General features: G+C 64.4%; 57 protein-coding genes. 22 read left to right on the forward strand and 35 right to left on the reverse strand.

The features are described from left to right. A partial coding sequence (locus ACK5IR_RS14275) for an alpha/beta fold hydrolase (protein ID WP_416929837.1) occupies positions 1–260 on the reverse strand: 260 nt, incomplete at its 3' end. A gap of 79 nt (positions 261–339) precedes the next feature. Here ACK5IR_RS14275 and ubiG point away from each other — a divergent pair. Then, complete coding sequence (gene ubiG, locus ACK5IR_RS14280) at positions 340–1,086, forward strand: bifunctional 2-polyprenyl-6-hydroxyphenol methylase/3-demethylubiquinol 3-O-methyltransferase UbiG (RefSeq protein ID WP_416929838.1); 747 nt, start codon at positions 340–342, stop codon at positions 1,084–1,086. On the opposite strand, the gene thpR is transcribed toward ubiG, so the two are convergent. From thpR to ACK5IR_RS14305, 5 genes are read right to left on the reverse strand one after another with little or no spacing between them, the layout of a single operon-like run. Further along, the gene (gene thpR, locus ACK5IR_RS14285) at positions 1,056–1,643 is read right to left on the reverse strand and encodes an RNA 2',3'-cyclic phosphodiesterase (RefSeq protein ID WP_416929839.1); all 588 of its coding nucleotides are present in this window, start codon (positions 1,641–1,643) and stop codon (positions 1,056–1,058) included. The genes ubiG and thpR overlap by 31 nt on opposite strands. A 4-nt stretch (positions 1,644–1,647) precedes the next feature. After that, positions 1,648–2,088 carry a MarR family winged helix-turn-helix transcriptional regulator gene (locus ACK5IR_RS14290; protein WP_416929840.1) on the reverse strand — a complete coding sequence of 147 codons (441 nt, stop codon included), beginning with the start codon at positions 2,086–2,088 and terminating at the stop codon, positions 1,648–1,650. Then, positions 2,088–2,918 (reverse strand): carbon-nitrogen hydrolase family protein, encoded by an 831-nt coding sequence (locus ACK5IR_RS14295; RefSeq protein ID WP_416929841.1) that lies wholly within the window; start codon positions 2,916–2,918, stop codon positions 2,088–2,090. Before ACK5IR_RS14295 ends, ACK5IR_RS14290 begins: the two co-directional genes overlap by 1 nt. Before the next feature lie 4 nt (positions 2,919–2,922). Beyond that, positions 2,923–3,180, reverse strand: coding sequence for a glutaredoxin 3 (gene grxC / locus ACK5IR_RS14300; protein WP_416929842.1), 258 nt, complete (start codon positions 3,178–3,180; stop codon positions 2,923–2,925). 31 nt (positions 3,181–3,211) lie between these two features. Then, a complete protein-coding gene (locus tag ACK5IR_RS14305) occupies positions 3,212–3,958 on the reverse strand; it encodes a ComF family protein (protein ID WP_416929843.1) in 747 nt (248 codons plus the stop codon). Between ACK5IR_RS14305 and ACK5IR_RS14310 the strand changes: the two genes are divergently transcribed. Both ACK5IR_RS14310 and hemH read left to right on the forward strand, forming a co-directional pair. Further along, positions 3,957–4,793, forward strand: a complete 837-nt coding sequence (locus tag ACK5IR_RS14310; RefSeq protein ID WP_416929844.1) for an SAM-dependent methyltransferase — start codon at positions 3,957–3,959, stop codon at positions 4,791–4,793. The two genes, ACK5IR_RS14305 and ACK5IR_RS14310, sit on opposite strands and share 2 nt — an antisense overlap. 54 nt (positions 4,794–4,847) lie before the next feature. Continuing rightward, a complete protein-coding gene (hemH, locus tag ACK5IR_RS14315) occupies positions 4,848–5,885 on the forward strand; it encodes a ferrochelatase (RefSeq protein WP_416929845.1) in 1,038 nt (345 codons plus the stop codon). Between the two features lie 61 nt (positions 5,886–5,946). On the opposite strand, the gene ACK5IR_RS14320 is transcribed toward hemH, so the two are convergent. Both ACK5IR_RS14320 and ACK5IR_RS14325 read right to left on the reverse strand, forming a co-directional pair. After that, on the reverse strand, positions 5,947–6,135 hold the full coding sequence (locus ACK5IR_RS14320; RefSeq protein WP_416929846.1) for a hypothetical protein: 189 nt from the start codon (positions 6,133–6,135) through the stop codon (positions 5,947–5,949). 142 nt (positions 6,136–6,277) lie between these two features. After that, positions 6,278–6,871, reverse strand: a complete 594-nt coding sequence (locus ACK5IR_RS14325; RefSeq protein WP_416929847.1) for a L,D-transpeptidase — start codon at positions 6,869–6,871, stop codon at positions 6,278–6,280. 174 nt (positions 6,872–7,045) lie between these two features. On the opposite strand from ACK5IR_RS14325, the gene ACK5IR_RS14330 reads away from it, so the two are divergent. After that, the gene (locus ACK5IR_RS14330; RefSeq protein WP_416929848.1) at positions 7,046–7,543 is read left to right on the forward strand and encodes a CAP domain-containing protein; all 498 of its coding nucleotides are present in this window, start codon (positions 7,046–7,048) and stop codon (positions 7,541–7,543) included. 63 nt (positions 7,544–7,606) lie between these two features. Here the strand turns inward: ACK5IR_RS14330 and ACK5IR_RS14335 are convergent, their stop codons facing one another. From ACK5IR_RS14335 to ACK5IR_RS14365, 7 genes are all read right to left on the reverse strand, one after another. Continuing rightward, positions 7,607–8,116, reverse strand: coding sequence for a L,D-transpeptidase family protein (locus ACK5IR_RS14335; RefSeq protein WP_416929849.1), 510 nt, complete (start codon positions 8,114–8,116; stop codon positions 7,607–7,609). A 184-nt stretch (positions 8,117–8,300) separates the two neighbouring features. Further along, positions 8,301–9,533: a class I SAM-dependent RNA methyltransferase gene (locus ACK5IR_RS14340; protein WP_416929850.1), complete on the reverse strand. Its 1,233-nt coding sequence runs from the start codon at positions 9,531–9,533 to the stop codon at positions 8,301–8,303. Beyond that, positions 9,530–11,362: an ABC transporter ATP-binding protein gene (locus ACK5IR_RS14345; protein WP_416929851.1), complete on the reverse strand. Its 1,833-nt coding sequence runs from the start codon at positions 11,360–11,362 to the stop codon at positions 9,530–9,532. Before ACK5IR_RS14345 ends, ACK5IR_RS14340 begins: the two co-directional genes overlap by 4 nt. After that, the gene (locus tag ACK5IR_RS14350) at positions 11,359–13,200 is read right to left on the reverse strand and encodes an ABC transporter ATP-binding protein (RefSeq protein WP_416929852.1); all 1,842 of its coding nucleotides are present in this window, start codon (positions 13,198–13,200) and stop codon (positions 11,359–11,361) included. Before ACK5IR_RS14350 ends, ACK5IR_RS14345 begins: the two co-directional genes overlap by 4 nt. 99 nt (positions 13,201–13,299) lie before the next feature. Beyond that, the gene (locus tag ACK5IR_RS14355; protein ID WP_416929853.1) at positions 13,300–14,451 is read right to left on the reverse strand and encodes a CCA tRNA nucleotidyltransferase; all 1,152 of its coding nucleotides are present in this window, start codon (positions 14,449–14,451) and stop codon (positions 13,300–13,302) included. Beyond that, positions 14,448–15,056 carry a CoA pyrophosphatase gene (locus tag ACK5IR_RS14360; protein ID WP_416929854.1) on the reverse strand — a complete coding sequence of 203 codons (609 nt, stop codon included), beginning with the start codon at positions 15,054–15,056 and terminating at the stop codon, positions 14,448–14,450. The genes ACK5IR_RS14355 and ACK5IR_RS14360 overlap by 4 nt, the downstream gene beginning before the upstream one ends. Then, entirely contained in the window at positions 15,043–16,038 is a 996-nt protein-coding gene (locus tag ACK5IR_RS14365) for an Hsp33 family molecular chaperone HslO (protein ID WP_416929855.1), read from the reverse strand. Before ACK5IR_RS14365 ends, ACK5IR_RS14360 begins: the two co-directional genes overlap by 14 nt. 77 nt (positions 16,039–16,115) lie before the next feature. Here ACK5IR_RS14365 and ACK5IR_RS14370 point away from each other — a divergent pair, with 77 nt between their 5' ends. After that, entirely contained in the window at positions 16,116–16,586 is a 471-nt protein-coding gene (locus tag ACK5IR_RS14370) for an NUDIX hydrolase (protein WP_416929856.1), read from the forward strand. Positions 16,587–16,607: 21 nt separating this feature from the next. Here the strand turns inward: ACK5IR_RS14370 and ACK5IR_RS14375 are convergent, their stop codons facing one another. Next, the gene (locus tag ACK5IR_RS14375; protein ID WP_416929857.1) at positions 16,608–17,861 is read right to left on the reverse strand and encodes a PP2C family protein-serine/threonine phosphatase; all 1,254 of its coding nucleotides are present in this window, start codon (positions 17,859–17,861) and stop codon (positions 16,608–16,610) included. Positions 17,862–18,054: 193 nt separating this feature from the next. On the opposite strand from ACK5IR_RS14375, the gene ACK5IR_RS14380 reads away from it, so the two are divergent. Further along, complete coding sequence (locus ACK5IR_RS14380) at positions 18,055–18,387, forward strand: Hpt domain-containing protein (RefSeq protein WP_416929858.1); 333 nt, start codon at positions 18,055–18,057, stop codon at positions 18,385–18,387. Positions 18,388–18,406: 19 nt separating this feature from the next. Here ACK5IR_RS14380 and ilvA read toward each other — a convergent pair whose 3' ends face one another. Continuing rightward, complete coding sequence (ilvA, locus tag ACK5IR_RS14385) at positions 18,407–19,651, reverse strand: threonine ammonia-lyase IlvA (RefSeq protein WP_416929859.1); 1,245 nt, start codon at positions 19,649–19,651, stop codon at positions 18,407–18,409. Between the two features lie 109 nt (positions 19,652–19,760). Between ilvA and ACK5IR_RS14390 the strand changes: the two genes are divergently transcribed. Then, positions 19,761–20,984 carry an argininosuccinate synthase gene (locus ACK5IR_RS14390; RefSeq protein ID WP_416929860.1) on the forward strand — a complete coding sequence of 408 codons (1,224 nt, stop codon included), beginning with the start codon at positions 19,761–19,763 and terminating at the stop codon, positions 20,982–20,984. A 60-nt stretch (positions 20,985–21,044) separates the two neighbouring features. Here ACK5IR_RS14390 and ACK5IR_RS14395 read toward each other — a convergent pair whose 3' ends face one another. The 4 genes from ACK5IR_RS14395 to ACK5IR_RS14410 are packed head-to-tail and all read right to left on the reverse strand — an operon-like array spanning position 21,045 to position 25,862. Next, complete coding sequence (locus ACK5IR_RS14395; RefSeq protein ID WP_416929861.1) at positions 21,045–21,743, reverse strand: HAD family hydrolase; 699 nt, start codon at positions 21,741–21,743, stop codon at positions 21,045–21,047. After that, entirely contained in the window at positions 21,734–22,660 is a 927-nt protein-coding gene (locus ACK5IR_RS14400; RefSeq protein ID WP_416929862.1) for a D-amino acid aminotransferase, read from the reverse strand. The genes ACK5IR_RS14395 and ACK5IR_RS14400 overlap by 10 nt, the downstream gene beginning before the upstream one ends. Before the next feature lie 54 nt (positions 22,661–22,714). Next, positions 22,715–23,602, reverse strand: a complete 888-nt coding sequence (locus ACK5IR_RS14405; RefSeq protein ID WP_416929863.1) for a ribokinase — start codon at positions 23,600–23,602, stop codon at positions 22,715–22,717. Between the two features lie 4 nt (positions 23,603–23,606). Then, positions 23,607–25,862 carry an NADP-dependent malic enzyme gene (locus ACK5IR_RS14410; RefSeq protein WP_416929864.1) on the reverse strand — a complete coding sequence of 752 codons (2,256 nt, stop codon included), beginning with the start codon at positions 25,860–25,862 and terminating at the stop codon, positions 23,607–23,609. A 288-nt stretch (positions 25,863–26,150) separates the two neighbouring features. Between ACK5IR_RS14410 and ACK5IR_RS14415 the strand changes: the two genes are divergently transcribed. Together ACK5IR_RS14415 and mutS are read left to right on the forward strand one after the other, a co-directional pair. After that, positions 26,151–26,504: a hypothetical protein gene (locus ACK5IR_RS14415; RefSeq protein ID WP_416929865.1), complete on the forward strand. Its 354-nt coding sequence runs from the start codon at positions 26,151–26,153 to the stop codon at positions 26,502–26,504. 131 nt (positions 26,505–26,635) lie between these two features. Continuing rightward, entirely contained in the window at positions 26,636–29,254 is a 2,619-nt protein-coding gene (gene mutS / locus ACK5IR_RS14420) for a DNA mismatch repair protein MutS (protein WP_416929892.1), read from the forward strand. 4 nt (positions 29,255–29,258) lie between these two features. Here the strand turns inward: mutS and ACK5IR_RS14425 are convergent, their stop codons facing one another. Both ACK5IR_RS14425 and hrcA read right to left on the reverse strand, forming a co-directional pair. Then, positions 29,259–29,843, reverse strand: coding sequence for a nucleotide exchange factor GrpE (locus ACK5IR_RS14425; protein WP_416929893.1), 585 nt, complete (start codon positions 29,841–29,843; stop codon positions 29,259–29,261). Positions 29,844–29,850: 7 nt separating this feature from the next. Next, positions 29,851–30,930 (reverse strand): heat-inducible transcriptional repressor HrcA, encoded by a 1,080-nt coding sequence (gene hrcA / locus ACK5IR_RS14430; protein WP_416929866.1) that lies wholly within the window; start codon positions 30,928–30,930, stop codon positions 29,851–29,853. Positions 30,931–31,045: 115 nt separating this feature from the next. Between hrcA and rph the strand changes: the two genes are divergently transcribed. The 4 genes from rph to ACK5IR_RS14450 are packed head-to-tail and all read left to right on the forward strand — an operon-like array spanning position 31,046 to position 33,880. Then, on the forward strand, positions 31,046–31,759 hold the full coding sequence (gene rph / locus ACK5IR_RS14435; RefSeq protein ID WP_416929867.1) for a ribonuclease PH: 714 nt from the start codon (positions 31,046–31,048) through the stop codon (positions 31,757–31,759). Positions 31,760–31,761: 2 nt separating this feature from the next. Next, the gene (gene rdgB, locus ACK5IR_RS14440; protein WP_416929868.1) at positions 31,762–32,373 is read left to right on the forward strand and encodes an RdgB/HAM1 family non-canonical purine NTP pyrophosphatase; all 612 of its coding nucleotides are present in this window, start codon (positions 31,762–31,764) and stop codon (positions 32,371–32,373) included. Further along, complete coding sequence (hemW, locus tag ACK5IR_RS14445) at positions 32,333–33,523, forward strand: radical SAM family heme chaperone HemW (protein WP_416929869.1); 1,191 nt, start codon at positions 32,333–32,335, stop codon at positions 33,521–33,523. Before rdgB ends, hemW begins: the two co-directional genes overlap by 41 nt. 3 nt (positions 33,524–33,526) lie before the next feature. Further along, positions 33,527–33,880: a YbaN family protein gene (locus tag ACK5IR_RS14450; protein ID WP_416929870.1), complete on the forward strand. Its 354-nt coding sequence runs from the start codon at positions 33,527–33,529 to the stop codon at positions 33,878–33,880. Here the strand turns inward: ACK5IR_RS14450 and ACK5IR_RS14455 are convergent. The 7 genes from ACK5IR_RS14455 to hemJ all read right to left on the reverse strand — a co-directional run bounded on the left by ACK5IR_RS14455 (position 33,855) and on the right by hemJ (position 41,244). Beyond that, positions 33,855–34,775: a ParB/RepB/Spo0J family partition protein gene (locus tag ACK5IR_RS14455; RefSeq protein ID WP_416929871.1), complete on the reverse strand. Its 921-nt coding sequence runs from the start codon at positions 34,773–34,775 to the stop codon at positions 33,855–33,857. The genes ACK5IR_RS14450 and ACK5IR_RS14455 overlap by 26 nt on opposite strands. 10 nt (positions 34,776–34,785) lie before the next feature. Next, complete coding sequence (locus ACK5IR_RS14460; protein ID WP_416929872.1) at positions 34,786–35,595, reverse strand: ParA family protein; 810 nt, start codon at positions 35,593–35,595, stop codon at positions 34,786–34,788. Further along, positions 35,588–36,220 carry a 16S rRNA (guanine(527)-N(7))-methyltransferase RsmG gene (gene rsmG / locus ACK5IR_RS14465; RefSeq protein WP_416929873.1) on the reverse strand — a complete coding sequence of 211 codons (633 nt, stop codon included), beginning with the start codon at positions 36,218–36,220 and terminating at the stop codon, positions 35,588–35,590. The genes ACK5IR_RS14460 and rsmG overlap by 8 nt, the downstream gene beginning before the upstream one ends. Continuing rightward, a complete protein-coding gene (gene mnmG, locus ACK5IR_RS14470; protein WP_416929874.1) occupies positions 36,213–38,084 on the reverse strand; it encodes a tRNA uridine-5-carboxymethylaminomethyl(34) synthesis enzyme MnmG in 1,872 nt (623 codons plus the stop codon). Before mnmG ends, rsmG begins: the two co-directional genes overlap by 8 nt. Positions 38,085–38,086: 2 nt before the next feature. Continuing rightward, on the reverse strand, positions 38,087–39,367 hold the full coding sequence (gene mnmE / locus ACK5IR_RS14475; RefSeq protein ID WP_416929875.1) for a tRNA uridine-5-carboxymethylaminomethyl(34) synthesis GTPase MnmE: 1,281 nt from the start codon (positions 39,365–39,367) through the stop codon (positions 38,087–38,089). A 24-nt stretch (positions 39,368–39,391) separates the two neighbouring features. After that, positions 39,392–40,663: a transcription termination factor Rho gene (gene rho, locus ACK5IR_RS14480; RefSeq protein ID WP_416929876.1), complete on the reverse strand. Its 1,272-nt coding sequence runs from the start codon at positions 40,661–40,663 to the stop codon at positions 39,392–39,394. A 128-nt stretch (positions 40,664–40,791) separates the two neighbouring features. Then, positions 40,792–41,244, reverse strand: coding sequence for a protoporphyrinogen oxidase HemJ (gene hemJ / locus ACK5IR_RS14485; protein WP_416929877.1), 453 nt, complete (start codon positions 41,242–41,244; stop codon positions 40,792–40,794). A gap of 397 nt (positions 41,245–41,641) precedes the next feature. On the opposite strand from hemJ, the gene ACK5IR_RS14490 reads away from it, so the two are divergent. Genes ACK5IR_RS14490 through dnaQ form a run of 4 tightly spaced genes read left to right on the forward strand, consistent with a single transcriptional unit; the run spans position 41,642 to position 44,349 of the window. Then, complete coding sequence (locus ACK5IR_RS14490; RefSeq protein WP_416929878.1) at positions 41,642–42,241, forward strand: Maf family protein; 600 nt, start codon at positions 41,642–41,644, stop codon at positions 42,239–42,241. Continuing rightward, positions 42,238–43,074: a shikimate dehydrogenase gene (locus ACK5IR_RS14495; protein WP_416929879.1), complete on the forward strand. Its 837-nt coding sequence runs from the start codon at positions 42,238–42,240 to the stop codon at positions 43,072–43,074. The genes ACK5IR_RS14490 and ACK5IR_RS14495 overlap by 4 nt, the downstream gene beginning before the upstream one ends. Then, positions 43,071–43,664: a dephospho-CoA kinase gene (gene coaE, locus ACK5IR_RS14500; RefSeq protein WP_416929880.1), complete on the forward strand. Its 594-nt coding sequence runs from the start codon at positions 43,071–43,073 to the stop codon at positions 43,662–43,664. Before ACK5IR_RS14495 ends, coaE begins: the two co-directional genes overlap by 4 nt. Beyond that, a complete protein-coding gene (dnaQ, locus tag ACK5IR_RS14505) occupies positions 43,657–44,349 on the forward strand; it encodes a DNA polymerase III subunit epsilon (RefSeq protein WP_416929881.1) in 693 nt (230 codons plus the stop codon). Before coaE ends, dnaQ begins: the two co-directional genes overlap by 8 nt. A 13-nt stretch (positions 44,350–44,362) precedes the next feature. Here dnaQ and secB read toward each other — a convergent pair whose 3' ends face one another. Then, positions 44,363–44,869, reverse strand: a complete 507-nt coding sequence (gene secB, locus ACK5IR_RS14510) for a protein-export chaperone SecB (protein ID WP_416929882.1) — start codon at positions 44,867–44,869, stop codon at positions 44,363–44,365. A 60-nt stretch (positions 44,870–44,929) separates the two neighbouring features. Continuing rightward, positions 44,930–45,421: an FxsA family protein gene (locus ACK5IR_RS14515; RefSeq protein WP_416929883.1), complete on the reverse strand. Its 492-nt coding sequence runs from the start codon at positions 45,419–45,421 to the stop codon at positions 44,930–44,932. 103 nt (positions 45,422–45,524) lie between these two features. On the opposite strand from ACK5IR_RS14515, the gene ACK5IR_RS14520 reads away from it, so the two are divergent. The 4 genes from ACK5IR_RS14520 (at position 45,525) to ACK5IR_RS14535 (ending at position 48,564) form a co-directional block, all read left to right on the forward strand. Beyond that, positions 45,525–46,184, forward strand: coding sequence for a Tim44/TimA family putative adaptor protein (locus ACK5IR_RS14520; protein ID WP_416929884.1), 660 nt, complete (start codon positions 45,525–45,527; stop codon positions 46,182–46,184). Positions 46,185–46,250: 66 nt separating this feature from the next. Continuing rightward, a complete protein-coding gene (locus ACK5IR_RS14525; RefSeq protein ID WP_416929885.1) occupies positions 46,251–46,865 on the forward strand; it encodes a Smr/MutS family protein in 615 nt (204 codons plus the stop codon). Between the two features lie 121 nt (positions 46,866–46,986). Then, on the forward strand, positions 46,987–47,199 hold the full coding sequence (locus tag ACK5IR_RS14530) for a hypothetical protein (protein WP_416929886.1): 213 nt from the start codon (positions 46,987–46,989) through the stop codon (positions 47,197–47,199). Between the two features lie 12 nt (positions 47,200–47,211). Further along, on the forward strand, positions 47,212–48,564 hold the full coding sequence (locus ACK5IR_RS14535) for a hypothetical protein (protein WP_416929887.1): 1,353 nt from the start codon (positions 47,212–47,214) through the stop codon (positions 48,562–48,564). A gap of 21 nt (positions 48,565–48,585) precedes the next feature. On the opposite strand, the gene hslU is transcribed toward ACK5IR_RS14535, so the two are convergent. Next, complete coding sequence (hslU, locus tag ACK5IR_RS14540; RefSeq protein WP_416929888.1) at positions 48,586–49,893, reverse strand: ATP-dependent protease ATPase subunit HslU; 1,308 nt, start codon at positions 49,891–49,893, stop codon at positions 48,586–48,588. Between the two features lie 203 nt (positions 49,894–50,096). Here hslU and ACK5IR_RS14545 point away from each other — a divergent pair, with 203 nt between their 5' ends. Further along, complete coding sequence (locus tag ACK5IR_RS14545) at positions 50,097–50,675, forward strand: NADPH-dependent FMN reductase (RefSeq protein ID WP_416929889.1); 579 nt, start codon at positions 50,097–50,099, stop codon at positions 50,673–50,675. A gap of 18 nt (positions 50,676–50,693) precedes the next feature. Here the strand turns inward: ACK5IR_RS14545 and ACK5IR_RS14550 are convergent, their stop codons facing one another. Both ACK5IR_RS14550 and ACK5IR_RS14555 read right to left on the reverse strand, forming a co-directional pair. Then, positions 50,694–52,025 carry a TrkH family potassium uptake protein gene (locus tag ACK5IR_RS14550; protein ID WP_416929890.1) on the reverse strand — a complete coding sequence of 444 codons (1,332 nt, stop codon included), beginning with the start codon at positions 52,023–52,025 and terminating at the stop codon, positions 50,694–50,696. A 1-nt stretch (position 52,026) separates the two neighbouring features. After that, positions 52,027–52,590: potassium channel family protein (locus ACK5IR_RS14555; RefSeq protein WP_416929891.1), on the reverse strand; the 564-nt coding region annotated here is incomplete at its 5' end.

Here is a 52,590-nt window from a genome sequence, read left to right on the forward strand (position 1 = left end):
TGCGGCCGCGACCGGCCGCAGCCGCGCTGGTCGAACAGCACGATACGAAAGGCCGCAGCATCGAAATAGCGCCGCATCATCGGGCTGCATCCGCCGCCGGGCCCGCCATGCAGCACCACAACCGGAATGCCGTCGGGGTTGCCGCATTGTTCGACATAGATCTTGTGACCGTCGCCGACATCCATCACACGCTGGTCAAAGGGAACCAGCGGGGGATAAAGGTAGTTCAGCGCAGTCTTGTGTCCTGCAATCCGGTCCATGAGAGAGATATATCGTGGCCGGAAGGTCTGCGCCACGCCTTCCGTACCCCGGAAGCGACCGCATCGAGGAGCCGCATCAATGAGCACGACCCAGACCACCGTCGATCCCGCCGAAGTCGCCAAGTTCGAGGCGATGGCCGCCGAATGGTGGGACCCGACGGGCAAGTTCCGGCCGCTGCACATGCTGAATCCGACGCGGCTCGACTATATCACGCGCCAGATCGCCGCCCAGTTCGACCGCGACCTGAACGCCGAATCGCCCCTCGCCGGGTTGCGGCTGCTCGATATCGGCTGCGGCGGCGGCCTGCTGTCCGAACCGATGGCGCGGCTCGGCGCCGATGTGGTGGGGGCGGATGCCGCCGAACGCAACCTGCCCGTGGCACGCATCCATGCCGCGCAATCGGGGCTCGATATCGACTATCGCCATATGACGGCCGAGGCGATGGCCGCAGCGGGCGAACGCTTCGACGTGGTTCTGAACATGGAGGTGGTCGAACACGTATCCGACCCGCTCGCCTATCTGACCGCCTGCCGGCAGCTTCTGAAACCCGGCGGGCTGATGATCTGCTCGACGATCAACCGCAACGCCAAGAGCTTTGCCATGGTGATCGTCGGCGCCGAATGGGTGATGCGCTGGCTGCCCAGGGGCACGCACGAATGGTCGAAGTTCATCACGCCGGCCGAACTGAAGGATCTGATCGGCCGTGCCGGGCTGGAACCGGTGGACGCGACCGGATTCGTCTTCAACCCGGCAAGCTGGGCATGGTCGCTGTCGGAACGCGACCTTTCGGTGAATTACGTAACGTCGAGTGTTCGGCCCGGCTGATCCGGGCGCCTGTCCGTATCGAGCAAATAATGCGCCAGTTCGCTGTGCCGCGCCGGTCCGTGGCCCAGAACCGACTGCCAGAGCCCGAAACCCTCCACCGCGAAGGGCTGCGCGACCGGAATCGGCTGCGCCTGAAGGAATGCACCCAGCCTGCCGGCATCGGCGGCCGATGGCGCATGGTTGAAGCGGGCCAGGGTCACATGCGGGCGGTAGCGTTCGCGCCGCAACCCCACGCCGGCGGCGCGCACCGCCTGAACCACGCGCTGCTGAAGTGCCAGCAGCGGCTGCGCCGGGCGGATCGCGGCAAGAAGGATCTGCGGCCGCCGGCCGCCAAAAAGGTCGAGGCCGGCAAATTCCAGCCCGAACGCCGGGGCGCGGACCTGCTCCAGTGCCGCATGGGCTGCGGCGGAGTGCTGCGACGACATCTCACCCAGAAAAACCAGCGTCAGGTGCAGGTTTTCGCGCGGTGTCCGGCGACCGAACGGTATCGCCGATTGCAGGCGGCTCAGGCGGTCTCGCGTCTCGTCGGGCAGAGGGATCGCAACGAAACAGCGCACCGCGTCACTCCCCGCCCAGCTTCTCGCGCAATTCACGCAGCACCGGCAGGGCCTGACGCACCCGCTCCGGGCCGATCTCGGCCACGACATCGGCGATGATCGGCGAAACGGCGGCAATTGCCGCCTCACGTGCCGCGCGGCCCGAAGGGCTGATCGAGATCAGCTTGCGCCGCGCATCGTCCCAATCGGGCCGGACATGGATATGGCCGGCCCATTCGAGCTTGGACAGCGTGTTGGTCATCGCGCCGCGCGTCAGGTGAAAAGCCTGGGCAAGCTGGGCCGGGGTGCGTTCCTCGTTCAGCCGCGCAAGGTGGTTGAGCACCGAAAACTGGCTGATTTCCATTCCGCGCGGCAGCGCCTTGGTCAGCCGGTTGTGGGCAAGCTGCTCGATGGTGAATATCTCGCTGAAAAGCGCAACGGCGAGGCTGTCGGTCTGCTGGCTCATCACGGACCTTCCACCCGCCGGTCGTGATTCAGCGAGGGAACGCGCCGCCGCGCCGCGGCCACTTCACCGATATCGATCTCGGCCAGGACAACGCCGGGTGTCTCTCCGCCATCGACTGTCACCTCACCCCAGGGCGACACCGCCATGCTGTGGCCCCAGGTGGCGCGCGGCTTTCCCCGGCTTGCGCGATGGCCGCCGCACTGGGCCGGCGCCAGCACCCAGGCGCCGTTCTCGATGGCGCGGGCGCGCAGCAGCACCTCCCAGTGGGCAGCGCCAGTGACCGGCGAAAAGGCCGCCGGAACGGTCAGGATGTCGGCCCCCGCCTGTGCCAGCCTCCGGTAAAGCTGCGGAAACCGCAGATCGTAACAGATGGTCAGGCCGAGTCTGCCGAATGGCATATCGGCCAGAACCGCCCGGTCTCCAGGCCGGTAGCCATCCGATTCGCGGTAGGTTTCGCCTGGCGAGATGTCGACATCGAACATGTGAACCTTGTCGTACCGCGCCCCAACCGCGCCATCGGGCCCGATCAGGAACGACCGGTTGGCGAAGCGCCGGCGCGAATCGTCGGTCCTGAGCGCAAGCGAGCCGATCAGCAGCCAGATACCGTATCGGGCCGCGGCATCGCGCAGGGCGGCCAGCGTCGGGTCTTCGCTTTCCGGGCGCAACACCTCCATCTGGTGACGCCGGCTGGCGGAGACACAGTTGGTCACCTCGGGCGTCAGCACGAATGCGGCGCCGTCCCGCACCGCGCTGTCCACCATGCCCAGCGTCAGCGGCAGATTGGCGGCCGGATCGTCACCCGACGAAAGCTGAAGCAGCGCCGCCCGCATGCCCTCAGCCCGCCAGCATCGGATCGAGCCTGCCGGCGCGATCCAGGGCAAGAAGATCGTCGCAACCGCCGACATGCACCCCGCCGATGAATATCTGCGGCACGGTGTAGCCGCCGTTGGCGCGGGCCATCATCTGCTGGCGCAGATCGGGGTTGCCGCTGACATCGATCTCGGTAAAGGTGGCCGCCTTGGCCGTCAGCAGACGCTTGGCCGCCCGGCAATAGCCGCAATAGGGCGTCGTGTAGATCTCGACAGGCTGCATGATCGCTCCGTGATGCCGTCCTGCCGTTAACCTAATCGTCCTTGGCGACCCTTGCCAGTGCCAGAACCCGCACATCCGCCGCACCCGCCGCCAGACAGGCCTCGGCCGCCGCCGCGAACGTGGCGCCGGAGGTCATCACGTCGTCGACGATCAGCACCGGGCGGTCTTTGATCTGCCGGGCGCGGCGCGGGTGAACCCGGATCGCGCCTTGCAGGTTGGCGAAGCGGGCATCGCGGTTGCGCCCCTCCTGCGTACCGGTATGGCGCGGCCGCTGCAACAGGTCGGGGAGGCAGGTCAGCCCGGTCTCGCGCCCCAGCGCCTGCGCCAGCAATGCCGACTGGTTGTAGCGCCTGAGGAAAAGCCGCCGCCAGTGCAGGGGAACCGGCGCCACGATCATTCCCGGCAGCAGCAGCCCGCACCCCGCCGCAGCCATCCAGCGGGCGGCGGGGCGGGCAAGCTCCGTCCGGTCGGCGTGCTTGAACATCAGAACGAACCGCCGGGCGTTTCCGCGATAGAGCATGGCCGCGCGCCCGCGCGACCACGGGCGCGCGATCCGCAGGCAATCGTCGCACAACACCGGCTCTCCCGGATCATCGCCCGGCAGGGGCACGCCGCAAAGATCGCAGACAAGACCGGCGATGAACGGCGTTTCACGCCAGCACGGGCCGCAGAATGCGCCTTCGGTACCGACGATCGCATTGCAGGTCAGGCATGCAGGCGGGTAGATGATACGCGACAAGCCCCGAGCCGCCGCGTGAAGAATGCCTGATTCCGACATGAACCGCCCCCGTCTGACAGACCGAACCGCCCTCCTGCGCGCCCGGCGGCGGGCGGAAAGGGCACCCGGCGGCATGGCCGATTTCCTGCATCGCGCCGCCGCCGCCGAGGTTGAGGAAAGGCTGGAACTGGTTAACAGGAGCTTTACCGCGCCGGCGGTCGTGTCGGGGTTTCCCGATCTGTGGGCCGGGCTTTTCCCTGGTGCCGCTCAGGTGACGGATGACGAGATCCTGTCGCTGGAGCCCGGCGCGCACGATCTGGTGGTGCATGCGCTGGCGCTGCACTGGGCGAACGATCCGGTCGGGCAGATGGTGCAGGCGCGTCTGGCACTCAGGCCCGACGGGCTGTTTCTTGCCTGCCTGTTCGGCGGCGGGACGCTGGGCGAATTGCGCGGTGCGCTGGCCGCCGCCGAAATGGCCGAGCTTGACGGCCTTTCACCCCGGGTGGCGCCAATGGGCGAGATTCGCGACCTCGGCGCATTGCTCCAGCGTGCCGGGTTCGCCCTGCCGGTTGCCGATTCGGTGCCGCTGACGGTCAGCTACCGGACACCCCTGCACCTGATGCGCGACCTGCGCGCCATGGGCGAGACAAACGCGCTGGCGGCACGTCACCGCGCACCGGTACCACGCCGGCTGTTCACCCGGATGGCGGCGGAATATTCCGCCGTCCATGCCGCCCCTGACGGGCGTATTCCGGCAAGCTTCGAACTGATCGTGCTGACCGGCTGGGCACCCGCGGCAACACAGCCAAAACCGCTGCGTCCGGGATCGGCCACGACCCGGCTTGCCGACGCGCTCGGAACCACCGAACATGGCGCGGGCGACAGCGGGGATTGACGCCGGACCCTGAGCCCCGTCCCCGCCCCGACCGGTAAATACCAGGAAAGAAAGATGAAAAGCGATCACCGCCCTTCCGACCACCCCCCGGTGCCGCCCGAGAAGATCGGCGTGCTGCTTTCCAATCTCGGAACCCCCGACGGCCACGATTACTGGTCTATGCGGCGCTACCTGAGCGAATTTCTCAGCGACAAGCGCGTCATCGACTATCCAAGCTGGAAATGGCAGCCGCTTCTGCAGCTTGTCATTCTGTCGAAACGTCCGTTCAGGTCGGGCGAGGCCTATCGGTCGATCTGGAACAACGATGCCGACGAAAGCCCGCTGATGACGATCACCCGGTCGCAGGCGGCAGGCATCGCCCACCGGATGCAGGCCCGGTTCGGCGACAGCGTGGCGGTGGAGTTCTGCATGCGCTACGGCAATCCCTCGACCCCGGCCAGGGTCAGGGCGCTTGTCGAACAGGGCTGCCGGCGCATCCTGTTCTTTCCGCTTTATCCGCAATATGCCGGCGCCACGACCGGCACGGCGAACGACCAGTTCTTTCGCGCGCTTATGGAGGAAAAATGGCAGCCCGCCAGCCGGACGGTAGCGCCCTATTTCGGTGATCCCGGTTATGTCGATGCGCTCGCCGCCTCGGTGGAGCGGGCTTTTGCCGGCCTTGATCGGGCGCCCGAGGTGCTGGTCTGCTCCTATCACGGCTTGCCGCAGCGCTATGTGAGGGAGGGCGATCCCTATCACTGCCAGTGCCGGAAGACGACCCGCCTGCTACAGGCGCGGCTCGGCCTGCCGGACGACCGGATTTGTACCACCTTCCAGAGCCAGTTCGGCCCCGAGGAATGGCTCAGGCCCTATACGGTCGACCATGTGGCGGAACTGGCGCGGCAGGGCCGGCGGCGCATCGCGGTCATCGCCCCGGCATTCTCGGCCGATTGCATCGAGACGCTGGAGGAGATCAACGAGGAGATTCGCGAAAGCTTCGAACACGCGGGCGGCGAGAGCTTTACCTATGTGCCCTGCCTCAACGACGATCCGGCCCATCTGGATCTGTTGAGCGAGGTGATCGCAGCCAACCTCAAGGGCTGGATCGGCTGATCCCTGAAAGCGGAAAGGCAGGCCGAAGCCTGCCTTTCCAGATACTTGCTGTATCCGCAGCTTACGAGTTCGCAGCAGCGGCGGCGCCCGCGATCACGGCAAAGATCAGCAGCGGGATCCAGATGCCGTTGCCCGACGAGCCGGTGTCTTCTTCGACGATGACGGGCTCGACAACGGGCTCTTCGTAGCCGCCGGCCATCGCCGAGGTGGTGGCGAGAGCGAGAGCAGCGGCGAGTGCAATCTTCTTCATGTTAACCTCCAGATATTGCGCGGGCGAATTCAGTGAGGATGCCTGCGCACCCAAGTTGTACCTCGTATTCCCTACCTTGCAGACCATTTCGGGCAATTCAATGATCCACCGGCGGGCAGCCCGGAGCACCGTGGCGATGTCGTCAAATTAGCAACACTTGGCAGCCGGGAGAGACCAGTTCGTAAAGCTGCGCGATGTGTTCGTTGTACAATCCGATGCATCCGTTCGAGGACGGGCGCCCGATCTTGCGCGTGTCGTGGGTTCCGTGAATCCGGTAATATTGCCACCCGAGATAGAGCGCGTGGGTTCCCAGCGGATTGTTCGGCCCCGGCGGAACGAAATCCGGCCATTCGGGGTTGCGCTTCTTCATCGACGGGGTCGGCGCCCAGGACGGGCCGACCACCTTGCGGACAACCTCGGTGCGCCCGCGGCGGGTCAGTTCTTCCGAAACCGGCACGCTGGTCGGATAAAGCCGGTAGGTCGAGCTGTCCGACGACCAGAAATGCAGGGCGCGCGAGCCGGTATCGACCAGAATCGCCCCGCCGCTCAGGGAAGAGAAGTGGGGCCGCCAGTCGCGCGCCCGGAAGCTCGAAATGTTGTGAACCACGTCGGGGTCGGTACCGGCGGCGGGTTCGTCGATCAGACCGTCCTGCGCGATCGCCGGCACGGCCACCGCCGCGGCGGCCCCGGCAATCAGGAATCGCCTCCGGTCCAGTTTCGGGTCGAACGATTGCATGATCGTATCCTCATCAGATGTTCGCGGCTGCGGCGGATATTATGGCTTTGACGCCTCGGTCGCAAATCAAACCGTCGTAACGCGGACCTTGCGGCGGAAGTGTTTGATCGGCGCCCGCGTTCCGGCTACAGCGTGACGGAATCAGGACAAGCAAGATAATCCGGTGCGGGAATTATGATACGTCTGTTTTCTCTACTTGCGGTGGCGGCCTTTGCCTTGTCCGCCTGCGATTCGACCGGCTCGAGCGATTCCGGCGGCCCGCATGTCTACAAGATCAGGCCGCGCGACGAATCGCGGATCGAGAACGAGACCATCGAGGCGGTCAACATGGCGCGCATGAACGCCGGCCTGTCGCCGCTGGTCAGGAACGATGCGCTGACGCTGGCCGCCGAGCGGCATTCGGGCGACATGGCGGCCCAGAACCGGCCCTGGCACTGGGGGTCCGACGGATCCTCGCCGATCGAGCGCGCGACCCGCGCCGGCTACTATGGCACCTGGCTGGGCGAGAACATCTCCGAAACCTTCGAGGATGAGGTGAAAACGCTGAACGCCTGGATGGGCGACCGGGATTCGCGGGCGATCATAATGGACCCCGCGGCACGTCAGATCGGCTTTGGCTGGTATCAGGAGACCGGCGGCAAGATCTGGTGGACGCTGGTCACCGGCACCTGAGCCGGGAACATCGAAGGCGGCAGGGAATCTCCTGCCGCCTATCCAATTGAATCGAAACCGTTTTCAGGCAAAGATATCGATGGGCGTACCCAGCCGGACCATCGCATAGATGTCTTCCATCTGCTCGTCCTTCACCGCGATGCAGCCCGCCGTCCAGTCCTTGCCACGCTTGTCGCCCTCGTTGGGTCCGCCGTGGATGAAGATGTCCCCGCCCGGATCCTTCTGGTAATAGGCGGCATAGGCCATGTCCCGCTCGTTGGGGTACGAGATCCCCAGCGACAGGTGATAGAGGCTGCGCGGGTTGCGCCGGTCGATCAGATAGGTGCCCTCGGGCGTCTTGCCGTCGCCGCGGAACCGCTTGGGTCCTTCCGCGACATTGCCCAGATGGATCTTGTAGTCCCTGAGCAGGGTCTGGCCGTTGAACACGTAAAGCTTGCGCCGGTTCTTGACGATCTGAAGGCGCGTGACCTCCGGCCCGTCATAGCGTTTGAACTTGCCCGATGACGACGACGAGCAGGCTGCAAGAGCCAGCGCGGCACCACCGACCAGTACCGTTCTTCTTGGAACGTTCATTCTGTTCTGCCCCAACTTTCGTTTTTGTAGACGGGAATATACAACGAACCTCCGCCTCTTTGAAGCGGGCGATTCACGCCGCCGGGCAAATTCTGGCGCTGCGTGCGCCACGGGCCGCAGCCGGAGTGTCGGCGGGGATTTGCGCATCGTTTCTCCGGACAGGCGGGTTTGCGCCGCGTCCGAATCACTTCCCCGCCCGCTCGCGGGTCAGGCAGGCGGCCAGTTCGACATGGGTCGACCAGCGGAACTGATCCACCACCTGTACCCGGCCGAGCGCGAATCCCGCCGAGACCAGCAGTGCCGCATCGCGGGCAAAACTCGCCGGATCGCACGAGACCATGGCGATGCGTCGCAGGTCTGACCGGGCAATCTGCCGGACCTGCGCCTCGGCTCCGGCGCGTGGCGGGTCGATCACGGCGGCGTCGAACCGGTTCAGTTCGTCCGCTGTCAGCGGTTGCCGGAACAGATCGCGCGATTGGGTGGTGACGCGGCGCAGGCCGCCGGCCCGCCGCCAGCCGGCCCCGAGCGCCGCGACCGACTCGGCAAGGCTGTCGACAGCATGAACCTCGGCCCTGCGCGCGAGCGGCAGCGCGAAGGTTCCGCAACCGGCAAAAAGATCGACAATACGGCCGGCGCCCGCCACCGCCTCGGCAACCGCCCCGAGCAGCGCCGATTCGCCCTCGGCCGTCGCCTGAAGGAAGGCACCGGGCGGCGGCACCACGGCGATACCGTCGAATCGCACCGTCGGCGGCGCGTTGAGCGCAACCGTCTCGCCCTCCCAGGTCAGGCGCGAAAACCCGTGCCGCGCGACCAGCCCCGCCAGTCCGGCCCGCAGAGCCGCATCGAGCCGCTTGCCGCCCCGTACCGCTACGTCCGGCCCTTCCGGCGCGACGGTCACCGTCAGGCTCATCTCGCCCTTGCGCGACGCACCGGCGCGCACCAGCGCCGCGAGCGCGGCCCGGGCGCGCATCAGGTCCGGATGGAGCAGAAGGCACTCCGGCACGTCGACCACCAGATCCGAGGCACGGCCATGAAACCCGACCAGCACGCCGGCTTTCGTTCGCCGCCCCGAAAAAGCCGCGCGGCGGCGCGACCGGGGGGGCGAGATCTGCATCGGCCGGAAAGGCGCGCTCAGGCCCCGCGCTGCCAGCGCATTCCGTACAACTTCCTGTTTCCAGTCCGCGACGAAGCCGTCCGAGGCATGCTGCAGCGCACAGCCGCCACAGCCACGATAGTGGCGGCAGGGCGGCGAGACGCGATCGTCCGACGGGGTCAGGATGCGGATTTCCTCCAGACGGTCACCCGAGACCTCGCCCTCGACAACCTCGCCCGGCAGGCAGCGCGCGGCAAAAAGCGGGCCCTCCGCCACACCGTCGCCCCGGTACCCCAGCCGTTTGATGGTAACGATGCGCCTCATTCGGCGGCTTCGGCAATGGTCAGGAAACCGCCCGACTGGCGCTGCCAGTAACGGGCATATAGCCCGCCCGCGTCCAGCAGGCCGGCATGGCTGCCCTCCTCGACGATACGGCCGCGATCCATAACCACGATCCGGTCCATCCGTGCGATGGTCGACAGCCGGTGCGCGATGGCCAGCACCGTCTTGCCCTCCATCACCCGGTCGAGCGCCGCCTGAATCTGCGCCTCGACCTCGGAATCGAGCGCGCTCGTCGCCTCGTCCAGCACCAGTACCGGCGCATCCTTGAGGATGGCGCGGGCCAGCGCAATGCGCTGGCGCTGTCCGCCCGACAGCCGCACGCCCCGCTCGCCAAGCTGCGCCTCGTAGCCCTCGCGCCCGGCGAAATCGCGCAATTCGGTGATGAACTCGTGCGCCTCGGCGCGCTCGGCGGCTTCCAGCAATTCCTCTTCCGTCGCTTCGGGCCGGCCATAGGCCAGATTCTCGCGCGCCGAGCGGTTGAACATCGAGGTTTCCTGCGTGACCATGCCGATCTGGCGGCGCAGGCTGTCCTGCGTCACCGTCCGCAGGTCGTGTCCGTCGATGCACACCGTCCCGCGTTCGGGATCGTGCAGGCGCAGAAGCAGCGCCACCAGCGTCGACTTGCCGGCCCCCGAGGCGCCGACCAGCCCGACCTTTTCGCCCGGCGCGACATGCAGCGAAACATCCTCGACCCCGCCCCGGCCGCGACCGTAGCTGAACCAGACGCGCTCAAAGGCGATCCCGCCCAGCACCTCGGGCAGGTCCCGCGCGGCGGCCGCATCGGTCAGGCTGTGCGGCGGGGTCAGGGTGCGGATGCCGTCCTCGACCTCGCCGACATGGGAATAGATGGTCATCAGCGCGAAACTGACCCAGCCGGTCATCTGGGCGATACGTATGGCAACGGTGCCCGCGGTGGCGATATCGCCCGGGCTCGCCATTCCCCGCGACCACAGCAGCAGCGTACCGCCGATCAGCAGCACCGGCAGCACCCCCGCCAGCACCATCAGGACGGTCCGGAAGCCGGCCGCCAGCCTGCCGAAGGCGATCGTCCGGTCGCGGAACGCCGCCATCGAATCGAGCGCCGCCCGGTCCTCGTGCCCGGCATGGGCGAACAGCTTTACCGTCTTGATATTGGTGATCGTGTCGACAACCTGCCCCGAAACCATCGCCCGCGCCCCGGCGCGCGCCCTGGAGCGGGCGCGGATGCGCGGCATGAAGACGGTGATCAGCGCCAGATAGCCGGCCAGCCACAGTGCCAGCGCCAGCGCCACCCAGCCGTTGATCGAGCCCAGCAGCAGCACAGAGCCCACCAGCGAAGCGATGGCAAAGAAGACGACGTTGATCGTTTCCGAAACCGTGTCGGTGACGGCGCGGGCGGTCTGCATCTGCTTCTGGGCGATGCGCCCGGCGAAATCGTTGTCGAAGAAGGTGACCGACTGTCCCATGGTCCACCGGTGCAGCCGCGACAGGACCAGCGGCATCACATTGGGCTGGATCACCACGCCGTTCGCCGCCGCCGACAGCCCGAAGACGGCGGGGCGGAAGACCACGAAGAACAGCGCCGCGCCCAGCAGCAGTTTCCAGTTGTCGGCAAAGACCGTCGCCGGATCGGAGGCGAGCGCGGTGTCGATGATCCGCCCCAGCAGCGCCGCTCCGACAACCTCGAGCACCCCGACCAGCGACGAAAGCACCCCGGCGAGCAGCAGCACCGGCATGGCGCCCTTCAGGCACCAGCGCAGGAACGGCAGAAGCTGCCGCGGCGGCGGCCCGTCGGCAGGGGCGAACGCGGGGATCAGATCGGCCGGCCTCATGCGACGGGCTCGATGCCGATGAAACCGCCCGACTGGCGCTGCCAGAGCCGGGCATAAAGACCGCCCCGGGCCAGCAGATCCGCGTGGTTGCCCTCCTCGACGATCCGTCCCTGATCGAGCACGACGATGCGGTCCATCCGCGCGATGGTCGAAAGCCGGTGAGCGATGGCGATCACCGTCTTGCCCTCCATCACGCCGTAGAGCGTGTCCTGTATCGCCGCCTCGACCTCGGAATCGAGCGCGCTCGTCGCCTCGTCGAGCACGAGGATCGGCGCGTTCTTGAGGATGACGCGGGCCAGCGCGATCCGCTGCCGCTGTCCGCCCGACAGCTTGACCCCGCGCTCGCCCACCTGCGCCAGATAGCCACGGTTTCCGCCCGGATCGGCCAGGGCGGTGATGAAATCGTGCGCCTCGGCCCGCCGCGCCGCCTCGGTCATCTCGTCGCGGGTCGCCTCGGGGCGGCCGTAGAGGATGTTCTCGGCGATCGTGCGGTGCAGCAGCGCGCTTTCCTGCTGGACCATGCCGATCCGACGGCGCAGCGATTCCTGCCGGACGCGCGCAATGTCCTGCCCGTCGATCAGGATCTGCCCGCTCTCGGGGTCGTAAAAGCGCAGCAGCAGCTTCACCGCCGTCGACTTGCCCGCCCCGGAACGGCCGATCAGACCAACCTTCTCTCCCGGCTCGATGGTCAGCGACAGCCGGTCGAGCCCGCCCGCGCCGCGACCGTAGTGATGGCTGACCCCGCGAAACTCGATCCGCCCTTCGGTGAAACCCAGCGCGGGGGCGTTCGGCACATCGGTCAGCGTGACCGGCTGGGCGATGGTCTCCATCCCCTCGGCCACGATGCCGAGATTACGGAAAAAGGACGAAACCGCCCACATGATCCAGCCGGTCATGGCATTGAGCCGCAGGGTCAGCGCACTGGCCGCCGCCACGATCCCCACCGTGGCCGAACCCTGCACCCACAGCGCGATGGCCCAGCCCACCACGCCGACGATCAGCAGACCGTTCAGCAGGGTGAGCGAGATATCCATTACCGAAAAGACCCGCATCTCGCCCTGAAAGGCCTGACGGGCATTCTCGATCGCCTCCCGGGCGTAGCTCTCTTCCCGCTCGTGATGGGCGAACATCTTGATCGAGTGGATGTTGGTGTAGCTGTCGACCACCCTGCCGGTGAACTCGCTGCGCGCCTCCGACGCCGCCTTGGAGGCAACCCCGATCCGGGTGATCGTCCAGCGCATCAGCAGGATATAGAGCGCAAACCAGCCCAGCAGCGGCAGTGCAAGCCGCGCATCGGCATCGGCCAGCAGAAAGGCGGCGCCCAGCAGATAGGCAAGCGCATAGGCGATGGCGTCGAATATCTGGAACATCGCCTCGCCGGCGGCGGGCGGGGTCTGGACGATCCGGTTGGCGATACGGCCGGCAAAGTCGTTCTCGAACCAGCCGACCGACTGGCGCAGCACCTGCCGGTGCGCCCGCCAGCGGATCAGGGTGGCGAAATTGGTCAGAAGGGCGTTGTTCAGCAGCAGGATGTCGAGCGCGTGCAGCAGCGGGCGCAACAGCAGCACGAAGAGTGCGATCCCGGCCAGTTCCAGCCCGTGTTCGGCGAGATAGGTCGCCGGCGAGCCGCCCGACAACTGGTCGACCACACGGCCCATGTAATGGATCAGCCCAAGCTCGACCACCGCCGAGACGACCGAGGTGACGGCTGCCAGCGCGAACCATTTGCGGAACGGCTGCGAATAGCTCCACAGGAACGGCCACAGCCGCTGGGGTGGGTGGTCTGTCTCCTCATACGGCGTATAGGGATCGACCAGGTTTTCGAACCGTCGAAACACGAAACTCTGCCTCAGGGCTGGTATGGTCCGGCGGGGCGGCGCCCCTGCCCGCGCATCCTGTTACAGCAGAATCGCGACAGCGGAAAGCGCGCGAAACGCTCAGGACAAAAGGTCCTGCCGCCCGAGCGCGAATCCCGATGCGATCCACCGCTGTTCGATCGCCCTGAGTTGCCGGCCGAGACCGGCGCCCTCGTACCGGCCCATCAGATCGCGCGCGGTGACCGGAAAGCGCGCCTCGGCACCCCCCGAAAGCGCGCGAGCATCCCCGGGCGACACGGCGACACCCATCAGCCCGGCACGCAGGATCAGCGCCGCCAGCCCGTCGTGCCGCCCGTTGCGATAGCCCAGTTCGCCCGGCCCCTGATCCGATCGGGCCGCCGCGCCGATGACGGCCAGCCGCCGCGCGTCGTCGCGGCTGAGCCGCAGCCTGCGCGGCACGTCCTTCCCGCCCAGCGCCGCCAGCCGCAGGATCGGGTCGGGGTCGAGGCCAAGCTGCGATTCCAGGTGCACGACAACCGGCAGCGCCGTCATGTCGGCGCCGGGCAGGATCGCGCGCAGCACGCCTGTCGTCTGCATCACCGCAACCGAATGGCTCGGGTCGGGCGCGGCGAGAAGCTTGCGCATCTCGCCACCGATCCGCTCGGCCGAAATCCGGGAAAGCCCGTCGATATTGCGCGCGCAGGCATCGAGCGCCGCCGCATCGAAGCCGGTTTCGGGGTCGGCATACCAGGCCGAGAAGCGAAAGAACCGCAGGATGCGCAGGTAATCCTCACGCACCCGGTGGCAGGCGTTGCCGACAAACCGCAGCCGCCGCGCCCCGAGGTCGGCCATGCCGCCCAGCGGATCGATGATCTCGCCCAGCCGGTCGCAATAGATCGCGTTCATGGTGAAATCGCGGCGCCGGGCGTCTTCCGTCACCGTATCGGCAAAGTGGACGACAGCCCGGCGGCCGTCGGTTTCGATGTCGTGTCGGAAGGTGGTGATCTCGAATGGTTCGCCATCGGCGATCACCGTGACGGTCCCATGCTCGATGCCGGTCGGGATGACCCTGAGCCCGGCCGCCTCCATCACGGCAACAACCGTATCGGGCCGGGCGTCGGTGGAAAGGTCGTGATCGAAAACCGGATAGCCGAGCAGCGTGTTGCGCACGCAGCCCCCGACATAGAGCGCCCGGTATCCCGCCGCCTCCAGCAGCACGCAAACCCGCTGCACCGCGGGAATTTCGAGCCATGGGGCGGTGAGCCGGGTCATCGTCCGGTCATCCCGTGCGCCAGCACGCGCAGCATGCGCGCGGTCGCGCCCCAGATGTAATAGGGCCCGTGCGGCACGGTATAGAAGCGCCGCCAGATGCCGCGCCAGCGCCGCCCCTCGACCGAAAAGCGCCCCGGATCGGTGACGAGCGCCAGCGGAACGGTAAAGACCTCCTGCACCTCGCCCGGCTCGGGCAGCGGGTCGAAGGGGCCATGCAACAGGCCGATCACCGGCGTCACGTCGAATCCCGTCACCGTTTCATGGCTGGGCAGGGTGCCCAGCACCTCGACGTTTTCGGGCGGCAGGGCGATTTCCTCGCGCGCCTCGCGCAGCGCGGTGGCGATCACGTCGGCATCGGCCGTGTCCTTCTTGCCGCCGGGAAAGGCGATCTGGCCGGGGTGATGCTTCAGTTTCGAGGACCGCTTGGTCAGGTAGAGCCGTGGCCCACGCGCCTCCGGAGCGACCGGAACCAGCACGCCCGCCGCGCGCAACCTGCGCCCTTCGGGCAGCACGATATCCGGGTTGAGGTCGTAATCCGACGATGGCTGCGCGGGGGTGGCGATCGCCCGCAACAGGCGCTCGCGAAGCTGGTCACGCGGTGTCACCGGACTCCTCCACCGCCTCGAAACCCAGCGTCGCCGGGTCGAACTCGTAATGCGCGCCGCAGAACTGGCAATCGGCGGTGACGATCCCTTCGGGGGTCGTCATGTGGCCGATATCCCTGGCCGAATAGATCGACATCGACTGCCGCACCTTTTCCGCCGAACAGGTGCAGCCGAACTGCACCGGCTGCGCATCGAAGACGCGCGGCTGCTCTTCATGAAACAGCCGCACCAGAAGCTGTGTCGGCTGCACCAGCGGCCCGACCAGTTCGAGGTCTTCCACCGTGTCGAGCAGCTTGTTGGCGCGGTTCCAGTCCTCGCCTTCGTCCCCGTCGAGAAGGTCCCCGGCGGCAAGAAGCACCGGCGCATCCGCGCCAACCGGCACCGGCGCCCCAGGCGATGCCTCGGGCATGAGTTGCAGCATCACGCCGCCGGCACGCCAGCCGGCATGACCCGCACCGCGCGACTGGCCGAAACTCAGCGCAAAGCGGGTGGGCAGTTGTTCGGACTGGGCGAAATAGGTCTCGGCGCAGGCCCCGAGACTGCCGCCGGCGATCGGCGTGATACCCTGATAGGGTGTCGTGCCCTTGCCCTGATCGATCAGGATGGCGAAGTACCCGCTGCCGATCAGGGCAAAGGGATCGCCGACAAGCGGGCGGCTGTCGTCATAGCTGGCATAGGCCCGGATCCGGGCCGGGGCGCCGGGCTCGGCCGGGGCGTAGTAATCGGTTGCGATCAGCCGTGCCGGTCCGTCGCCGCGCACCTGAAGCGAGAGCTTCCAGCGCAGCTTCATCGTCTGGCCGATCAGGGCCGTCAGCAGCGCCATTTCGGCGACCAGCGCCTCGATCGCAGGCGGATAATCGTGCTGGGCGAGGATACGGTCGAGCGTGCCGTCGAGCCGCGCGACACGGCCGCGAACGTCGGAACGGTCGAGCTGGAAGGGCAGGACGGTATCGTCCCACGCAATTCTGGAACCAAGAGTCATGGGATTTCCTTGAGCGCCTGTGACTGGCATACCGCAGCCATGTAGGGGCGGCAATGCGCCGTGAAAAGGGGATACCGATGATACGCCGCTTCGGCGAACCAGCCCGACCCGACAGGACCTACCGGCTGCGGCCCGGTGTCTATGTCGTTCTGCTGCGGGGCGACACGGTTCTTGCGACGCGGAAAATGACACCCGTGCCCGAGCTTCAGCTTCCCGGCGGCGGCATCGATCCGGGCGAACAGCCGATCGCCGCCCTGCACCGCGAGGTGCTGGAGGAAACCGGCTGGACGATTCGCATTGCGCGCCGGCTCGGCGCCTTCCGGCGTTTCACCCACATGCCGGAATACGATCTCTGGGCCGAAAAGCTGTGCACAATCTATCTCGGGCAGCCGGCGCGGCGCCTCGGCCCACCGGGCGAACCCGGGCACAGCGCGATCTGGCTGCCACTCGATACCGCCGCGCGAAACCTCGGAAACGCCGGCGACCGGCATTTCGCGGCGCACGCCCTCCGGACAGTCGTGGCCGGCCGGACCGGATCGGGCGGCTGACGGTACCGGGCGTATCGGGAATCAGCCATCCGGTCCGCAATATTCCAGAAAGACGGCCGAGATATCATCGGGAAAATCCGCCCCGCCGGCATGGCGGATCAGATCGCGCAGGGCCGCGTCGAGAAATGCCTGCCCGCCCAGCCGCCTGTTGCGGTACATCAGATCGCTCAGCCCGGCTTCGTCGAGCAGGCGCCCGTCGGGCGCCGCGCATTCCGTGACGCCGTCCGAAACGACAAACAGCCGGTCGCCGGGAAACAGGCGCGTAACGATCCGTTCGAAGCGCGCATCCGCCAGCAACCCGACGGGCAGCCCGCCCCGGCCCAGAAATTCGATCCGCCCGTCGGCGCGCTGCAGCGCCGGATGGGGATGGCCCGCCTGCACCAGCCGCAGATCTCCGGTGGCCAGGTCGAGATCGGCATAGAGCAGCGTGAAATAGGTTTCGGTTTCAAGCGCCGCCAGCATCGTATGGTTGAGCAGGCGCGCCACTTTCTCTGGTGGATGGGCATCCATCGTGCCGTCCGCCCGCGTTCGCAGCGCGACGTTCTGGTCGGGTGCCGCACGCGACAGGTAGCCGGCCAGCCGCGCCGTCATCAGCGCCGACGCGACACCGTGGCCCGACACATCGATGGCGAAAAACGCGATGCGCCGGTCGCCGACCGGAAAGAACCCCACCAGATCGCCGCCGACATGGCCGCTGGGCCTTAGCAGCAGCGATACCCGGGCAGCCCCGAAATCGCGGAACCGGTCCTTGACCAGCGATTGCTGCAACTTGCGCGCCTCGGCCAGATCGCTGTCGAGCGAATCGTAGAGGGTTCGAAGCTCGGCCAGCGTGCTGGAAAGAAGGTGGTTCTTCTCGACCAGCTGCGCCTCCATCCGCAGGATCCGCTCACCGGCATTGAGCCTTGCGCGCAATTCGTCGCTGCTGACCGGCTTGGTCAGGAAATCGTCCGCCCCCGCGTCGAGCCCCTGCGCGACATCGCAGGACTCCGACCTGGAGGTGAGCAGGATGAAATACCCGTACCGCTCGCGGCCGATGGCACGGAACGCCTGGCAGAATTCGGGCCCGTTCATCCCGGGCATCATCCAGTCGCTGATGACGATATCGGGTGGCGAGGCACGGCATATTGCCAGCGCCTCAGGTCCGCACTCCGCCTCGGTCACCCGGTATCCCCAGCGCTTCAGCGATGCCGACAGGATACGGCGCTGAAGCCGGCTGTCGTCGACAACCAGAATATTGCGCGCAGTCTGGCCGAAACCGGGCTTCATCTGCGGCATGTCGTTGCTGTACCCAGGTTCCAAAAGCGATTTTTCCGCAATTCAGGAGTCCGCTTTCCTTTCCCTGCCACAGCCGGATTAATTCGGCGTGAACCCGGGCATGGCAGGCATCCCCGGAGCGGATAAGCGGTTTCTTAACGGCGCGGCCCTAATGATCGCCGGTACATCAGCGCAGCATCGCAGGCAGGGCCACATGATCGACTGGAAACGCGTCGCCGAGCTTCGCGCCGAAATTGGCGCCCCGGAATTCGAGGAGGTGGTTGACCTTTTCCTCGAAGAAGTCGACGGGGCCACGGCGCGCCTGCGCACCGCGCCCATACCCGAATCCTACGAGACGGATCTGCATTTCATCAAGGGATGCGCGGTGAACCTCGGATTCGAGGCGCTTGCCGGGCTTTGCCTGACCGGAGAGACCGTCGCCGCGCGCGGGCAGGCGGAACTGGTGGACATCGCCGCGATCCTCGATACCTATGATACCTCGCGCGCGATGTTTCTGGACGGTATCGCCGCCGGTCTGGCGGCCTGACCAGAATCACATCGTCAGGCTATATCACGAACTCGGCCAGCATCTCGTCGGAGGTGATGTCGGTATAGGCAAAGCCCTGCGCCTCGAGCCGGGCGAAAAGGATGGTGAAATTCGCCGGGGCGCTGGTCTCGATCCCCAGCAGGACCGAACCGAAATTGCGCGCCGATTTCTTCATGTATTCGAACCGCGCGATATCGTCATCCGGCCCCAGCAGATCGAGAAAATCACGCAGCGCGCCGGGCCGCTGCGGCAGGCGCAGCAGGATGTATTTCTTGACGCCGGAATAGCGCTGCGCCCGTTCCTTGACTTCGGGCAGGCGTTCGAAATCGAAATTCCCGCCCGATGTCACGCAGACAACCCGTCGCCCGCGAATCTGGTTGGCAAGATCCGACAGCACGTCGACCGACAGCGCGCCGGCCGGCTCCAGCACGATCCCCTCGACGTTCAGCATTTCGATGATCGTGGTGCAGATCCGGTCCTCGGGCGCGCGCAGCACATCGGCGGGTGCAACGCGCGACAACGCCTCGAAGGGCCTGTCGCCGATCCGTGCAACCGCGGCACCATCGACGAAGCTGTTGACCTTCGGCAGCGTCTCCGGCCGGCCGGCGGCCACCGCGGCGGTCAGGCTGGCGCCACCGGCCGGTTCGACATAGCGCAGCCCGACAAGCGGCGCTGTCTCGTCCAGATAACGCGTCGCCCCCGCCGAAAGCCCGCCGCCGCCCACCGGCAGGATCACCATGTCGGGCGCCCCGATCTCGTCCAGTACCTCGACCATGACCGAAGCCTGCCCCTCGATCACGTCGGCATCGTCGAAAGGGGCAAGGAAATGGCCGCCCTGCGCGGCGCACCATTGCTGTGCCTCGGCCAGCGTATCGTCGAAATAATCGCCGGTCAGGCGTATTTCGATATTGTCGCCACCGAAGGTGCGGGTCTTCTGTATCTTCTGCTGCGGTGTGGTGACGGGCATGAAGACGACGCCCCGCACCCCGAAATGCCGGCAGACAAAGGCCACCCCCTGCGCATGGTTTCCCGCGCTGGCGCAGACGAACAGCCCCTGCGCGGGATCACGGGCGATCACCTTGCGCATGGCGTTGAAGGCGCCACGCAGCTTGTAGGAGCGCACGGGCGACAGGTCCTCGCGCTTGAGGAATATCCCGGCGCCGAAACGCTCGGACAGATGGTCGTTGCGCTGAAGCGGCGTTGGCGGGAACAGCGCCCGCATTTCCGCCGTCGCGGCGCGCACTTTTTCTGCGAATGTGCTCATGAGACGGGCGTTAGCAAAGTTGCCGCTGCCGCACCACGGGAATCCGCCTTGTCCACAGGGCGCTTCCCGTCTAAACGGCACCGTCGAACGACATGCGACGGAGGTTCCGATGGCCCAGCCGAAGAAAGTGGTGCTTGCCTATTCCGGGGGGCTCGATACCTCGATCATCCTCAGGTGGCTGCAAACCGAATACGGCTGCGAGGTTGTCACCTTCACCGCCGATCTGGGCCAGGGCGAAGAGCTGGAGCCGGCGCGCAAGAAGGCCGAGCTTCTGGGGATCCGGCCGGATAATATCTTTATCGAGGATCTGCGCGAGGAATTCGTCCGCGATTTCGTCTTTCCGATGTTCCGCGCCAACACCCAGTACGAGGGGCTCTATCTGCTCGGCACCTCGATCGCGCGGCCGCTGATTTCCAAGCGGCTGGTCGAGATCGCCGCCGAAACCGGCGCCGACGCCATCGCCCACGGCGCCACCGGCAAGGGCAACGATCAGGTCCGGTTCGAGCTTTCGGCCTATGCGCTCAACCCCGAAATCCGGGTCATCGCCCCCTGGCGCGAATGGGATCTGTCGAGCCGCACCCGGCTGCTGGAGTTTGCCGAGGCGCACCAGATCCCGATCGCCCGCGACAAGCGCGGCGAGGCGCCGTTCTCGGTCGATGCCAACCTTCTGCACACCTCGTCCGAGGGCAAGGTGCTGGAAAACCCGGCCGAGGAAGCGCCGGATTACGTCTACCAGCGCACGGTCGATCCCGAAAACGCCCCCGATACGCCCGAATTCATCGAAATCGCCTTCGAAAGGGGCGATCCGGTCGCCATCGACGGCACTGCCATGAGCCCGGCCACCCTGCTGACCCGGCTCAACGAACTGGGCGGCAGACACGGTATCGGCCGGCTCGATCTGGTCGAGAACCGCTTTGTCGGCATGAAATCGCGCGGCGTCTACGAAACCCCCGGCGGCACGATCCTGCTCGAGGCGCATCGCGGCATCGAATCGATCACGCTCGACCGGGGGGCGATGCACCTCAAGGACGAGCTGATGCCGCGCTATGCCGAGATGATCTACAACGGCTTCTGGTTCAGCCCCGAGCGCGAGATGCTTCAGGCCGCCATCGACCTGAGCCAGCAGCACGTCACCGGCACGGTCCGGGTAAAGCTCTACAAGGGGCTGGCCCGTACCGTCGCCCGCTGGTCGGATCATTCGCTCTATTCCGAGGCGCAGGTGACCTTCGAGGAAGACATGGGCGCCTACGACCAGACCGACGCCCAGGGATTCATCCAGCTCAACGGCCTGCGGCTGAAACTGCTGGCAGACCGGAACCGGAAGTTCCGCTAGGGTTTCGGTCGTCGGAACGGGCGAATTTCACGCAAGCGCGTGAAGAGCCCGTTTCCGGTGTCAGATTTTTCGCGCCGCAAGTGTTGCGTGGTAAGGAAGCGCCGCCTCCAGCAGCGGTTGCAGTTCCTCCGCCACCTCGGGCAGATCGCCCTCCGGTCCGGCGAAGCCGGTCGAGTCGTGTACCGCACCGTACCAGTGTCTTGCCCAGACCCCATCTTCGGCACGGCCACCCGGGGGCCAGGCCAGCATCGCCGGCGTGAAGGGCAGGCCGATGGCCTCGCACAGACGGCGCAGCGTGGTTTCGGGGTCGCGGCGGATATCGGCACTGTCGACCACCACACCGCCCAACCGGTCGAAAAGCGCGGCCTGCTGGCGGAAACCGATATCGTCGAGCGTGGGGCGTTCGCGCCTGGCGGCGTAGCTGGCGATCACCCGGGCCGGATGGCGGATCAGATGGACGTTGACGCACGCCTCTGCCCAGCCGAGCGGGAAGCCGGGCAGCATGTGGTGGGCCATGTGTTTCTGGTACCAGTGCGGCCTGCCGTCCGGAACCGGGCCGGCACAGCGGGCGGCAACCCGTGCCGGATCGGTCTTCATCGCCGCGACGATCTCGTCACCGAGCGGATGGTCGATACCGGTTGCCGCAAGATAGGCGCCATAGAAGGGTTCGTCGGAAACCGCGCAGTCGCCACGCGCGCCAAAGGCATACATCATCGCGGTCGACAGGTTCCGCGGCCCCGACCACATGACTATGCGCATGGGGTCGCCGCGCGCAGGGCAAGTTCCCTGTAGAGCACACGCAGCCGTGCGGTCACCGGGCCCGGCGCGCCGGAGCCGATTTTCCGCCCGTCGATCTCGCCCACCGGGGTCTGGGCGCCGAAGGTGCCGGTCAGGAACGCCTCGTCCGCACCGTAGGTATCGACGAGGCTGAAGTTGCGCGCGAATACCGGAATGCCGTTTTCGCGGCAAAGCGCGATAACCTTGGCGCGGGTGATGCCGTTCATGCAGTAGTCGCCGGTGCTGGTCCACACCTCGCCCTTGCGGACGATGAAAAAGTTGCAGGCGTTGGTCGTGTTCACGAACCCGTGCACGTCGAGCATCAGCGCCTCGTCGGCGCCTGCCTTTTCGGCGGCGATGCAGGCGAGGACGCAGTTGAGCTTGGAATGCGAGTTGAGCTTGGGATCCTGGCTCATCGGCAGGCCGCGGATATGCGGCACGGTGGCCAGCCGGACGGGTCGCGGCAGCGACGGTGTGGAATGTTCCATGATGATCGCCACTGTCGGGCCGTGTCGCGACAGCGACGGGTGCTGGAACGGGCGCGATTTGATCCCGCGCGTCACCATCAGCCGGGCATGGGCATCTGCCGTCATTGCGTTTGCCCTGCGTGTCGCCTCAAGCGCCGCGATCACGCCCGCACGGTCGAGCCCGATGTCGAGGTCGATGACCCGGGCCGCCTCGAACAGCCGGTCGAGGTGTTCGTCGAGGAAGGCCCAGCCGGTCTCGTAGAGACGCAACCCTTCCCATACGCCATCGCCCAGCATGAAACCCGAATCATAGACCGAAACCAGCGCCTCGGCCCGGGGCACGACCCGCCCGTCGAGATAGATCATCAGGCTTTCGTTGCGGGCGCCCTCGGCCACCTGATGGGTGGTGATCCTGTCGTCGCCCCGGCTCATGAGTACACCGGCGGAAACATGTGCGGCCGGAGGAAAGATGGCGCGCGCATGCTCTCAGCCGCCGATCTCTTCCAGAAAGGCACGGGTTTCGGCCAGCGTGGGGATCGCCTCGGAGGTGCCCGCGCGCGTGACCTTCAGCGCCGATGCGCCCACCGCCAGTTCCAGGCATTCGGCAACGGGCAGGCCGCGGTCGCGCGCTGCGCAGAAATAGCCGGCGAAGGTATCGCCCGCCCCGGTGGTATCGACCGATGCCACCTTCGGCGCCGGCACTGCCAGCGTCTCGCCGGTTTTCAGGTCGAACCAGGTTGCGCCCCGCGCGCCCTGCGTGACCAGCAGTTCGCGTACCGGCAGAGCAGTAAGCGCAACGCCTAGGGCCTCGGCGACCTGTGCGGCCTCGATTTCGTTCACCGCCAGAAGATCGACATGGGGCAGCATCTCGCGCACCGCACCGACATCGAACGGCGCGGCGGAATAAACCACCCGCATCCCCCGGGCGCGCGCCGACTTTGCGGCAAAGACGGTGCAGTTGGTTTCGTTCTGCAGGATCAGCATATCGCCCGGACCGGCGCGCTCCAGCGCCGCGCTCACATCCGCCTCGGCGATCATGCGGTTGGTGCCGGCATGGATCACGATGCGGTTTTCGCCGTCCGGCGTCAGGAAGATCAGCGCGTGGCCGGTCGATCCCGCCCCTTCGATCGCCACACGGCTCACATCGACACCCATGGATTTCAGACGTTCGAGCGTCCAGCCGCCTTCGCCGCCAACGGCGCCGATGTGATGAACGTTGCCGCCCGCCCGGGCGACGGCGACCGACTGGTTCGCACCCTTGCCGCCAAGTCCGCCAGTGCAGCTTTCCGCCGCCAGCGTTTCGCCATCGGCGGGAAAATGCGGCACCTTGTAGAACCAGTCGGCGTTGATCGACCCGAGGTTGTAGATCGCCATGGCGTCACCCGATCTTGCAGGCCGCGATGGTGGCCATATGGAGGATCTCGTTCACCGTCGCGCCGGTATGACAGATCTGGATCTGCGCACCGACCCCGGCAAGGATGGGGCCGATCACCGTCGCGCCGGCCATTTCCTGCAACAGCTTGGTCGAGATCGAGGCCGAATGACGCGCCGGCATGACCAGAACGTTTGCCGGCTTGGTCAGGCGGCAGAACGGATATTCGGCCATCTGGCTCATGTTGAGCGCCACATCCACCGTCATCTCGCCGTCGTATTCGAAATCGACGCCGCGCTTGTCCAGCACGCCGGGGGCCTTGTGCATCTTCATCGCCCGCTCGGATCGCGGATAGCCGAAGGTCGAGAAGCTGCAGAAGGCGACACGCGGTTCCATCCCGAGACCGCGCGCCACCCGCGCGGCGACGATGGCGATATCGGCCAGGTCCTCGGGTTCGGGCCACTCGTGGACCAGCGTGTCGGCGATCAGCACCACGCGGCCCTTGTTCAGGATCGCGGTGACACCCACCGCCCCGTCCTCCGCCGAGGCGGGGAAGACGCGGTCGATCTGGTGCAGCACATGCGAGGATTTGCGCGTGACGCCGGTGATCAGCGCATCGCCGTGGCCGTGCGCCAGCATCAGCGCCGCAAAGACGTGCCGGTCGCCCGCCGCCATCCGGTAGATATCGGACCGGTCGAATCCCTTTCGCTGCAACCGCTTGTAGAGATAGGCGGTATAGGCTTCGAGGTGCCGGGTATTACGCGAGTTCACGACCGTCAGTTCGCGATAGGCATCGCCCATGCCGGTCTCTTCGAGCTTCCGGCGCACGTCGTCCTCGTTGCCGACCACCAGCGCCTTGCCGAATCCCTGCCGCTGATAGGAGACCGCCGCGCGCAGCACCCGCAGATCGTCGCCTTCGGCAAAGATCATCCGCGCCTGCGCCGCCTTGGCCCGCGCCGAGATCGACGACAGCATTGAGGCGGTCGGGTCGAGCCGCTCGCGCAGGCCCCGCTCGTAGGTGAGCATGTCGACAATCGGCCGCCGGGCGACGCCGGTATCCATTCCGGCCCGCGCCACCGCCGGCGGAATCGTGTGGATCAGCCGCGGATCGAAGGGGGTGGGAATGATATAGTCGCGCCCGAAGCTGAGCTTGCGCCCATAGGCCATCGCAACCTCGTCGGGCACGTCCTCGCGCGCCAGCTTCGCCAGCGCTTCGGCGCAGGCGATCTTCATCTCGTCGTTGATCGCCCGCGCCTGGATATCGAGCGCGCCGCGAAAGAGATAGGGAAACCCGAGCACGTTGTTGACCTGATTGGGATAATCCGACCGGCCAGTGGCGACGATGGCGTCGCCGCGCACCTGGTGCGCCTCTTCCGGCGTTATCTCGGGGTCCGGGTTGGCCATGGCGAAGATGACGGGATTGTCGGCCATCGAGGCGACCATCTCGGGCGTGACCGCACCCTTGGCCGACACGCCCAGAAACACGTCCGCACCGCGCATTGCGTCTTCCAGCGTCCGGTCTTCGGTTCTCGCCGCATGGGCCGATTTCCACTGGTTCATGCCCTCGGTCCGGCCCTGGTAGATCACGCCCTTGGTATCGCAGACGATACAATTGTCGTGCCGCGCGCCCATCGCCTCGATCAGTTCGATACAGGCGATGCCCGCGGCCCCCGCGCCGTTGAGAACGATCTTGCAATCTTCCAGCTTCTTGCCGGTCAGTTCCAGCGCGTTGATAAGACCCGCAGCACAGATCACCGCCGTTCCGTGCTGATCGTCGTGGAACACCGGAATGTCCATGACCTCTTTCAGGCGCTGTTCGATGATGAAACACTCGGGCGCCTTGATATCCTCGAGGTTGATGCCGCCAAACGCCGGGCCGAGCAGCCGCACCGCGTTGATGAATTCCTCCGGATCCTCGGTATCGACCTCGATGTCGATCGAATTCACGTCGGCAAAGCGCTTGAACAGAACCGCCTTGCCCTCCATTACCGGCTTGGCCGCCAGCGCCCCGAGGTTGCCGAGCCCCAGAATGGCCGTACCGTTCGAGATCACCGCCACGGTATTGCCCTTGGTCGTATAGTCATAGGCGGCCTCGGGATTTTCGGCGATCGCCTCGACCGGCACCGCCACACCCGGAGAATAGGCAAGGCTCAGGTCGCGCTGGGTGGTCATGGGCTTGGTCGCCACGACCTCAAATTTACCCGGCTGCGGGTCCTGATGATACGTTAGTGCCTCGTCGGATGTGATCTTGTTCCGGGCCATATGCGCCGCTCCCCCAGGTTGTTGTCGTGCCCGAATATCCTGCGTTTCGAGGAAAAGGGAAACCGCTGATTGACGCGGGTCGGCCGGCATGCGGTTAACGGCGAACACCATGCCGCATGGTTCGCGCATGGGTTGAGCACTAGAACTGCCGGAAATCCTGCATCGGAGATATGTATCATGCGGTCAACTCTGTCTCTGATCTCAGTGGCTCTGGCTGCTATCGTCTCGGTCACGCAACCAGCTTCTGCAGTCGACGGCCACGGCCATCCGTCGGCGGGCGCACGCAGTATGCACGGCGCGCTGGGAACCTTCGTCTTCAGGCCCGCCGATCACATGGATGGTACCCTGTCCTGGTGGGTCGACAGCGATGGGATCGCGCCTGGCATACCCGGATGCCATATCGGTACCGACGCGGCCGGAGCGCCCAACGGACGAATGTTCGGCGAAGCCTGCATCGACGACCATACGCTGGTCGAATCCAATCCCGGCCCCGACGAACTGCACAGCCACGCGGATGACACCGGCCACCCGGACCTGTTCGATTGCGGCGCCTGGTGTGTGAGCGAGGGTGCGCCGGGGGGCGTCTGCGTGGCAGCAGTAGCACCACCCTGCGAAACCTCGGCCATGTGCGCCTGCGACTGACCGGCAGGCGCCCGCCCGCGCGACCGCCGTGGGCCGGTTGCGCCAAGAACCCGCTTCAAAGCGCTGGCGCGGTCGCGTAGGAACGCCTGAACGGGTGGTTCGCAAGGGGGTTGGCCGTGACCGTCACGCCGATGATGGCGCAGTATCTGGAGATCAAGTCGGCGCATCCCGGTGCGCTTCTGTTCTACCGGATGGGCGACTTCTACGAGATGTTCTTCGACGACGCGATCGCCGCCGCCGAAGCGCTCGATATCGCGCTGACCAAACGCGGCAAGCACGAGGGTGCGGATATCCCGATGTGCGGCGTTCCCGTCCATGCCGCTGAGGGTTACCTTCTGACACTGATCCGCAAGGGGTTCCGCGTCGCCGTCTGCGAGCAGATGGAGGATCCGGCCGAGGCGCGGAAACGCGGCGCGAAATCCGTCGTCCGGCGCGATGTCGTCCGGCTGGTCACGCCCGGCACGCTGACCGAGGATTCGCTGCTCGAGGCGCGGCGGCACAATTTTCTCTGTGCCTTTGTCCGGGTGCGCGGCGACGGTGCGCTGGCGACGGTCGATATCTCGACCGGCGAGTTGCGCGCCGGCCCCTGCCCGGCGGTCCGGCTGGGGCCGGAACTGGCCCGGCTTTCGCCGGCCGAGGTGCTGCTGACCGAGGGCGAGGACCGCGAAATCGGGGAAATCGTGACCGGAACCGGGGCGGCCGCCACCACGGTCGCGCGGGCCAGCCTCGACAGCGCCGGGGCCGAGGCCCGGCTCTGCGCCCTGTTCGGCGTGCGCGAACTTTCGGGTTTCGGCGCCTTCGGCCGGGCGGAGCTTGGCGCGCTCGGCGCCATCGTCGCCTATCTGGAACTGACACAGAAGGGCAGGCTGCCGCTGCTGCGCCCGCCGGTGCGCGACAGCGCCGGGCACATGATGCAGATCGACGCGGCAACGCGGCGCAATCTGGAACTGACCGTCAGCCTTTCGGGCGGGCGCGAGGGCTCGCTGCTGGGCGCCATCGACCGGACAGTGACCGCCGCGGGCGGACGGTTGCTGGCGCGGCGGATTTCCAGCCCCTCCTGCAATCTGACCGCAATTCACCGGCGGCTCGATACGGTGGAGCTGTTTGTCGAGCGGACAGGGTTGTGCGAGACATTGCGCGGCCATCTGCGCAAGACCCCCGACATGGACCGCGCCCTGTCGCGCCTGTCGCTGGAGCGCGGCGGGCCGCGCGATCTGGCCGCGATCCGCACCGGGCTGACCCAGGCGGGCGAGATCGCATCGGTACTTGGCGACATCGAACCGCTGGCCCGTTTCATCGGCGCGCTCGCTGGCCACGACGCCCTGATCGACACGCTCGATGCGGCGCTTGTCGCCGAACCGCCGCTGCTGATCCGCGACGGCGGCTTCATCGCCGGCGGCTACGACGGCGAGCTGGACGAGGCGCGCACCCTGCGCGACGAAGGGCGCGGCGTGATCGCCTCGCTCCAGTCGCGTTATGTGGAGCTGACCGGAATCGCCTCGCTCAAGGTCAGGCACAACAACGTGCTGGGCTATTTCATCGAAACCACGGCGACACATGCGCAGCGGATGCAGTCGGCTCCGCTGAGCGAGACCTTCATCCATCGCCAGACCACCGCCAACGCGGTGCGTTTCACCACCGTCGACCTTTCCGAACTGGAAACCAGGATCCTCAACGCTGGCACCCGTGCCCAGGAGATCGAGAAGCGCCTGTTCGAAGCGCTGCGCGCCGGGGTGCTGGAGCAAGCCGTGCGTATCGGCGATGCCGCCCGGGCGCTGGCCGCGCTCGATGTTGCCTGCGCGCTGGCCGATCTGGCCCGCGCGCAGGGCTGGTGCCGCCCGCTGGTGAACGACAGCCGCGACTTCGCCATCTCGGGCGGCCGCCATCCGGTTGTCGAACGGGCCCTGCTGCGCGACGGGCAGTCCTTTGTCGCCAACGATTGCACGCTTTCCGCCGACGACGATACCGCCCGGATCACGCTGCTGACCGGCCCCAACATGGCCGGCAAATCGACCTATCTGCGGCAGAACGCGCTGATCGCCCTGCTGGCGCAATCGGGCAGCTTCGTGCCTGCGCGCCAGGCCGCCATCGGACTTGTCTCGTCGCTTTTTTCGCGTGTCGGGGCGTCGGACGATCTGGCGCGGGGGCGATCCACCTTCATGGTCGAGATGGTGGAGACGGCAACCATCCTCAATCAGGCGGACGCGCGGGCACTGGTGATCCTGGACGAGATCGGGCGCGGCACGGCCACCTATGACGGGCTGTCGATCGCCTGGGCGACACTGGAACATCTGCACGATGCAAATCGCTGCCGGGCGCTTTTCGCCACGCATTATCACGAGCTTACCGCGCTTGCGGCCAAGCTCGACGGGGTTGGGAACGCAACCGTCGCCGTCAAGGAATGGCAAGGCGAGGTCATTTTCCTGCACGAGGTGCGGCCGGGTGCGGCCGACCGTTCCTATGGCGTTCAGGTCGCCCGGCTTGCCGGACTTCCCGCGTCGGTGGTCGAACGGGCGCGTGTCGTTCTCGAAGCGCTTGAAAAGGGCGAACGCGAGGGCGGACAGCGGCAGATGGCACTGATCGACGATCTGCCGCTTTTTTCCGCCGTGCCCGTGTCGCCGCCCCGCGCAGCCGCCAGACCCTCGCCGTTGCAGGAAAGGATGGACGATGTGCTGCCCGACGAGCTTACCCCCCGTCAGGCGCTGGAACTGATCTATGAGTTGAAAACGCTGGCCGGAGGCGGGAACTGACGCTTCACGCCGCCGGAGTCGACGAAACGCCGACCTGCGCCGGGCGCAGCAGCCTGTCGTGCAGCAGGAAACCGTCGGTCATCACCTGAATGATATCGCCCGCCCTCGTGCCGGGCAGCGGCGCCTCGAACATCGCCTGATGATACTGGGGATCGAACCGGTCGCCGATCTCGGGCCGGATCAGGGTGATGCCGTGTCTGGTGAAGACGTTGAGCAATTCGCGAAGCGTCAGTTCGATCCCCTCGATCAGCGCCGGCGAGCGGGCGCGCTGTTCCTCGCTCGCCGCCTCCAGGGCGCGATTGAGGTTGTCGAACACCGGCAGCATGTCGCGCGCCAGTTTCGAGCCGCCGTATTGCTCGGCCTCGCGCCGGTCGCGTTCGCTGCGCTTGCGGGCGTTTTCGGCGTCGGCCAGCGCCCGCATGAAACGGTCGCGGTAATCGTCGCGCTCGGCCTTCAGCGCCTCGATCACCTCGTCGACGACAGGGTCGCCCTCGGCCAGCGCTTCGGCGAGCACGTCTTTCTGCTCTTCGCCCAGCAGGGTATCCAACTCCGCGTCCTCTCGCTGTCCGTCTTTCTTCGCGTCCATCATCACACCTTCAACTCCGGTCCGAGATCATCCTGCCCAGAAGTTGCGCGGTGTAATCCACGATGGGCACGATGCGTCCGTAATTCAGCCTCGTAGGCCCGATCACGCCGACCGCGCCCACGATCTTCCGATCAGCGTTCATATAGGGAGAAACCACCAGAGAGGAACCCGAAAGTGAGAAAAGCTTGTTCTCCGAGCCGATAAAAATCCGCACGCCTTCACCCTCGTCGGTCAGTTCCAGAAATTCGGCGATGTCGCGCTTGCGTTCGAGATCGTCGAAGAGTTCGCGGATCCGCTCCAGGTCCTCGCTACCCGCTCCCTGTTCCAGCAGATTCGACCGCCCGCGAACGATCAGCCGCTCGGTCGGTTCACCCGCATCGGCCCAGACGGCCATGCCGCTTTCGACAAGCTGGCGCGCCAGATCGTCGATCTCGCGCCGCCGTGTGGTGATCTCGCGCGCCATTGCCCGGCGCAATTCGCTCACCGTCCGGCCCTCGGCCAGTGCGGTGACGAAATTCGCCGCTTCGCGCATCGACGACGGCGTCTGCCCCGGCGGCGGATGGAAGATGCGGTTCTCGACATGGCCATCGGCAAAGACCAGCACCACCAGCGCCCTGTCGGGACCAAGCTGAACGAATTCCACGTGGCGCAGCGCCGCTTCGTGCTTGGGCGCCAGCACCAGGCTCGCCACCTGTGTCGCACCCGAAAGCGCCGCGCCGACACGGCCCATCAGATGCCCGATATCGCTTTCGTTGCTGCCAAAGGTCGCATCTATCTGCTGGCGGTCGGTATCGTTCAGATCGCGCACCTCGAGCAGCGCATCGACGAACATCCGCAGCCCCTGCTGCGTCGGTATCCGGCCGGCCGAGACATGCGGCGAATCGAGCAGACCGAGATATTCGAGGTCCTGCATCACGTTGCGGATCGTCGCCGCCGAGATCTTTTCCGACATCGCGCGGGTCAGGGTTCGCGAGCCCACCGGGTCGCCGGTGGCAAGGTAGGCCTCGACAACCCTGCGGAACACCTCGCGGCTGCGATCGTTCATTTCGTTCAGCAGTCTTGCGCCTTCTTTCACGGTCATCCTTGCCATCGCGGAAAGACACGGGTCACAGATGAATAAAGGGACGATCGGCGCCGGGGTCAATCGGGGTTGCATCCACGCACCCGCACGCCATAGACCGTGCCAACAGAAATGGAGACCCTACATGCGCCCCTCCGGCCGGAAAACCAGTGAAATGCGCCCCATCTCGATCGAAACCGGCGTCTCGCGCCATGCCGAGGGCTCCTGCCTGATCCGGTGCGGCAATACGCAGGTGCTGTGCACGGCAAGCCTCGAACCCCGGGTGCCGCCGTTTCTGAAGAATTCCGGCCTCGGATGGGTGACAGCCGAATACGGCATGCTGCCGCGCGCCACCCATACCCGCATGCAGCGCGAGGCCAAGAAGGGCCAGTCGGGCCGGACGCAGGAGATCCAGCGCCTGATCGGCCGCGCCCTGCGTGCGGGCGTTGATCGCGTCGCCCTGGGCGAGCGGCAGATCACCGTCGATTGCGATGTGATTCAGGCCGACGGCGGCACCCGCTGCGCCTCGATCACCGGCGGCTGGGTGGCATTGCGCATCGCGGTCAACAGGCTGATCAGGGCCGGCGACGTGATCGCCGATCCGATCACCGATCATGTGGCAGCCATAAGCTGCGGGATCTACGCCGGCCAGCCGGTTGTCGATCTCGATTACGCCGAGGACAGCGAGGCGGGCACCGACGCCAATTTCGTCATGACCGGCCGCGGCCGCCTGATCGAGGTTCAGGCATCGGCCGAGGGCGCGACCTTCGGGCGCGACGAACTGACAACGCTGATGAATCTGGCCGAAGCCGGCATCGGCGAGCTGGTTGCGGCGCAGAAGGCCGCGGTGGAGGACTGAGGATGCGCGGGTTCGACGGCGACGAACTGGTCATCGCCTCGCATAACAAGGGCAAGATCGCGGAGATCGGCGCCTTGCTCGCCCCCTTCGGGGTCAGGGTGGTGCCGGCCGGCGCGCTGGGGCTCGACGAACCGGCAGAGACGGAAAACACCTTCGCCGGCAATGCGCGCATCAAGGCCCACGCCGCCGCAACGGCAAGCGGCCTGCCCGCGCTGTCGGACGACAGCGGATTGAGCGTCGAAGCGCTGGATGGCGCGCCGGGCGTCTATACCGCCGACTGGGCCGAAACGCCCACGGGACGCGACTTTCGCATGGCGATGGGCAAGGTCTGGCAGCGCTGCGAGGAGATCAACGCGCCCGAGCCGCGCATGGCGCGCTTTCACTGCGTTCTGTGCCTGGCCTGGCCGGACGGCCATGACGAACTGTTCGAGGGTCGCGTCGAGGGCAGGCTGGTCTGGCCGATACGCGGCGAGCAGGGCTTCGGATTCGACCCGATGTTCCAGCCCGTCGGCGAAAGCGAAACCTTTGGCGAAATGGATCCGGCGCGAAAACACGCGATGAGCCACCGCGCCGATGCCTTCGCCAGGCTTGTCGCGGGCTGCTTTGAGCGCTGAATCCGAACGACCGGGCTTCGGGCTCTATCTCCACTGGCCGTTCTGCCAGTCGAAATGCCCCTATTGCGATTTCAATTCCCATGTCAGCGCCGCAATCGACCAGACGCGGTGGGCGGACGCCTATGCACGCGAAATCGCGCGCGCCGGGGTCGAAACCGCCGGGCGGCGGCTCGATACCGTGTTCTTCGGCGGCGGCACCCCGAGCCTCATGGCGCCCGAGACGGTGCAGAAAATACTCGATACCGTTCGCGCCACATGGAATGTCGCCAACGACTGGGAGGTGACGCTCGAAGCCAACCCCGGATCGGTCGATGTGGCAAGGTTCGCCGCCTACCGGCAGGCGGGCGTCAACCGCGTTTCGCTCGGCATCCAGTCACTGAACGACGGCGACCTGCGCCGGCTGGGGCGGCTTCACAGCGCAGAAGAGGCGCGGCGGGCATTCGAAATCGCCCGCACGACGTTCGATCGCGTCTCGTTCGATCTGATCTATGCCAGACAGGACCAGTCGCTCGCCGACTGGCGGGCGGAACTGGATGCAGCGCTGGAGCTGGCGGCGGATCATCTTTCGCTCTACCAGCTTACCATCGAACCGGGTACCGCCTTTGGAGCCCGGTTTGCGGCGGGCGGGTTACGCGGGCTGCCGGACGAGGACCTGTCGGCGGACCTGTACGAACTGACAGTAGACCGGGCTGCGGCACGGGGATTGCTGCAATACGAGATATCGAACTTCGCCAGGCCAGGATATGAGAGCCGCCACAATATGTTGTATTGGTCCGCAGGTGATTACATAGGTATCGGGCCCGGTGCACACGGGCGCCTGACCCTCTCAGGCCACAGATTCGCGACGGTTGCGCCCGCTTCACCCGCCGACTGGTTGTTGCGGGTCGAATCCGGTCAGGGTGAGGTTGAACACCGCGAAATACTTGATAGTTTCGATCAGGTAGGAGAATACCTGATGATGGGGCTGAGGGTGCGTGACGGAATTTCCCTGCTACGGCTGGAAAACATGGGCGCGGACAAGCGCCTCGCGGTACGGATTTCCGAACTCGAGAAGGGCGGCTTCTTGCACATTGCCGGGGGACGTGTGTTGACAACAGATCGCGGTCGTGCCTTGCTCAACGCCCTTCTGGTCGAACTTCTGCCGGGTTGATCCTTGTCTTTGCTCTGGATCTCGGCCGGAATGATCGCGCTTGGCCTTGGGGTTGTCGGCGTTTTTCTGCCGCTGGTGCCAACCGTTCCATTCCTGCTGCTTGCTGCCTGGTGTTTCTCGCGCTCGTCACCGCGATTGCACAACTGGCTGCTGAGACACCCGGTTTTCGGGCCATCGATTCGCGACTGGCGCGACAGCGGCGCGATATCCCGACGTGGCAAGCGGATGGCCAGCATCTCGATCGCGGCGGTTTTCGGCTTGTCAATCGTGCTGCAACTCCCGCCGCTGCTGCTTGCCGTTCAGGCGCTGGTTCTGGGGCTTGTGCTGATATTCATATGGACCCGTCCAGCGGCGTGACCGATAGGACCTGACACAGGGCATCGAGCTGATCGAGCGTACGGTAGGTAATAACCAGGCGCCCGGACCCGTCGGCATCGAGATGTTCTATGGAGACTTTCATCCTCAGGTTGGCGGAAAGATCCTGTTCGAGCGCGCGGGTATCGGCATCTTTCTCCGGCACCTTTCGCGACGGGCGGGTCGATGCCCCATCGGGGCGCAGGATCCGTTTCGCCAGTTTCTCTGTCTCGCGCACCGAAAGGCTGCCGGTGATCACCCGGCGCGCGAGATCCGATGGATTCTCTGCGGTGATCAGCGCCCGGGCGTGCCCGGCCGACAGCTTGCCCTCACGCAGGAACTGCTGGATATCGTCCGGAAGCTGCAGAAGACGCATCAGGTTGGCGATGTGACTGCGGCTTTTCCCCAGCGCCTGCGCAAGCTGTTCCTGCGTGTGGCCAAACCGGTCGATGAGTTGCCGGTAGCCAAGCGCCTCTTCAACTGCGTTCAGATCGGCCCGCTGAATATTCTCGATGATGGCGATTTCGAGCACTTCGGTATCGTTGAGTTGGCGCTCGATTACCGGAACTTCATGCAGCTGCGCAATCTGCGCCGCCCGCCAGCGCCGCTCACCGGCGACAATCTCGTAACGATCCGGCCGGCGCGGGCTGGGACGGACGATCAGCGGTTGAAGAATGCCCTTCGCCCGGATCGATTCCGAAAGCTCCTGCAACGCCTCGCGCGAGAAATCCTTGCGCGGCTGATCGGGGTTGGCTTCGAGCGATTCGATGGGAAGCTTGCGTTCGCCGGACTGCATGTTGTCGGGAATGCCAGGAATGGCCGTATCGAGCGATACATCCGCCATGAGGGCGGTCAGCCCCCGGCCCAATCCGCGGGCTTTCCTGTTTCTGCCGTCCATAATCGCCTCCCTATACCGTTTCTGCCACACCGCGATCGAGCATTTCCCTTGCAAGCGCGCGATAGGCCTCGCTGCCCTTTGAGGTCGTGTCGTAATCGAGTACCGATTGCGCGAAGCTCGGCGCCTCGCTGATGCGGACATTTCTCGGCACCCGGGTCTGGAACACCAGATCGCCAAGGGCGCCCCGCGCGTCGGCTTCGACCTGCTGGGCGAGATTTGTCCGGACATCGAACATCGTCAGCACCACGCCTTCGATGCGGAGGCCCGGATTCGCCGTCTGGCGAACCTCGCGAACCGTCAGCATGAGCTGCGAAAGCCCTTCGAGGGCAAAGAACTCGCTCTGAAGCGGGACAAGCACCGAATGGGCGGCAACCATCGCATTGACGGTGAGCAGGTTCAGCGACGGCGGACAATCGATGAGAATCTGATCGTAACCAAGCGCCGAAACATCGGCATGGCGAAGGGCATCCCGGAGCAGGAGACTGCGGCGGTCATTCGACGCCATGTCGATGTCGGCCGAGCTCAGATCGGTTGTTGCAGGGGCGATATCGAGGCGTTCAATCTGCGTCGAAACCACGACATCTTGTAGTGGTGTTTTCTCAAGCAGCAAGTCGTAGGTGGTTTTCTCCCGTTCGGACGGCTGAATGCCAAGACCGGTGGAGGCGTTCCCCTGGGGATCCAAATCCACCACAAGCACCTTTCGGCCACCTTCGACCAATGCCGCAGCAAGATTGATCGCCGTTGTCGTCTTGCCGACCCCACCCTTCTGATTGGCGACGGCAATGATCTTTGGCCCATGGGTCACGCGGGATTCATGCACGCTCGATATCTCCAAGCAAAAGTATGGCCGCCTTCGGGTCCGTTATACTCGGCTTTGTATCGAGCTTGAAGCGCCATCCCTGCCGCGCGCGGTCGACTTCTTCGGAATATCGGCTTCCCTTTGGAAAGATACAGATCCCATTCGAGACAAGATGCGGCTCTGCGTATTTCAGCAGCAGATCGAGCGGTGCAAGTGCCCTAGCCGAGATCACTTGCGCAGCCTGGGGCGGCAGGGTCTCGATTCGCTTTGATTCTATGTTGACCGGAATATCCGTGTTACGCACCACCGTGGCGAGAAAAGCCGCCTTGCGCTTGTCGCTCTCTACCAGGGTAAACCGTAGAGCGGGTTTGTAATCGAATGCAAGAATCGCGCATACTAGGCCCGGAAATCCTCCACCGGAGCCGATATCGAGCCAGCCCCCGTCATCGACATCGGTCATATCGATAATCTGTGCGGAATCAATGATATGCCGTGCCCATCCTTCGGCAATCGTCGACGGCGCAACGAGGTTGATCGTCGGATTCCACTGCTTGAGCAGCGCGAGGTGAATGTTCAGGCGTTCCATTGTTTCACGTGAAACATCGCGCCCGACAACGCGGGCAATCTCTATCGACGGGTCACGCACGCCGCAATTCCGCTTTGCGCAGCCGGACGAGAATCAACATCAGCGCCGCGGGGGTCATTCCGTCGATCCGCCCGGCCTGTGCCAGCGTGCGCGGGCGCACGCGATCCAGCTTCACTCGCAATTCGTTCGACAGGCCGTCCAGTACGGCGTAATCGAAATCCGGCGGGATTTCCCACGCCTCGTCTCTTGCAAGAGCCTCGATGTCCTTATCCTGCCGCAGAATGTAGTTTTGATAAAGGGCATCCCGCGCAATCTGTTCCAGAACCGACGAATCGACCGTTCCTAGCTCGGGAATAACTGCCACAAGACGCTCTTGTTCCGCTCCCGGAAGCGCAATCGCTTCGAGCACATTCCGCTTGGGTCCGTCGCTGTTCACGCGGACGCCCGCCGCCGCGAGTTGGCGAGAAGTCAGCACATGTGATCCAAGCAGCTCCTTTGCCTCCTCAATCATCGTCATACGATATTCAAAAGCACGTGTGCGGGTTTCGGAGGCAATTCCCAATTCAATCGCCAGCGGCGTAAGTCGCTGATCCGCGTTGTCCGCGCGCAAAGACAACCTGTATTCCGCGCGTGAGGTAAACATCCGATAGGGTTCGGCCACACCCTGCGTAATCAGATCGTCGATCATCACACCGATGTAGCTTCGCGACCGTGAAAACAGAACCGGCGGCTTTCCCCGCGCAAAACGCGCTGCATTCAGACCGGCAACAAGCCCCTGCGCAGCCGCTTCCTCATACCCCGTTGTCCCGTTGATCTGGCCGGCCAGATATAGCCCCGCAATTGCGCGGAGTGCCAGCGATCCGTCCAGGGCGCGCGGATCGACATAGTCGTACTCAATAGCATAGCCGGGTTGAAGAATCCGTGCATTCTTGAGCCCGCTGATCGAACGAACATACTCTTCCTGAACCTCCCAGGGCAGTGAGGTTGAAATACCATTGGGATAGACGGTGTGATCATCCAGCCCCTCCGGCTCAAGAAATATCTGATGCGAGGTTTTCCCTGAAAACCGCACAATCTTGTCCTCGATGGACGGACAGTATCGGGGCCCGACACCTTCGATATGCCCACCGTATATTGCCGAACGGTCGAGATTCTTGCGGATGATATCGTGTGTCTTCTGGTTGGTGTGGGTGATTCCACACGAAATCTGTCGAACCGCCGGTTCCCTGGACAAGAAGGAGAACATTTCCGGCACCTCGTCACCGGGCTGGCGTTCAAGCTTCGCCCAATCAATCGTTCTGCCATCCAGTCTCGGTGGGGTCCCGGTTTTCAGCCTGCCAAATGTATCACAAAGATTGCGGATCTGCTCGCCAAGCCGCCGGGAAGCACGATCATCCATGCGACCGCCGTCATAGTTGCTCTTGCCGATATGTATGCGTCCGTTGAGAAAGGTCCCGGTAGTCAAAACCACCGCCGTGGCCCTAAGCACTGTGGAATCCACCAGGATAACTCCCTGAAGGATGTCCTTTTCGAACATCAATTGTGCCACTTCACCGACGATCAGCGTAACGCCAGGTATCTCATCGATCTCCCGGGTCATGGCCGTTTTGTACAGTTTTCTGTCAGCCTGGGCGCGCGGCCCCTGCACGGCTGGTCCTTTCCTGCGATTCAGCAGACGAAACTGAATCCCCGCTCGATCCGCGACACGGCCCATCAACCCGTCCAGTGCATCAATCTCGCGAACGAGGTGGCCTTTTCCCAACCCGCCAATCGCCGGGTTGCACGACATCGTTCCAATATCCTGAGATTTCATCGTCACCAGCGCCACCCGCGCACCTGCCCGCGCCGCCGCTGACACCGCATCGCAACCCGCGTGTCCACCCCCAACTACAATTACATCAAAGTCGTGTTTCACGTGAAACAATCCTATTTTCCGATGCAGAAGCTGCCGAATATCTCCTCAAGCAGACTTTCGATCCCGATACGACCAACCAGCATTCCGACCGCGCTTCCAGCCGAGCGAATCTCTTCCGCGACGACCTCGGGCATCATGTCGGGGATAGATAACTCTGCCAGTGCAGCCCTCAATCTTCCAACCGCGAAATTCAGCGCCTGAGCATGCCGCTGCCTGTTCGCCGTTTGCATCGCTCCCGCCCTACTCGACAAGATGTCGGAAATCAGCGCCATAAGCACATCAATTCCTAGTCCGGTCAAACCAGATACAGGTAAACCGTCCCCACTGGATACGACATCGGCCTTCGGCCGAACCAGTATATCGCCAGCCTGGAAAGGAACGCCAAATTCCTGATAGTCCAGGAAAACCCGCAAGTCCGCGTTGTTCGCGCGCGCCCGGGCGCGCTCAACCCCTATCGCCTCGATCCGGTCGTCGGTGTCATGCAAGCCGGCGGTATCGAGAAAGGTCACGGGAATTCCGTTCACATCCATGCGAACTTCTATCACATCGCGGGTCGTACCAGCAATTTCCGACGTGATGGCCGCTTCCCGACCCGCCAGCCGGTTCAGCAGGGTAGATTTTCCCACGTTGGGCGACCCCACGATAGCAACTTCAAAGCCCTGACGAAGCCGTTCTGCCCATCGAACACCGGAAATTTCTGCCTCGAACTCCGAAACCAGCCGCTCAAGTATTCCGGCTACCTCCGGCAACAGGTCTTCCGGTATCTCCTCATCGGCGAAGTCGATCCCCGCCTCAACTAACGCAGCTGCCCGGATCAGTTTCCCGCGCCAGCGTTCGACCCTTGTCGACATCTCACCGCCAAATGCACGGATCGCCTGACGGCGCTGCAATTCGGTTTCGGCATCAATCAGATCGGCAAGCCCTTCAACCTGCGCCAGATCCAGCCGATCGTTCTCAAGCGCGCGTCGCGTGAACTCACCCGCTTCCGCAGCCCGCAACCCCTCGATCTCCGCAAGCGCCCGCATCAGGCGTGCAACCACCGCCGCGCTTCCATGAATCTGGAATTCAACCGACGGTTCGCCGGTAAAGCTCCGGCCAGCATCGAAAACCAGTACCAGCGCTTCGTCGATTACCTCACCCTTATCGCGGAGAACCCGAAGACTGGCGCGCCGGAACCCCGGAACATCCCCCGCCAGCCTGCGACACGCCTCCCATGACGACGGCCCCGAGACCCGAATCACCGCCACGCCGGAACGACCCGGCGCTGTCGCCAGGGCATAGATTGTGTCCATCGTGCGTCCCCCGGCTGCAATACCTCAGGTATTCATCGAATCGAAGAACTCGTCGTTAGTCTTGGTCTGCTTGAGTTTCGAGATCAGGAACTCGATCGCATCCGTCGTTCCCATCGGGTTCAGGATCCGCCGCAAGACGAATGTCTTCTGCAGGTTCGCCCGGTCGACAAGCAGATCCTCTTTCCGCGTACCCGATTTCAGGATATCCATCGCCGGGAAGACGCGCTTGTCGGCAACCTTGCGGTCGAGCACGATTTCTGAGTTGCCGGTACCCTTGAACTCCTCGAAGATCACTTCGTCCATCCGGCTTCCGGTGTCGATCAGTGCGGTGGCGATGATCGTCAGAGAACCGCCTTCCTCGATATTTCGTGCAGCGCCAAAGAACCGTTTGGGTCGCTGAAGCGCATTCGCATCGACACCACCGGTCAGAACCTTTCCAGAAGACGGCACAACGGTATTGAACGCTCTACCAAGTCTGGTGATCGAATCCAGTAGAATAACAACATCTCGCTTATGCTCGACAAGGCGCTTTGCCTTTTCGATCACCATTTCACTGACAGCGACGTGCCGCGATGCCGGTTCATCGAAGGTCGACGAAATGACCTCGCCATTCACGCTCCGCTGCATATCGGTCACTTCCTCGGGTCGCTCGTCGATCAGCAGGACGATCAGATAGCATTCCGGATGATTGCGTTCGATCGAATGGGCGATGTTCTGCAGCAGAACGGTCTTGCCGGTACGTGGCGGCGCGACGATCAGACAGCGCTGGCCCTTTCCGATCGGCGCAACCAGATCGATGATGCGCGCCGAACGGTCCTTGCTGGTCGGATCGTCGGTTTCCATCTTGAGCCGCTGGTCGGGATAGAGCGGGGTCAGATTGTCGAAATTGACCTTGTGCCGCGCCTTCTCGGGATCCTCGAAATTGATCTCGGCAACCGTGGTCAGGGCAAAGTAGCGCTCGCTCTCTCGTGGTGCCTGGATCGTCCCGGCGACCGTATCGCCGGTGCGCAGGGCGTATTGGCGGATCATGTCGGGCGAAACGTAGATATCGTCGGGACCCGGCAGATAGTTCGCCTCTGGTGATCGCAGGAAGCCGAATCCGTCCTGCATGACCTCAAGCACGCCATCGCCGGAAATCTCCCATCCCTCCTCGGCGCGTTCCTTGAGGATGGAGAACATCATGTCGCCCTTCCGCATGGTCGAGGCGTTGTCGATCTCCAGTTCCTCGGCCATCGAGAGCAGGTCCTTGGGGCTCTTCGCCTTCAGATCGGATAGGGAAAGGGAAAGTTCGGGCATGGATATGCTATTCCTCGGCCGACATGCGGCGATTTCGTCATGAAAGAATGGAGACACCTGGCAGAACAGCCATTGAAGCGCCATCTAAGGCGTCGCGACCGCCGAGTCAATTCCCCGGCGCGAATTCCTCAGAAGCGCAGGATGACCGAAAGCACGATGACGATCATCAGTATCGTCGGCAACTCGTTCATCATCCGGTAGGTTCGTCCCGGCAAACGGAAATCGCCCTCGACAAAATCGTGCCGGTGCCGGGCGAGCCACATGTGAAACCATGTCATCGCCAGCACCGCCGCACCCTTGGTATAGGGCCACGCAGCCGACCAGTCGACGATACCGGGTGTCAGCGTCAGCATCAGACCAAATAACCATGTCCCGATCATTGCAGGATTCATGATCATTTTCAAAAGCTTGCGTTCCATCATCTGAAACACCCGATCCATCTCGGTGCCCGGTGTGGTCTGTTCGGTGTGATGCACGTAGAGACGCGGAAGATAGAACAATCCCGCCATCCACGAAATCACCGATATCACGTGAAGGGACTTGTCCCAGAGATACACATTGGCAAGCCAGTCTTCGATCATCGAACATCCTCTTTCTTACCGGTTAAATAAAAAAAGAAGAATAGAAAGAGAAGTGGTTGATGTAGGCATTGTGGGCATGTGGATACGCGATTTTTCCACTCCATTATCCACCGGAAGCCGGCTGGGACAAAGCTCCCGTACACATTCCTGAGATCCTGTTATCTTATTATTTTCAGTATATTACGGCTTGATCGTCTGTGAATTTCCCGGTGGATATATCTGCTGTTCCGCGTCGGTGTGATACACTGTGGGTTGCAAAAACGTTTCTTCCCGAGGTGGATATGGGTGGGGCGCGACGCCTGCGATTGATCCCGATCACCGCTGCTGGCAAAACGCTCCCTAACCGGTCACAGGCCAAGGTGCCTGCTGCCCCGGACCTGTCCACAAGGATTTGCACATGGCACAGCCGCTGATACTGGCCTCGGGTTCGCAGACACGGGCCGCGCTCCTGCGGAACGCCGTTGTCCCGTTCTCGGTCCAGATGCCGCGGATCGACGAAGAGATGTTGCGCGCGGCGCTGGACGCCGACGGCACCCGGCCCAGAGACATCGCCGACCGGCTGGCCGAAGCCAAGGCCGCCAGGGTGGCGGGGAAAAACCCTCAGGCACGGGTGCTGGGGTGCGATCAGGTGCTCGAACTCGACGGTGAAGTTCTTTCAAAGCCGACAGACCAGTCGGATGCGGCCGCTCAGTTGCGCCGTCTTTCGGCGCGCCGCCACGATCTTCATTCGGCGGTTGTGCTGTTCGATCACGGCGTGCCGGTCTGGCGGCATGTCGGGCGTGTCCGCATGACGATGCGGGCATTGTCGAACGGCTATATCGACCGCTATGTTGAGCGAAACTGGGACAGCATCCGTCATTGCGTTGGTTGCTACCGGCTCGAGGGCGAGGGTGCGCGGCTGTTTTCCCGCATCGAAGGTGACTTCTTTACCGTTCTGGGGCTTCCCTTGCTGCCGCTGCTGGACCAGCTTGCCTTGATGGGGGTGATCGAGACGTGACCGACAGGATACCGCTCGCCGGCGTGATCGGGGCGCCGATTTCGCACTCGTTGTCGCCCAGGCTGCACGGATACTGGCTGCGCAAGCACGGGATCGCGGGATACTACACGCCGCTTCATATAGAGCCGGAGAATCTGGCCGAAGTGCTGCATGTGCTTCCGAAGATGGGGTTCGTCGGCATCAATGTGACCATCCCGCACAAGGAAGCGGTTCTGGAGCTTGCCAACCACATAACCGACCGGGCGGCCCTGGCGGGGGCCGCGAATACGCTGATCTTTCATCCCGACGGTCGAATCCACGCCGACAATACCGATGGCTACGGGTTTTTGGCCAACCTGTCCCAGAATGCACCGGGGTGGGACGCGAAGGACGGCGCGGCAGCTGTCTTTGGCGCGGGCGGCGCGGCACGGGCGGTGGTTACCGCGCTTCTGGAGGCGGGCGCACCCGAGGTCCGGATCGCCAACAGGACCCGGCAGCGCGCCGAAGCGCTGCGTCACGAATTTGGACCGCGGATTATCGTTTTCGACTGGGCGCGGGCGTCGGACATGCTTCCCGAAGCGACGACGGTGGTGAATACCACCTCGCTCGGGATGGCCGGAAAGACCGATTTCCGGCCGTCGGTTCTAGACCGGCTGAGCCCGGGAGCGGTGGTGACCGATGTGGTCTATACCCCGCTCGAGACCGAATTCCTCAACGCCGCCGCGGCCCGGGGCGGCCGTATCGTCGATGGGCTGGGCATGCTGTTGCATCAGGGCGCGCCCGGTTTCGAACGCTGGTTCGGCGTGCGCCCCGAGGTGGACGATGCCCTGCGCCGGGCGGTGCTCGGGCAATGAGCCGGCCATTCGTCATCGGGTTGACCGGTTCGATCGGAATGGGGAAATCGACCACGGCGGCGATGTTCGCCGATGCCGGCGTTCCGGTTTGGGATGCCGATGCTGCGGTTCACCGACTCTACGCTCCGGGTGGCGCGGCGGTGGCGCCCCTGCATGCGCTTTGTCCGGAGGCGATCGTTGACGGGTCGGTCAGCCGGGATGCGCTGAAACGCTGGATCGGCAGGGATCCTTCGGCGCTCGGACAGATCGAGGCAGTGGTGCACCCGCTCGTGGCGGCGGACCGGGCAGATTTTGTCGCAGGCACCATCGCACCGGTCGTGCTGCTCGATATCCCGCTACTGTTCGAAAACGGCCTGGACGCCGATGTCGATCTGACAATTGTGGTCTCCGCATCTGCCGAAGAACAGCGCCGGAGGGTGATGGAACGGCCGGGGATGGATGCGGAGCAGTTCCGCCGTATGCTCGCCAAGCAGATGCCCGACAGCGAAAAACGCCTGCGGGCGGATGTCGTCGTCGATACCTCGACACTGGACGGCGCACGCGCCGAGGTCGGGAAGATACTGGAAAACCTGGGGCGAACCGATGCGTGAGATCGTGATGGATACCGAAACCACCGGGCTCGATCCGCACGAGGGGCACCGGATCGTCGAGATCGGCGGCGTGGAGTTGTTGAACCACATGCCGACCGGCCGCACCTTTCACAAATATATCAATCCGCGCCGCGACATGCCGGCCGAAGCTTTCGAGGTGCACGGACTTTCGTCGGAGTTTCTGTCCGACAAGCCGCTATTCGAAGCGATCGCGCAGGAGTTCGTCGATTTCGTCGGCGAGGCGGTTCTGGTTATCCACAATGCGCCCTTCGACATGAAATTCCTCAATGCCGAGCTTGAGTGGGCCGGCCTGCGAAAGCTGCCGATGTCCCGGTCGATCGACACCCTGGCGATGGCGCGCAAGAAGTTTCCCGGCTCGCCTGCCTCGCTCGACGCGCTTTGCCGCCGTTTCGGTATCGACAATTCGACACGCACCCTGCATGGCGCGCTGCTCGATTCCGAAATTCTGGCCGACGTCTATCTGGAACTTATTGGCGGCAGGCAACCAGACTTTGCGCTGGCAACCGATACGCGCCCGGATGCGCAGACCGGCAACGCGGCCTGGCGGGCGAAACCGCGGCCTGCGCCGTTGCCGCCGCGCCTGACGGACGAAGAGCGCGCCGCCCATGCGAAGCTGGTCGAAAGCCTCGGCGAGGGCGCGCTCTGGAAACAGTACCGGTCCTGAGACGGATGCCGGCTCAGGCGTCGGCCTGCGGTTTCTGGGCCTGTTCGGCCTGGGCGCGGCGGATGAGTTCCTGCCGGTAAAGCGCGACGAAATCGACGTTGTCGAGGTTGAGCGGCGGAAAGCCGCCGTCGCGGGTCACGTCCGAGACGATGCGGCGGACATAGGGGAACAGCATCCTCGGGCATTCGATCAGCAGGAAGGGGTGGATCTGCTCGTCGGGCACGTTCTCGATGTAGAAGATGCCGCCGTATTCCAGTTCCAGCAGGAACAGCGTCGCCTCGGCTTCCTTGTTCTTGGATTCGACCTTGAAGCGGGTGATGACCTCGTACTGGTTCTCGACGTTGCGCTTGCGCGCATCGAGGTTCACCTGAACCTGCACGTCGGGTTTCAGCTCCCCGGTCAGGCCCTTCTGGGCGACGATATTCTCGAACGAAAGATCGCGGATGAACTGGCCGAGGATGCGCATGACCGGCTGTTGCGGTTGCGCGCCGTTGCCGTTCTCGTTGGGGGTGTCGGACATGTATGTCTCCAGAAAAATGAAATCTGCCTGCCGGTGGCTTAACAAACGGATTGCCGGGCCTCAATCCTGAGTCCAGCCGGAGGGCCCTTTTGTTCGCCGGGGTTCGGGGTCGACCTCGGAATAATCGCCGTCTATGACGTCGCCGCCAAAGGGGCGGTGCCGGTTGTCGGCGGCAAATCCCGTATAGGTGGACGAACCGCCGATACTGACGTTTGATCGGAGCCAGCGAAAGACCGTCTCGCGGAACCGCGGGACAAGCAGCAGGAACCCGACGGTATCGGTAAAAAAGCCCGGGGTCAGCAGCAGCGCGCCCGACAACAGGATCATCGCCCCATGCGCCAGCGGTTCGGTGGGGTCGTTCAGCTGGCTGAAGCTCTGCTGAACGCGAAGCAGGACCTCCCGCCCCTGCTGGCGTACCATCCAGGTTCCGATCACCGCCGTCGTCAGCACGATCGCCAGCGTCCAGCCAAGCCCGATGATACCGCCGATCTGAATGAACAGCGCGATTTCGATCAGCGGAACCGCAATGAACAGCAGCAGCAGCAGGGGCATCGGTTTCTCCGGTCGGTCGGTGTTTGTGGACTTGTCTTGCCTGAGCGCATACATAAGTGCGGAGCGACAAGGTTACCAACCCCTGCGACCGGAGAAGACGAAAATGAGTGCTGCCGTGATCCAGCTTCTTGTTCTGGCAGGGATCGCCATTTTCCTGATCCTGCGCCTGCGGTCGGTTCTGGGAACGCGCGAAGGGTTCGAAAAGCCGCCCCTGCCCGCCGAGCGTGCCGGCCCCGCCGACCGCCGCGATTTCGAGGTAATCGAGGGCGGCCCGGATCGCGACATCACCGATCACGTACCCGAAGGCTCGGACGCGGCGCAGGCGCTGGCCCGGATGAAGCGGATCGAGCCGGGTTTTTCGGTGGGCGAGTTTCTTCAGGGCGCGCGCGGCGCTTACGAGATGATCCTGATGGCGTTCGAACATGGCAATATCGACCAGGTGGCGCCGTTTCTCGACCAGGATGTCGAACAGGCGTTTCGCGATGTGATTGTGCAGCGTGAAGGCCAGGGTCTCAGCATACAGTCCAGTTTCGTCGGGGTGCGCGAACTGGCGCTTGTCGATGCCGAGCTCGACACCGGCACCGACATGGCCGAGATCACGGTACGTTTCGTCGGCGAGATGACGCACATCGTCCGCAACGCCGCCGGCGAAGTGATCGAAGGCAGCGAAACCGAGATCAAGCGGCAGCGCGATGTCTGGACCTTTGCCCGCAAGATGGGCACCGGCGATCCAAACTGGAAACTGATCGCAACCGGTGAGTGATTGCAGACCCGGCACATGCCCGGGTCGCTGCCCTGACCCGGGCAGGCAGACGGACCCATTGAAATCATGTCGAAAAAGCGCCGCCGCCCGCTCAGCGAAGACGATCTGAACATCTGGCGGCAGGTGGCGCGGACCGCACGCCCGCTTCATCCCGGCCGGGTGCGGCCGTCGGGCGCGGAAGTTGCGCTGCCCGCCGCTGACGTCGATCAGGGCACGAGCCGTACCGGTCCGCCGGTCGCCGAATTCCGGATCGGACAGAAGGCGACCTATGATCATTCGCTTGGCCACAACCTGACACCGACGTTGCAGCAACGGATGGCCGCCGCCCCGGTCCGCATGGATGCGCGTGCCTACCGGACGATGAGGAAGGGCAAGCTGCGCCCGGAACGCCGGATCGACCTGCACGGAATGTCGCTCGCCCGGGCACATCCCGCCCTGTCGCGGTTCGTCATCGAGGCGCAGCGGGACGGTTGCCGGCTTGTTCTTGTCGTCACCGGCAAGGGCAAATCCGGCACGGACGATGGCGGCCCGATCCCCGTGCCGCGCGGCGTTCTGCGCAATCAGGTGCCGGTATGGCTGAACCTGCCGCCGCTGCGCTCGCTTGTCCTTCAGGTAGCCGAGGCGCATCTGTGCCATGGCGGATCGGGGGCGTATTATGTCTATCTGGCGCGCCGCAAATAGGCGTGCGGCGCTGCAATTGTTTCAGAAACTTTCCACGGAAGGCAAAATTTGCCGAATTGTTTACAGAATCACATGATAACAGTATAATAGCGGCGTACGACCCAACCAGACTGGACCGGTCATGAGTTTCCAGCGGCGCCTTTCCATCCTGTCACTCGCTTTCTCGGCCCTGGCAGCGACACCTGCGGTGCCGCAGGTTCCACCGCATGTCCCGGGGCAGATCTGCTACACCCCGAGCTTCTGGTGCTGGGCAAATCCCGCGGGGTTGCCGGGTGATCCCTGTGTCTGCATCGATCCGCAGTCGAACAGGGCGGTGCAGGGAACGCTCAACTGACCGGAGGCCGGCATGAGCAGCAATGACGATCTGGTCGCGGCCCTGCTCAGAAACGCCGACCTGCTGCTTGCCTATAATTCGCAGACCGGGGTGCTGCCCAACAGCAAGCTGGAAGAGGCGGTCAGGGCCGCCCGGGCGGTCGAAACGCTCGATTTTCACGACGACGCGGCGGTTGAACTGCGCCGTGAGGTGTTTCGCGTCGTCAATGCGATGAAGCCGGCGACGATTGCCGAGCTGAACAATTTCGTTCCCTTCACCGCGTCCCCCGCCGCCTTGGGAGAGGACGATGGCGAGCGCCCGCGCCGCTGGGAATCGAGCTTTCGCTATACCGTTGCGGTATTTGCCTTTTTTCTGTTTGCCGTCTGCGGGAAATACACCATCTGGTCGAAGAACGCGTCGGATTTCATGGGCGAGATTCAGGCCGCGCAGAACCAGCTTGCGTCGGAGCGGTTCAACGATGTTCTGGCCCGCTGGGAAAAGCTGGTGGTGCTGGAGGTTGCCACAGGGAGCGACGATCTGACGGTTCCCAGGATCAACCCGGCCGAGGATTTCCGGCTCTATCACGAACACGTCCAGAACTTCCTGATGATCGAACAGCGGAGAAACGAACTTCAGGCGCAGTTCAATCCGCTCCGGACGTGGTGGGTGAGGTTCTCGATCTGGCGGAAAACACCCCGCACCGATGCGGGTGCCCTGCCGCAGCAGGCCGGCATCGGATCGTATTATCATTCCAGAGAGAAGAGCGACGAATGCCTCAGGACGTTCGAGAACACCCTGCGCGCGCTGCTCGACGAGGTGCGCCAGTATCCCACCCTGCGCGATGACGGTTCGATTTCGCGCGGTCAGGATCCGGCCATGGCGGCAAAGGCGCTGCTCAGGGAATCCGATGTGAAGGCATGGGTCTCGGTGCGGATGCGCGAGGCGCATCGCAATGCCTATGCCTGTTTCTTCGGCACCCAGATCGGGCAGGTGCAGTCGGTCGAGACGACACGGACCACCTATCTGACCTCGATCCGCTGGATCCGGGACAGGCTCGATGTGCTCAACAGCTGGATTCTGCCCGGCATATATGGTGCGCTCGGAGCGGTTCTGATGACGCTGCGGATTTACATCAACCCCGTGCAGCCCAATCCGCGCCGCTTCCGCACCGTGATCCGGGTTGCGCTGGGCGGGTTCGTGGGGATTGTCGTCGGCTGGTTCTGGTCGCCGCAATCGGATGAGCTTTTCGAGTTCGCCAGCATATCCGTCGGGCTTTTCACCATGGCCTTTCTCTTCGGCTACGGTGTCGATGCCTTCATGCAGCTTCTCGACCGCGTTGTCGGAGGCGTCTCCAGCGCCATCGAGAATGTCGGCACCAGAAAATGACGGTAACGGCAGGCTTGCGGCCTACAGAACGTAACGGCTGAGGTCGGCCGATTTCGCCAGTTCGCCCAGGTTTTCCTCGACAAACGCCGCATCGACCGTCACCGACTGCCCGGCGCGGTCCGGGGCGGCGAAGCTCAGCTCCTCGAATACCCGCTCCATGACCGTATAGAGCCGGCGCGCGCCGATGTTCTCGACGCTCTGGTTGACCTCGGCGGCGACACGGGCGAGCGCCGCGATACCGTCCTCGGTGAACGCGACCTTCACCTCCTCGGTTCCCAGCAGCGCGGTATATTGCAGCGTCAGCGCGTTGTCGGTTTCGGTCAGGATGCGCACGAAATCCTCTTCGGTCAGCGCGCGAAGCTCGACCCGGATCGGCAGCCGTCCCTGAAGCTCGGGCAACAGGTCCGAGGGCTTGGCGATATGAAAGGCGCCGCTCGCGATGAAAAGGATGTGATCGGTCCTGACCGGCCCGTGCTTGGTCGAAACTGTCGTACCCTCGATCAGCGGCAGCAGGTCCCGCTGGACCCCCTCGCGCGAGACATCGGCGCCGCGTCCCTCCTTACGGGCGCAGACCTTGTCGATCTCGTCGATGAAGACAATGCCGTTTTCCTGTACCGCCTCAAGCGCCTGCCGCGTCACCGTTTCGTCGTCGAGCAGCTTGTCGGCCTCTTCCGAGATCAGTACCTCATAACTGTCGGCGACCGTCAGCTTGCGTTTTACCGTGCGGCTGCCGAATGCCTTGCCGAAGATCGAGCCCAGATCCATCGCGCCCATGTTCATGCCCGGCTGGCCCGGAACCTCGAACATCGGCATCACCGGGGCACTGTCGGCCAGTTCGAGCTCGATCACCGTGTCGTCCAGCTCTCCCCGCTTCAGCTTGTCGCGAAACATCTCGCGGGTCTGGGGGCGGGCGTCCCTGCCGGTGATCGCCTCCAGCACGCGCTCTTCCGCGTTCCTGTGGGCCCGGGCCTTCACATCCTCGCGCATGTAGTCGCGCGTCTGCTGAATGGCCGCATCGACCAGATCGCGGACGATCTGCTCAACATCGCGGCCGACATAGCCAACCTCGGTGAATTTTGTCGCCTCGACCTTGATGAAGGGTGCCCGGGCCAGCCTGGCCAGCCGGCGGGAGATTTCTGTCTTGCCGACGCCGGTCGGACCGATCATCAGGATGTTCTTGGGATAGACTTCCTCGCGGATATCGTCGGGCAATTGCTTGCGCCGCCAGCGGTTGCGCAGGGCGACGGCAACCGCCCGTTTGGCATCCTTCTGTCCGATGATGAAACGGTCAAGCTCGCTGACGATCTCGCGCGGGGTCAGGTCGGTCATGTTCCTCGCCTTTCGGGCCGGTGTCCGAGCCTACCTAGTCATCCCTGCGCCATTGACAAGCCGCGTTCGACGGAATCGCCTCTGCCGGCCGGCTGTTCGTATTTCCGCGAGCTTTTGTGCGCCCAACAACCGAACCGGGGGCAGACACTGGCTGCGCAGTCGCTACTCTGCACACCGAAACGAACAGTAATCAGGAGGCGTTCATGAGTTTGCCAAAAATCGGTATCATCATTTCCAGTACCCGCGAGGGGCGGTTCGGCGACAGGCCGGCGGCATGGATCGCCGAAATTGCCGCCGCGCGACGGGATGCGACCTTTGAAATCGTCGATCTGCGGGACCATCCCCTGCCGTTCTACGACGAGGCGGCCTCGCCCGCCTATGGCGCGGTGGGCAATCCGGCGGGGCAGCACTGGGGTGAACTCATGGCCGGTTTCGACGGCTTCATATTCATCACCGCCGAATACAATCACTCGATCACCGGTGTCCTGAAGAATGCGCTCGATTACCTCTATCCCCAGATGAACCGGAAGCCCGCGGCGTTCGTTTCTTATGGCGGCGTGGGCGGGGCACGGGCGGTGGAACAGCTCCGGCTGATTCTGGTCGAGCTTCAGATGGCGCCGCTGCGCAATGCCGTCCATATCGGCATGAGCGAATACCTCGGCGTGGTGACCGAGGGTAAGAGCATCGCGGATTATCCCTATCTTGCCGAGTCGGCCAGGGTCATGCTCGACGATCTGCTGTGGTGGACCAGGGCGCTCGCCGATGCCCGGAGCGCCGGATAGCGTGCCCGCGCCCGCCGGTCAGCCGAGATAGACCTGACCGGCGGGATAGCGCACGCGCGACGTTCTGCGCGTTGCCAGCAGGAAACCCAGGGTCAGCGGCCCGACCCGTCCGAGGAACATCAGGAACATGATGACGATCCGGCCGAATGTATCGAGCTCGGACGTGGCGCCGCGGCTCAGCCCGGTGGTGCCGAATGCCGAGGAGACCTCGAACGCGAGATCGAGAAAATCGCCGTCATGCGAGATCGAGACGAGAAACACCGCGAACAGCAGGGTCAGCAGGGCGATTGTCGTCAGTGCCATCACCTTGAGCACCTGATCCCTGGTGATGGTGCGGTTGAAGACACGCGGTTCGCGGCGCTGGAAAAAGGCGACTGTCGCCAGCAGGGCCACCGCCAGTGTCGTTACCTTGATCCCGCCGGCGGTCGATGCGCTGCCGCCGCCGACGATCATCAGCGCGATCATCACCAGCGCGGTGCTGTCATGGGCATGTGAAAGATCGACGGTGTTGAACCCCGCCGTTCGTGTCGTCACCGACTGGAACCAGCTGGCCCAGAGCTTCGCGCCCGTCCCGTCGAGGCCGCCGAGCGTGCCGGGATTGGTCCACTCCAGTGCCGCGAACTGGACCATTCCATAAACGATCAGTCCAAGCGATCCGGCGAGCATCAGTTTGGAATGCAGCGTCAGGCGCCGCCAGCGCCGTTTTTCCACCACATCGCCGATCACGACAAACCCCAGCCCACCCAGCATGAACAGCGCCGGAACGGCGATATTGACCACCGGATTCGAAACCCAGGCCGACAGACTGTCGGGGAGAAGGCCGAAACCGGCGTTGTTGAAGGCGGAAATCGCGTGGAACAGGGCAAACCACAGCCCCCTTGCCAGGCCCATTTCCGGCACGAAGACGAAGCAGAGCGCCAGCATGCCCGCCGCTTCGACCACCAGCGAAATGCGGATGATGGAGCGGACCAGATCCATCAGGCTGTGGGTCGAGGCCTGGCCCAGTTCCTCGCGCAGGATGTGACGCGAGGGCAGGCTGATCTCGAGCCCCAGCGAGGTCAGCAACAGTACGGTAAAGGTCATCAGCCCGATGCCGCCGACCTGCATCAGCACCATCAGGACCGCTTGCCCGAAAAGGGTGAGGGTGGTGCCGACATCGATCAGCGAAAGCCCGGTCACGGTGACTGCCGAAGTGGCGGTGAACACCGCCTCCATGGCACTGATCGGCCGGGTTGTGCTGATCGGCAGTATCAGTGCCGCGGCACCGCTCAGGATGAAGACGAGATAGAGCAGCGCCAGCAGTACCGGGGGTGTCGGAAGCAGCGATTTCCGGCCGTGCCTGCGCACCATGTCAAAGGCTCGCGGCGAAATCGCGCAGATCGTTGCGGCGGCCCAGCAGCATCATCTTGTCCTCGACACTGAGCAGCGGATCCTCGGCCTCGCCCCCGAGGAAATCGGTGCCGCGCATCAACCCCAGACAGCGCACCCTGAACCGGCCGCCGAGATCCAGATCCGACAGGCGCTTCTTGTCGAGCACCGGCGGGACGAGAAAGTTCACCACGTGATATCCGTTGCCCAGGCTGAGGTAGTTGCGCATGCGGGGATTGTGCAACACCTGTGCCACATGAAGGCCGACCTCCTCCTCGGGCAGGATCACCCGTTCGACGCCGAGCTTGCTGAGGATACGGTGATGGGTGCGGTTCAGCGCCTTGGCCCAGACCGTCGGAACGCCGACCATCTTGGCATTGATCGTGGCCAGCACATTGGCCTCCAGATTCTCGCCGATGGCGATCAGCGCCACATCCGTGTCTCCCACCCCGGCCTCGCGCAGGGCGGCCTCGTCGCGGGCATCGGCGATCACCGCGTGCGAGATCAGGTCGGCGACCGACAGGACCGCCCGTTCCGAACTGTCGAT

Source organism: Tropicimonas sp. (assembly GCF_047971885.1).
In the GTDB taxonomy this organism is placed as follows: Bacteria; Pseudomonadota; Alphaproteobacteria; order Rhodobacterales; family Rhodobacteraceae; genus Tropicimonas.

Coding starts and splice junctions, on each gene's coding strand:
- hemJ (WP_416929877.1), bottom strand. CDS start 41,244: ATGATCGAAGACTGGCTTGCCAATGTGTATCTCTGGGACAAGTCCCTT.
- ACK5IR_RS14295 (WP_416929841.1), bottom strand. CDS start 2,918: ATGCGGGCGGCGCTGCTTCAGCTTTCGTCGGGTGACGATCCGGCCGCC.
- mutS (WP_416929892.1), top strand. CDS start 26,636: ATGATGGCGCAGTATCTGGAGATCAAGTCGGCGCATCCCGGTGCGCTT.
- ACK5IR_RS14550 (WP_416929890.1), bottom strand. CDS start 52,025: ATGGTGCGCAGGCACGGCCGGAAATCGCTGCTTCCGACACCCCCGGTA.
- ACK5IR_RS14390 (WP_416929860.1), top strand. CDS start 19,761: ATGGCCCAGCCGAAGAAAGTGGTGCTTGCCTATTCCGGGGGGCTCGAT.
- dnaQ (WP_416929881.1), top strand. CDS start 43,657: ATGCGTGAGATCGTGATGGATACCGAAACCACCGGGCTCGATCCGCAC.
- ACK5IR_RS14535 (WP_416929887.1), top strand. CDS start 47,212: ATGAGCAGCAATGACGATCTGGTCGCGGCCCTGCTCAGAAACGCCGAC.
- ACK5IR_RS14310 (WP_416929844.1), top strand. CDS start 3,957: ATGAACCGCCCCCGTCTGACAGACCGAACCGCCCTCCTGCGCGCCCGG.
- ACK5IR_RS14290 (WP_416929840.1), bottom strand. CDS start 2,088: ATGAGCCAGCAGACCGACAGCCTCGCCGTTGCGCTTTTCAGCGAGATA.
- hemH (WP_416929845.1), top strand. CDS start 4,848: ATGAAAAGCGATCACCGCCCTTCCGACCACCCCCCGGTGCCGCCCGAG.
- hslU (WP_416929888.1), bottom strand. CDS start 49,893: ATGACCGACCTGACCCCGCGCGAGATCGTCAGCGAGCTTGACCGTTTC.
- rdgB (WP_416929868.1), top strand. CDS start 31,762: ATGCGCGGGTTCGACGGCGACGAACTGGTCATCGCCTCGCATAACAAG.
- secB (WP_416929882.1), bottom strand. CDS start 44,869: ATGTCCGACACCCCCAACGAGAACGGCAACGGCGCGCAACCGCAACAG.
- ACK5IR_RS14545 (WP_416929889.1), top strand. CDS start 50,097: ATGAGTTTGCCAAAAATCGGTATCATCATTTCCAGTACCCGCGAGGGG.
- ACK5IR_RS14335 (WP_416929849.1), bottom strand. CDS start 8,116: ATGAACGTTCCAAGAAGAACGGTACTGGTCGGTGGTGCCGCGCTGGCT.
- ACK5IR_RS14415 (WP_416929865.1), top strand. CDS start 26,151: ATGCACGGCGCGCTGGGAACCTTCGTCTTCAGGCCCGCCGATCACATG.
- ACK5IR_RS14370 (WP_416929856.1), top strand. CDS start 16,116: ATGATACGCCGCTTCGGCGAACCAGCCCGACCCGACAGGACCTACCGG.
- ACK5IR_RS14425 (WP_416929893.1), bottom strand. CDS start 29,843: ATGATGGACGCGAAGAAAGACGGACAGCGAGAGGACGCGGAGTTGGAT.
- ACK5IR_RS14520 (WP_416929884.1), top strand. CDS start 45,525: ATGAGTGCTGCCGTGATCCAGCTTCTTGTTCTGGCAGGGATCGCCATT.
- ACK5IR_RS14405 (WP_416929863.1), bottom strand. CDS start 23,602: ATGGCGATCTACAACCTCGGGTCGATCAACGCCGACTGGTTCTACAAG.
- ACK5IR_RS14525 (WP_416929885.1), top strand. CDS start 46,251: ATGTCGAAAAAGCGCCGCCGCCCGCTCAGCGAAGACGATCTGAACATC.
- ACK5IR_RS14530 (WP_416929886.1), top strand. CDS start 46,987: ATGAGTTTCCAGCGGCGCCTTTCCATCCTGTCACTCGCTTTCTCGGCC.
- ACK5IR_RS14365 (WP_416929855.1), bottom strand. CDS start 16,038: ATGACTCTTGGTTCCAGAATTGCGTGGGACGATACCGTCCTGCCCTTC.
- rho (WP_416929876.1), bottom strand. CDS start 40,663: ATGCCCGAACTTTCCCTTTCCCTATCCGATCTGAAGGCGAAGAGCCCC.
- mnmE (WP_416929875.1), bottom strand. CDS start 39,367: ATGGACACAATCTATGCCCTGGCGACAGCGCCGGGTCGTTCCGGCGTG.
- ACK5IR_RS14395 (WP_416929861.1), bottom strand. CDS start 21,743: ATGCGCATAGTCATGTGGTCGGGGCCGCGGAACCTGTCGACCGCGATG.
- ACK5IR_RS14515 (WP_416929883.1), bottom strand. CDS start 45,421: ATGCCCCTGCTGCTGCTGCTGTTCATTGCGGTTCCGCTGATCGAAATC.
- ACK5IR_RS14380 (WP_416929858.1), top strand. CDS start 18,055: ATGATCGACTGGAAACGCGTCGCCGAGCTTCGCGCCGAAATTGGCGCC.
- ACK5IR_RS14455 (WP_416929871.1), bottom strand. CDS start 34,775: ATGGACGGCAGAAACAGGAAAGCCCGCGGATTGGGCCGGGGGCTGACC.
- coaE (WP_416929880.1), top strand. CDS start 43,071: ATGAGCCGGCCATTCGTCATCGGGTTGACCGGTTCGATCGGAATGGGG.
- grxC (WP_416929842.1), bottom strand. CDS start 3,180: ATGCAGCCTGTCGAGATCTACACGACGCCCTATTGCGGCTATTGCCGG.
- ilvA (WP_416929859.1), bottom strand. CDS start 19,651: ATGAGCACATTCGCAGAAAAAGTGCGCGCCGCGACGGCGGAAATGCGG.
- ACK5IR_RS14400 (WP_416929862.1), bottom strand. CDS start 22,660: ATGAGCCGGGGCGACGACAGGATCACCACCCATCAGGTGGCCGAGGGC.
- ACK5IR_RS14305 (WP_416929843.1), bottom strand. CDS start 3,958: ATGTCGGAATCAGGCATTCTTCACGCGGCGGCTCGGGGCTTGTCGCGT.
- ACK5IR_RS14320 (WP_416929846.1), bottom strand. CDS start 6,135: ATGAAGAAGATTGCACTCGCCGCTGCTCTCGCTCTCGCCACCACCTCG.
- ACK5IR_RS14375 (WP_416929857.1), bottom strand. CDS start 17,861: ATGCCGCAGATGAAGCCCGGTTTCGGCCAGACTGCGCGCAATATTCTG.
- ACK5IR_RS14330 (WP_416929848.1), top strand. CDS start 7,046: ATGATACGTCTGTTTTCTCTACTTGCGGTGGCGGCCTTTGCCTTGTCC.
- ubiG (WP_416929838.1), top strand. CDS start 340: ATGAGCACGACCCAGACCACCGTCGATCCCGCCGAAGTCGCCAAGTTC.
- hemW (WP_416929869.1), top strand. CDS start 32,333: ATGCCTTCGCCAGGCTTGTCGCGGGCTGCTTTGAGCGCTGAATCCGAA.
- hrcA (WP_416929866.1), bottom strand. CDS start 30,930: ATGGCAAGGATGACCGTGAAAGAAGGCGCAAGACTGCTGAACGAAATG.
- ACK5IR_RS14340 (WP_416929850.1), bottom strand. CDS start 9,533: ATGAGGCGCATCGTTACCATCAAACGGCTGGGGTACCGGGGCGACGGT.
- ACK5IR_RS14345 (WP_416929851.1), bottom strand. CDS start 11,362: ATGAGGCCGGCCGATCTGATCCCCGCGTTCGCCCCTGCCGACGGGCCG.
- ACK5IR_RS14325 (WP_416929847.1), bottom strand. CDS start 6,871: ATGCAATCGTTCGACCCGAAACTGGACCGGAGGCGATTCCTGATTGCC.
- rph (WP_416929867.1), top strand. CDS start 31,046: ATGCGCCCCTCCGGCCGGAAAACCAGTGAAATGCGCCCCATCTCGATC.
- ACK5IR_RS14355 (WP_416929853.1), bottom strand. CDS start 14,451: ATGACCCGGCTCACCGCCCCATGGCTCGAAATTCCCGCGGTGCAGCGG.
- ACK5IR_RS14410 (WP_416929864.1), bottom strand. CDS start 25,862: ATGGCCCGGAACAAGATCACATCCGACGAGGCACTAACGTATCATCAG.
- ACK5IR_RS14490 (WP_416929878.1), top strand. CDS start 41,642: ATGGCACAGCCGCTGATACTGGCCTCGGGTTCGCAGACACGGGCCGCG.